Origin of the sequence: Pseudomonas sp. BN515 (genome assembly GCF_029873155.1) — a bacterium.
Taxonomy (GTDB): Bacteria; Pseudomonadota; Gammaproteobacteria; order Pseudomonadales; family Pseudomonadaceae; genus Metapseudomonas.
On sequence record NZ_SSOH01000014.1, the window covers coordinates 54,907 to 107,943 of the forward strand.

The window sequence follows — 53,037 nt, forward strand, 5'->3', positions numbered from 1 at the left end:
TCCGTCGGTCCGCGCGGCTGAGGTAGCACGACATGAATTTTTCCCAGTTCTTCATCCAGCGGCCGATCTTCGCCGCCGTGCTGTCGCTGCTGATCCTGATCGGCGGCGCCATCTCGCTGTTCCAGCTGCCCATCAGCGAATACCCCGAAGTGGTTCCGCCGACGGTAGTGGTACGCGCCACCTTCCCCGGCGCCAACCCCAAGGTGATCGGTGAAACCGTCGCCTCGCCATTGGAGCAGGCCATCGTCGGCGTGGAAGGCATGCTCTACATGTCCTCCCAGGCCACCGCGGACGGCAAGCTGACCCTGACCATCACCTTCGCCCTGGGTACCGACCTGGACAACGCGCAGGTGCAGGTGCAGAACCGCGTGACCCGTACCGAGCCCAAGCTGCCGGAGGAAGTCACCCGGATCGGCATCACGGTGGACAAGGCCTCGCCCGACCTGACCATGGTCGTGCACCTGACCTCGCCCGATAACCGCTACGACATGCTCTACCTGTCCAACTACGCCGCGCTCAACGTCAAGGACGAGCTGGCGCGCCTGGACGGCGTGGGTGACGTGCAGCTGTTCGGCATGGGCGACTACTCCCTGCGTGTGTGGCTGGACCCGAACAAGGTGGCCTCGCGCAACCTGACCGCTACTGACGTGGTCAACGCCATCCGCGAGCAGAACCGCCAGGTGGCCGCCGGTGCCCTTGGTGCGCCGCCGTCCAACGCCGGCAACAGCTTCCAGCTCTCGATCAACACCCAGGGCCGACTGGTCACCGAGGAAGAGTTCGAGAACATCATCATCCGTTCCGGTGAAGACGGCGAAATCACTCGCCTGAAGGACATCGCCCGTGTCGAGCTGGGCTCCAGTCAGTACGCCCTGCGCTCGCTGCTGAACAACCAGCCGGCCGTGGCCATCCCGGTATTCCAGCGCCCCGGTTCCAACGCCATCGAGATTTCCGATGCCGTCCGGGCACGCATGGCCGAGCTGAAGCAGAACTTCCCCCAGGGCATGGACTACGAAATCGTCTATGACCCGACCATCTTCGTGCGCGGCTCCATCGAGGCGGTGGTCCACACCCTGCTCGAAGCCATCGTGCTGGTGGTGCTGGTGGTGATCCTGTTCCTGCAGACCTGGCGCGCCTCGATCATTCCGCTGGCCGCCGTACCGGTATCGCTGATCGGTACCTTCGCGGTGATGCACCTGTTCGGCTTCTCGTTGAACGCCCTGTCGCTGTTCGGCCTAGTGCTGGCCATCGGCATCGTGGTGGACGACGCCATCGTGGTGGTGGAGAACGTCGAGCGGAACATCGGCCTCGGCAAATCCCCCATCGACGCCACCCGTCAGGCCATGAAGGAAGTGACCGGCCCGATCATCGCCACCGCCCTCGTGCTGTGCGCCGTGTTCGTACCGACCGCCTTCATCTCCGGCCTCACCGGGCAGTTCTACCAGCAGTTCGCCCTGACCATCGCCATTTCCACGGTGATCTCGGCCTTCAACTCGCTGACCCTGTCGCCGGCCCTGGCCGCAGTGCTGCTGAAGGATCACCACGCGCCGAAAGACCGCTTCTCCCGCGTGCTCGACAAACTGTTCGGCGGCTGGCTGTTCGGCCCGTTCAACCGGATGTTCGAGCGTGCCGGTGGCCGCTATGTCGGCACCGTGCGCCGTGTGCTGCGTGGCAGCAGCATCGCCCTGGTGGTGTACGGCGGCCTGCTGGTGCTCGGCTACCTGGGCTTCTCCAGCACCCCGACCGGCTTCGTGCCGCAGCAGGACAAGCAGTACCTGGTGGCCTTCGCGCAACTGCCGGATGCCGCCACCCTGGACCGCACCGAGGCCGTGATCAAGCGCATGTCGGAGATCGCCTCCAAGCATCCGGGCGTGGAAAACACCGTGGCCTTCCCGGGCCTGTCCATCAACGGTTTCACCAACAGCCCGAACAGCGGCATCGTGTTCACCCCGCTCAAGCCCTTCGATGAGCGCAAGGACCCGTCCATGTCCGCTGGCGCCATCGCGGCCGAGCTGAACAAGCAGTTCGCCGACATCCAGGACGCCTACATCGCGATCTTCCCGCCGCCCCCGGTACAGGGCCTCGGCACCATCGGCGGCTTCCGCCTGCAGGTCGAAGACCGTGGCAACCTGGGCTACGAAGAGCTGTACAAGCAGACCCAGAACATCATCGCCAAGGCGCGCCAGCTGCCGGAGCTGAACCCCATGTCGGTGTTCACCAGCTACCAGGTCAACGTGCCCCAGGTAGATGCCGCCATCGACCGCGAGAAGGCCAAGACCCACGGCGTGGCCATCAGCGACATCTTCGACACCATGCAGGTGTACCTGGGTTCGCTGTACGCCAACGACTTCAACCGCTTCGGCCGCACCTACCAGGTCAACGTGCAGGCAGAGCAGCAATTCCGCCTGGAGCCCGAGCAGATCGGCCAGCTGAAGGTGCGCAACAACCGTGGCGAGATGATCCCGCTGTCCACCTTCGTCAAGGTGGAGAACAGCTCGGGCCCTGACCGCGTGATGCACTACAACGGCTTCATCACCGCCGAGATCAACGGCGCTGCGGCCCCCGGCTACAGCTCCGGCCAGGCCGAAGCGGCGATCGCCAAGCTGCTGGACGAAGAACTGCCCAACGGCATGACCTACGAGTGGACGGACCTGACCTTCCAGCAAATCCTCGCCGGCAATACCGCGGTGTTCATCTTCCCGCTCTGCGTGCTGCTGGCCTTCCTGGTGCTGGCCGCCCAGTACGAGAGCTGGAGCCTGCCGCTGGCGGTGATCCTGATCGTGCCGACCGTGCTGTTCTCCGCCATCACCGGGGTGATCCTGGCCGGTAGCGACAACAACATCTTCACCCAGATCGGCCTGATCGTACTGGTGGGCCTGGCGTGCAAGAACGCCATCCTCATCGTCGAGTTCGCCAAGGAGAAACAGGAAGAAGGCCTGGACCGCATCGCTGCCGTCCTGGAAGCCTGCCGCCTGCGTCTGCGCCCGATCCTGATGACCTCCATCGCCTTCATCATGGGTGTGGTGCCCCTGGTGATCTCCTCCGGCGCCGGCGCGGAAATGCGCCATGCCATGGGTGTAGCGGTGTTCAGCGGGATGATCGGCGTGACCTTCTTCGGACTGCTGCTGACCCCGGTGTTCTATGTCCTGATCCGCGGCTTCGTCGAGAAGGGCGAAGCCCGCAAGGCCGCCCGCGCCCAGAAACTGAAGGAAGCCCACGCATGATGTACAAGGCTTTTGCCCCTGCCCTGCTGGCCCTGGCGCTCTCCGCCTGTGCCGTAGGCCCGGACTACAAGGCCCCGGAAAGCGAGCCCGCGCGGCTCGCCTCCTCGGAGGCTGTGAAGGTCGATCGCACCCGCTTCGAGAGCCTCTGGTGGCAACAGTTCGACGACCCGACCCTGAATCAGTTGGTGCAGGAGTCGCTGAAGGAAAACCGCGAGCTGCGCGTGGCCTTCGCCCGCCTCAAGGCCGCCCGCGCCATCCGCGATGACGTCGGCAACGACCAGTTCCCGGTGGTCACCGCCGGTGCCAGCGCCGAGATCGGCAAGGGCCAGCAACCCGGCCTCACCGAAGAGCGGGTCAATGCCGAGCGTTACGACCTGGGCCTGAACATGGCCTGGGAACTGGACCTGTTCGGCCGCATCCAGCGGCAGATCGAGGCCAGCGAAGCGGAAACCGACGCGGCCCAGGCCGACCTGCAACAGTTGCAGGTCAGCCTTATCGCCGAGCTGGTGGACGCCTACGGCAACCTGCGCGGGGCCCAACTGCGTGAACGCATCGCTCGCGACAACCTGGAAAACCAGCGCGAATCCCGAGCCCTGACCGAGCAACTGCGCGATGCCGGTGTCGGTAGCGAACTGGACGTGTTGCGCGCCGATGGCCGCCTGGCCGCCACCGAAGCCAGCGTGCCGCAACTGCAGGCCGAGGAAGCCCGCGCCCGCAACCGCATCGCCACCCTGCTTGGCCAGCGCCCGGAGCAGCTGACCGTGGACCTGTCGCCCAAACCGCTGCCGGTGATCGCCAAGGAACTGCCCATCGGCGACCCCGCCGAGTTGCTGCGCCGCCGTCCGGATGTCCGCTCTGCCGAGCGCCAGTTGGCCGCCGCCACCGCTGGTGTGGGCGTGGCTACTGCCGACCTGTTCCCCCGCGTAAGCCTTTCCGGCTTCCTCGGCTTCACCGCCGGGCGCGGTTCGCAGATCGGTTCCTCCGCCGCCCGCGCCTGGGCCGTGGCACCGACCATTTCCTGGGCGGCCTTCGACCTCGGCAGCGTCCGGGCTCAGATCCGTGCCTCCGAAGCCGACGCCGAGGGCGCGCTGGCCAGCTACGAGCAGCAGGTGCTGCTGGCCCTGGAAGAGTCGGAGAACGCCTTCAGCGATTACGGCAAGCGCCAGGAGCGGCTGGTGTCCCTGGTGCGCCAATCGGAAGCCACCCGCGCTGCCGCCGAACAGGCCGCAACCCGTTATCGCGAAGGCACCGTGGACTTCCTCGTGCTACTGGACGCCGAACGCGAGCGGCTGGCCGCCGAAGATGCCCAGGCCCAGGCCGAAACGGATGTCTATCGCGGCATCGTCGCCATCTACAAGGCTCTCGGCGGCGGCTGGCAGCCGCAGGCCTGACCCTTTCCTCCCTTGCCCGGCCTCCCCCGGCCGGCAACTTCACCCCGCGGAGTCGAGCTCCTCACCGTGGGGCTTTTTATTCAGGTCCGCGTGGGCATCCGCGGGCGACCGGCAACGCCGGCCACCCGGGGCCCACGGACCGTTTCAAGGACGGATGCAACGAATTCGGAGATTGCTCTGGATACCCCAACCCTTGATCTCGACAGGAGACCGACCATGAAAACCCTGATCACTACCGCCACCCTGCTTGCCGTAGCCCTTTCCACCGGTAGCGCAATGGCCTCGGGCGGCGCCGAGCGCACCACGGCCCGCATCGAGAAACGTCTCGCGCAGATCGAGCAGAAGCGCAAGGCACAGGAAGAAGTCGCGCAGCAGAAAGAACTCGCTGAAAAAGCCAAACGCAGCTGAGCTGCTGGGAAGGGACAGGTTCGCCTGTCCCTTCTCGCCTGTTGAACGAGCGCCTGGTCCCACCTCCACGACCGCTGGCGCCACCGCTCTTGCCCGTGTGGCTTGCGCCGGCTAGCGTCATCCCGACTTCAGACGACGCCAGCGCCATGCCCACCGACGCCCAGATCCTCGCCAGCATCGATGCCGCCTTCGGCGACAGTCCGCGCCCAGAGCACTTCACCCATTACCGTCACTGCTGCGAATGCGCCGAGCATGACGAGCTGTTGCGCAGCCGCGACCGCGACACCCTGCAGCATGCCGATGTCGGCAATGCCGGCTGGGACCCGATCTGCTTCTGCTCGCCCGAAGGCATCGCCTATTACTTCCCTGCCCTGGCGCGCTTCGCACTGGCCGAACCGGTACCGGAACTGGACTGGTATGGCTGGCAGATGGTCTTCCACCTCGACTATGGAGGCGCGGAAAACGCCTTCTTCCAGCACTGCGGCCCGGGCCAACGCAAGGCCGTGGCCGGACTGCTTGCGCACCTGCTCGATACCCGTACCGCGTTGCTGGAAATGGACGCCGACAGCGCCCTGCGCGCCCACGGCGTCTGGGGCGGCTGACGCGCCTCAGCGAGCCTGCGTCCGGCGGCTCTGTTGCTCCAGGGCTTGTTTGCGCCGCGTCACCAGGGTCTTGGCTGCCGTCAGGTGGACGGGGCCACCCTGATAGGTGGGCAGTTCGCGGGATACCCAATCAATGCCCTTGTCGTGCCAGTGCACGTCTCCGGCTTCCAGCTTCAGGTCCCGCTGCAACTCGTGGATCACCTGGCGTACGCGCTCATCGCTGTAGAAGGCCTCGCTGTCGATGGCCTTGCGCAAGGGCTTGCCGTCCTGTCCCACCAAGGTGAGCAGCAACGAACCATCGGGACGTGGCTGGACCGTTACCTCGTGCTGCGGAAAGGCGTCGTAAAAGGCGGTGAATGGCAGCTTCATCCGGGACTCTCCTGTCTGGTTGTCGCACCCCTGTACCTAGCGAAGGGCGTGCCCAAACCGGTGTTTCAGGGGATTCCTTGGGAATCAGCCACATGGACCCGAGGCTCCAGAGTGGGCGACGGGAAACTTGCACGATTGCCCTGCATCAGGTCATGCAGGATGCACGAAACCGGATTGCGAAAAGTCATGGGGGACCGTTTCCTCGGCTGACGCACCTGTTGCCAGCACGTCCGATTCCTGCGAAAAGGCTGCCCGCGAATGGCCACACGCAACCAACGAATCAAGGTTCACGATCGTAGGGTGTGCCGCGCGCACCGGCACATCGCGGCAACGCCGGAGTCTCATGACCACGTCCACAGGGGGTGGTTTTCCACGTTCAAATCAAGGAGCACACCCATGGGTGACGAACTGCAGATAACCGATATCCAGCTGGGCGACGGCAAGGAAGTGGTCAAGGGCGCCCTGATCACCACCCAGTACCGGGGCACGCTGGAGGACGGCACCGAGTTCGACTCCTCCTACAGCCGCGGCAAACCCTTCCAGTGCGTGATCGGCACCGGCCGCGTGATCAAGGGTTGGGACATCGGCCTGATGGGCATGAAAGTTGGCGGCAAGCGCAAGCTCTACGTCCCCGCGCACCTGGCCTATGGCGAGCGCCAGATGGGTGCCCATATCAAGCCCAACTCCAACCTGCTGTTCGAGATCGAGTTGCTGGAAGTGCTGACCCGGGACGACTGAGCCACCGCCGTAGCCCGGGGGTGGACCTGCGTCCAATCGTTGGTGCGCACGGCGCACCCTACCAGGTCAGTTGCGCCGTGCGCCCAGGGTGACTGTAGGGTGCGCCAAGCGCACCGCTTTGCACCGTGCCCAGGAGGCTCGCAGGGCGGCCGGTTACAGGCTTGTGGCCTGGAACCGCCGCCGAACCGCATGGGAAGGGAGAGCATGCCCGGCAATCGTGTCACCGGACGGCGGCAGGATACCGGGCATTTCTGTCAGCAAGCTGTCAGCTACCCTGCAATGCATCTCTGCGTGCGAGCGGCTGGTCGAGCCGAACGTCGGGCAGTTCCAGCTCGACGGTGGAACGGCAGTCGATTTCGTTGCGCGACAATCGACCAGTCAGCGAATCCGAACCTTCACAGGAGTCGCCCATGTCACTGCAATTGTTCGCCCACCCCTTCTCTTCCTACTGCCAGAAGGTACTGATCGCGCTCTACGAGAACGACATTCCGTTCCGCATGCGCCTGCTTTCCCCGGACGACCCAGCCACCTACGAGGAATTCCAGCGACTCTGGCCGATGCAGCGCTTTCCCCTGCTGCTCGACGGCGAGCGGGCGGTGATGGAGTCGAGCATCATCATCGAGTACCTGCAGCAGCATCATGCCGGGCCAGTGAAGCTGATTCCCGAAGCAGCGGACGCGGCGCTGGAGGTGCGGATGCTCGATCGTTTCTTCGACTGGTACGTGATGACGCCGATGCAGAAACCGGTGCTGAACAGCCTGCGCCCGGAAGACCAGCGCGACGCGTGCGGCGTGGAAGATGCCAAGCGCCTGCTGGAACGCAGCTACACCTGGCTCGACGAAAAGCTCGCGGGCCGCACCTGGGCCGTCGGCGAGTCCTTCAGCCTGGCCGACTGTGCGGCGGCGCCATCGTTGTTCTATGCCGACTGGGTGCATCCGATCGACGGGGCCTTCGGCAATCTGCGCGCCTATCGGCAACGCCTGCTGGCCCATCCGTCCGTCGCCCGCGCGGTGAACGAAGCGCGCCCCTACCGGCCGCTGTTCCCGCTGGGTGCACCGGATCGCGACTGAGCCAACCCTTCCAGCGCTTCCACCACCTTGCGCAACCCGGCCCCCACGGGTTTGTCCTGACGCAGCACCAGCCCCAAGGTGCGCGACAGTTCCGGGGCCAACGAATGCACCTCCAGGCCGCGCCGATGGTGCGCGGCCTTGACCGCCATGCTCGGCACGATGCTGCAGCCGAGCCCCGCCGCCACCATTTCCTTGATGGCCTCGATGCTGCCCAGCTCCATCACGGCCCGTGGGCGCAGGCCGGCCTGGAGGAACCAGTCGTCGATCAGCAGACGCGTACTGCTGCCCGGCTCGAAGAGCACCAGCGGCCGTTCCGCGAGGTCCCGCGGCAAGACCTGCGCGGGCAACGCCCCGACCGCCGAGATGGCGACGAATTCGTCCCGCAGCAACGGCTGCACATGCAGACTGCGGCCCGCCGCCGGTAGCGTCACCAGGCCGATATCCAGGCGGTTCTCGATCACCGCAGCGACCACGTCGTCGGTATTGCCGGTACTGACGCGAATATCCAGCGCCGGAAAACGTCGGCGCATGTCCTTCAGCAAGGGCGGCAACAAGTGGATGCAAGCCGTGGCACCCGTGCCAATGGCCACCTGCCCGGCCACGCCCAGGGCATGGCTGGACATGTCCTGCAGCGCCTCTTCCACCAGATCGTCGATGCGCCGGGCATGCTCCAGCAGCCTCTCACCTGCGGAGGTGGCCTTGAGCCGCTTGCCGACGCGCTCGATCAGGCGCACGTTCAAACGGTGCTCCAGCTGGCGAATCTGCAGGCTGACCGCCGGCTGCGTCAGGCCGAGGCGCTCCGCAGCGGCAGAAAAGCTCCCGGCGGTGATGACCTCGATGAAAGTGTGCAATTGGTCCAGGTTGAGGCGGCGCATATCAAAGTTTCACTTATGCATCGAATAACACTTGAAAGCTTCACTAAGACTACGGCCAGCCCCATCATTTCGCCATCCGTTGCCGATGGGCCAAACCATGAATCCGATCCTCCTGCGTGACGCCACCCCCGCCGACCTCCCGGCCATCCAGTCCATCTATGCACCCCACGTGCTCCACGGTTCGGCCAGCTTCGAGATGGAAGTCCCGGGCCTGAACGAGCTGGGCGTGCGATTGGCCAGGGTGCGGGACGCGGGCCTGCCCTATCTGGTGGCTGAGCTGGATGGCGAAGTCGTGGGCTACGGCTACGCCGCGCCCTATCGCCCGCGCCCGGCCTACCGCTTCACCGCGGAAGACTCGGTCTATGTCCGCGACGGCCTGGAAGGGCGCGGTATCGGCCGGCTGCTGCTGGAGCGGCTGATCCAGCGCTGCGAACAGCAGGGTTACCGGCAGATGATCGCCATGGTCGGCGACAGCGGGAACCTGGCCTCCGTGGGACTGCACGAACGCCTGGGCTTTCGCCGCGTCGGCGTGCTGGAGAACGTCGGTTTCAAGCATGGCCGCTGGCTGGATTGCGTGATCCTGCAGCGGGGTCTGGGAGACGGCGCCGGCACCCTCCCCGGCCAATGACATGTCATCGCTGGTCCTGCGCTTGGGCCTGGCCCAACTGATCAACTGGGGCGCGTCCTTCTACCTGCCCGGTGCCTTTGCGTCCACCATCATCCGCGATACCCATTGGCCGGCCACCCTGGTCCACGGTGGACTCTCCCTCGCCCTGCTGGTCATGGCGCTGGTGTCACCCCTGAGCGGGCGCTGGATCGACCGTTTCGGCGGGCGCCGGGTGATGTGCGCCGGCAGCCTGCTGAACGCCGCCGGTTGCCTGTTGCTCGCTACCAGCACCACACCGGTTCATTACCTCGCCGCCTGGCTGGTGCTCGGTGCGGGCATGCGCCTGTCGCTCTACGACGCGGCCTTCGCCACCCTGGCCGCGATCCTCGGGCAAGACGCGCGCCGGGCGATGGTGCAGATCACCCTGTTCGGCGGGCTGTCCACCAGTCTGTTCTGGCCCCTGGGAGGCTGGCTGGCCGACAGCTTCGGCTGGCGCACGGGCCTGGTCTGCTTCGCCACTTTCGCCATGCTCGGCTGGACCTTGCTGCTGGGACTGCCGCCAATGGCCCGAGTGCGCCCGGCGGGGACGACGCGGAGGGTTGCCATCGACCTGTCTCGCCGCCCAGCCCGGCTCTATGGGCTGGCCATGGCGCTGATCGCCTTTCTCGCTTCGGGCCTGTCCGCACACCTGACCGGCCTGCTGGCCGGCCACGGTCTGCCCATCGCCCTCGCCGCGCTCTGGGGCATCGGCCAGGTGGCTGCGCGGTTGGTGGAAAGTCTGCAGACCAGGCCCATTCCGGCGCTGCGTCTCAACCTCTGGGTGGGCGTCGCCCTGCCGGCCTGTTTCACCCTGGGCCTGGCGGGGCTCGGTTCAGCGCCGCTGGCTGGGCTCTTCGTACTGGCCTATGGCGCCCTCAACGGCCTGGCGACCCTGCTCCGCGCCAGCCTGCCACTGGAGCTGTTCGCCAACGACACCTATGCCAGGGCCCTGGGACGCCTGCTCGCACCAGCCTTCGCCCTCGCCGCCGTGGCGCCCTGGGCGTATGCGCTGCTGCGCACCCGGGCCGGCGACCTGGCCATGCTCTGGCTCTCCCTGGCCATTGCCCTGGGCGTCATGCTGACGGCGCTCGCGCTGTATCGAGTACCGAGAGTCGAACTCGCCGAGAAGTGAACCGCCATGAATCGCCGCGTCAGTGGGAAGGACTGTTCCGCCATTGGAGCCTTTCGCCAGGTGGCCGCTCGCGAGTAAGGTGGCCCATCCGCTCCTCGATCTGAACAGGATGTCCCCCATGAGTGATCTGTCGGCTTTCACCATTACCCGCAAATGGCCCGCGACCCAGCCGGATCGCCTGCAGCTCTATTCCCTGCCGACGCCCAACGGCGTCAAGGTCTCGATCATGCTGGAGGAGACCGGCCTGCCCTACGAGCCGCACCTGGTCAGCTTCGAGCGCAACGACCAGATGTCGCCGGAGTTCCTCTCCCTCAACCCGAACAACAAGATTCCCGCGATCATCGACCCCAACGGGCCGGATGGCCGCCCGCTGCCGCTGTTCGAGTCCGGCGCCATCCTCATCTACCTGGCGGACAAGACCGGCCAGCTGATTCCGCAGGACGCCGCCGGCCGCTATGAATGCATCCAGTGGCTGATGTTCCAGATGGGCGGCATCGGCCCGATGTTCGGTCAGCTCGGCTTCTTCAATAAATTCGCTGGCAAGGACTACGAGGACAAGCGCCCCCGCGACCGCTACGTGCAGGAATCCGCGCGCCTGCTGGCGGTGCTCGACCAGCGCCTGGAAGGCCGCAACTGGATCATGGGCGAGCAGTACAGCATCGCCGACATCGCCACCTTCCCCTGGGTGCGCAACCTGATCGGTTTCTACGAAGCGGGCGAGCTCGTGCAGTTCGAGCGTTTCACCAATGTACAGCGCGTGCTGGACGCCTTCCTGTCGCGCCCGGCAGTGATACGCGGCCTGGGGATTCCGAAGCGGGATTGAATCCACGGCGCGCCCCACCGTAGGGTGCGCCATGCGCACCGATTCGGCGTCACATGAGCAACAGTCGTGGCTCCAATATCGGTGGTGCGCGCGGCGCATCCTACGGACTGCACAGCCCCTTGCGATTGAAATCGCCCCCACGGTCGCGGCTATCTGCCTTGTAGCGCCTTCGTCACCCTGGACTGCATCTCGTAGGCCGGTTCCTCCACCGCGTCGGCGTCCTCGGTATAGCGCCTGGAGAACTCCTCCACACCCCATTCCCGGTACTGCTGCACGTGCTTGAGCTCATGGGCCCAGAGCGCCACATCGTGCAACGCGCCTTCCTGGTTACGGAAGAGAATGATGTCCACCAGGGTGACGGCCTTGGTATCCGGGTCATTGAGCATGGCGCCGGCGGCACCCAGCTCGCTGCGATCCCCTACGCGATAGCGCACCGCATCCAGCACGGCGGCGTCGTAGTAGCGCGTCAATTGCCGACGGATGTCGGGCGGTATCGGTTGTACGCCCGCAGCTTCGGCATCGGCGCGGGCCTGCACCAGCCAATGCTGCATGGCACCAGCGGCCACGCGGGTCACTTCATCCGGCAATGGGCCCAGCACTTCACGGGTGTCCGGCAGGCAGATACAGGCGGTCACGCAGACCTCGTACTGACCGGGCGGGCACGCCTGGGCCGCAGCCCCCAGGCAGCAGGCCCCCAACGCCACCATCACCCTCGAAGCCCGGCTGGCCATTCGACCCTCCCCTGCAGGCTCGTCCCTGCAATGAATCAGACCCCGCGCCAGGGCGGATGTCCCCAGCCACCCGGCAGACGCCCCCGTATCAGGCGCCCCGGCGCTCTGCTAACGTGACGCAGGCTCACTCGCGGAAGGGAATTCATGCTCGCATTCATTCAGAACCACCCCCTGGTGTTCGGCGCCGTCCTGATCCTGCTCGACCTCACAGTCTGGCGCGTCATTCCGGCCGAGCAGCGGACCTTGAGGGTGCTCTGCCGCCTGGCGCTGTTCCTGCTCTTCAGTACCGTGATCATCGAGGCGGGCATGAGCCCCCTGCAGCCGCCGCCCTGGCCGGAACCCACCCTCAACCTGGTGGCCACCGCGATGGAAATCGGCTGGTGGCTGTACGGCGCCCGCACCGCCACCGTGGTACTGGGCCTGCTGATGCCGCGTATCGGCCATGCGGGCCGGCTGCTGCAGGACGTGATGGGTGCGGTGATCTTCCTGGTGGCGATAGTGGCTGCGGCGGCCTACGTGATGCAGCTGCCGGTGAAGGGGCTGCTGGCCACCTCCGGGGTCATGGCCATCGTCATCGGCCTCGCCTTGCAGAGCACCCTGAGCGACGTGTTCTCCGGCATCGTCCTCAACACCACCAAGCCCTACCAGCTGGATGACTGGATCTCCATCGACGGCACCGAAGGCAAGGTTGTGGAAATCGACTGGCGCGCCACCCACCTGCTCACCAACAAGGGCAGCACGGTGGTGATCCCCAACTCGGTGGCGGCCAAGACCAAGGTGCACAACTTCAGCCGCCCCTACGAGCTGACCAACGTCGCCATCAGCCTGCGGGTATCCACCCAGGTGCGCCCGCGCCGGGTGCTGGATGCGCTGGAGAAGACAGTGCAGGGCATCAGCGCCCTGCTGGCCGATCCCAAGCCCAAGGTCGCGATCAAGGAGTCGGACCTGGAATCCATGGAGTACGAGGCCAGTGGCTTCATCCGCACCGGCCAGAACAAGACCGAAGTCCGCAACCTGATGTTCGACCTGGCGCACCGGCACCTGGAAGCCGCCGGCATCGCCTTCAGCAGCGAGGCCGCTCCGCAGCCCTGGTCACGACCGCGTCTGCTGCTGGAAGACGTGAAGATCTTCCGCGCCCTGAGCAGCGAAGAGAAAGACACACTCAGCCAGGTCATGGCGCCCCTGGCGTTCTCCGCCGGCCAGGTGGTACTGGAACTGGGCGAGGTCGCCGATGGCCTGCTGGTGATAGGCACCGGCGTCGTCTCGGCGTCGGTACCCGACGGCACCGGCATGCTCGAAGCCGGACGCATGGGGCCGGGGGAAATCCTCGGCGAGGAAGGCATCGCCAACGACGCGCCGTCCCAGGCACGGTTCACCGCCCTGTCCTCCTGCGTGCTCTACCGCATTGAACGGGACGCCATCCGCAACTGCCTGGATGCGCGCGTCGAAGTCCGCGCCGCCATCACCCGACTGCGCACCTTTCGCGAACAGGCCAGCCGCAACCTGCTCCTGCAGAAACCTCAGGCAATCAAGAAAGGCGGCTTCCTCAGCTGGCTGCAGAAAAGACAGTAGCCCGCACCGTTCGGCGGATTTCCTGGCAAAACCAATAATGGCATTTTTTTATGCTTTAATTGTTTTTGTAGGACAATCTGCAATCCGAGGAGCCCGTCATGAAATTCAGGACACTGGCCTTACTGCTACTTGTCACGCTTGCCCAACCCCTCTGGACCCAGGCCGCCCAGGAGCCGGCGAAGGTCACCGGCGACAGCCCCGCACTGACCACCCGCCTGGCCCTGCGCGACCTCTGGGTGGAACACATCTTCTGGACCAGGAATTACGCCTTCGCCAACCAGCAGCACCAGAAGAAGGAAGCCGAGGCAGCCGCCACCGAAGTGGTCGCCAACGCCAAGTCCATCGCCAACAGCATCGCCCCGCTCTACGGCCAGCCGGCGGCTGACCAGTTGCTGGAACTGCTGGCCGGCCACTGGAGCGCCGTGAAGCATTACAGCGATGCCAGCGTGGCCAAGGATGCCGACGGCAAGAAGGCCGCCGTCAACGACATGACCCGCAATGCCCAGGGCATCGCCAAATTCCTCTCCAGCGCCAACCCCAACCTGCCGGAAGATGCGCTTGTGAGCATGCTGGGCGCCCACGGTGGGCACCACGTGGCCCAGATGGATGCCCTGGCCAAAGGTGACTTCGCCGGCGAAGCCAAGAACTGGGCGGCGATGCGCCAACACATGCAGGTTCTGGCCGACACGCTGACCGCAGCGCTGGTCAAGCAGTTCCCGGACAAGTTCTGAGATAGGCCAAGGGGGGAGTCGAATGCTGCAAGGAATGGGACGCACACAACAGGACCTGCTCGGTGCCCTGCTCTACCAGCCGGGCGGCATGAGCATCGACGAACTCGCCAACCACCTGGCGGTGACCCGCACGGCGATCCGCCAGCACCTGGCCGCGCTGGAGCGCGACGGGCTGATCCTGCGGGGCGAAACGCGGCCCACCGGCCGCCGCCCCGAGCAGCTCTACCTGCTCAGCCCGCGCGGCCGGGAGCTCTTTCCCCGCCAGTACCATCTGCTGGCCGACCTGCTGATCGGCGAAGTGGCCGGACTCATCGGGCGCGACGCCCTGATAGCGCTGATGCGTGGGCTGGGCCGCAAGCTGGCGGCCGAAGTGGAACAGCAAATCGTGGACGAGACCCACATCGCCCAGCACATGAACCAGGCCGGCTACGAAGCCGAGATCATCCTGCGCAGCTCCGGCGAGCCGGAGATCGTCGCCCACAACTGCGTCTTCCATCACCTGGCGGCCGCCCACCCGGAAGTCTGCGAACTGGACCTGGCGCTCATCGGTACCCTGGGCGGCGGCGAGGTGGACCACACCGAATGCATGGTCCGCCAAGGCCAGGTCTGCCGTTTCCGCATCCGGCGCAAGTGACCGCCTAGCCCGCCTGACCAGCCAATGGCGGGTTTCCGCCCCATCCACAGCCAAAAGCCGGCCGATCCGGGCGGATTCCCGCCACCTCCCGCCCGCTCGAAGGCCTTGAAAGCCGTGCAGTGAATCGTTTCACAGCGTTTTCCCAATTCCGGCACGCCCTTTGCCTACGCACCGCCCTTTTCGAGAAAAGCAAAGGGAACCTCCCCCATGAAAAAAGTCCTCATAGGACTCCTGTGCCTTGCGACACTCGGTTGCGCCAAGCAACCGGAACCGGAGAAAACCGTCGACGTACTGCTGATCGGCGCCGGCATCATGAGTGCCAGCCTCGGCACCTACCTCCACGAGCTGGAACCGGACTGGACCATCGACATCTACGAACGCCTGGACCAGGTCGCCGCGGAAAGCTCCAACCCCTGGAACAACGCCGGCACCGGCCACTCCGCCTTCTGCGAGCTGAACTACACCCCGGAAACCGCCGACGGCAGCATCGACATCAGCAAGGCGGTGGCGATCAACGAATCCTTCGAGATTTCCAAGCAGTTCTGGGCCTACCAGGTCGAGCGCAATGTGCTGAGCAACCCGAAGTCCTTCATCAACGGCGTGCCGCACATGAGCTTCGTCTGGGGCGATGACAACATCGCCTTCCTCAAGAAGCGCCACGCCGCCCTGCAGCACAGCTCGCTGTTTCGCGGTATGGAGTACTCCGAGGATCACGAACAGATCAGCAAGTGGGTCCCGCTGGTGATGGAAGGTCGTCCAGCCGAGCAGAAGGTCGCCGCGACCCGCATGGCCATCGGCACCGACGTGAACTTCGGCGAGATCACCCGCCAGCTCATCGACTCCCTGGCCAAGAGCGACAAGGTCTCGCTGAACCTCAAGCACGAGGTACGCGACATCAAGCGCAACGACGACGGTACCTGGACCGTGGTAGTCGCCGATCTGGGCAACAGCGAGGCGGTAACCAGCGTCAAGGCCAAGTTCGTCTTCATCGGCGCCGGCGGTGGCGCCCTTAAACTGCTGCAGAAATCCGGCATTCCGGAAGCCGAAGGCTATGCCGGCTTCCCGGTGGGCGGCCAGTTCCTGATGACACGCAACCCTGAAGTGGTGGCCCAGCACCAGGCCAAGCTCTATGGCAAGGCCTCCGTGGGCTCGCCGCCCATGTCGGTGCCGCACCTGGACACCCGGGTGATCGATGGCCAGAAAGTGCTGCTGTTCGGACCTTTCGCCACCTTCTCCACCAAGTTCCTGAAGAACGGCTCGCTGCTGGACATGTTCAGCGCCCTGACCACCGACAACATCGGCCCGATGACCAACGCCGGTCTGGATAACATCCCGCTCAGCACCTACCTCATGGGTCAGCTGATGCTGAGCCAGGCCGACCGCATGCACGAGCTGCGCGAATACTTCCCGGACGCCAAGGACGAGGACTGGGAACTGCTGACCGCCGGCCAGCGCGTTCAGGTGATCAAGAAAGACGCCGAGAAAGGCGGCATCCTGCAATTCGGCACCGAAGTCGTCAGCTCCGCCGACGGCAGCATCGCCGCCCTGCTGGGCGCCTCGCCGGGCGCTTCCACCGCCGCGCCGATCATGCTCACCGTGCTGGAGAAGACCTTCAAGGACGAGGTCCAGACCCCAGAATGGCAGGCCCGCCTGAAGGAGATCATCCCCTCCTACGGCCGCAAGCTGAACAACGACCTGGAGCTGACCAACCAAGTCCGCGCCTGGAGCAGCGAACGCCTGCAGCTGGAGCACGTTCCGGTGCTGCCTGAAGTAGCTGCGCAGTAAAGGCCCTCACCCCCGGCCCCTCTCCCAAAGGTAGAGGGGCGACTCACGCCGGCAGCTCCCCATCATCCGGCTAGACCCCTCCGTTCCTGTGGGGGCGATTTCAATCGCCTAGCAGGACGCAGTCCTGCCCAACGGACTCACTGCCCAGCCAGACAACCCTCACCCCCGGCCCCTCTCCCAGAGGTAGAGGGGTGACTCGCGCCGACGGCTCCGTGTGATCCGGCCGGCCTCAACACACCCTTCACAAACCCAACATTTTCCCAAGGTTTTCTTCACGAATTCTTGATTCCGCCGTTCCTAAGCTCCTCGTCATATCCATGAGGGATATGTCGTCACAGCGAGCGGATCATGTTCAAACGCATCTCGATACGCCCCGAAGCCCTGGCCTTCCTGGCCAGCCTTCTGCTTCTCTCGATCTACAACCTTCCGCTCTGGCAGCACCTCTTCTCCATCATCCCCGCGGATGCCGGCGGACTGGGAATGGGCGCGGCGTTCGGTGTCATGGTGCTGGCCGTGTTCAACCTGGTGCTGGCGCTGGTGTCGTTCCGCTGGGTGTTCAAGCCGGTCCTCATCTTCCTGTTCCTCGCCAGCTCCGGCGTCGCCTACTTCATGAGCCAGTACGGCGTGCTCATCGACGCCAACATGCTGCGCAACGTCGCGGAAACCGACGTCAACGAAGTGCGCGACCTGCTCTCGTTCAAGCTCGTGCTGTTCATCCTGATCCTCGGCGTGCTGCCCAGCTGGCTGCTGTGGAAGCTGCCGGTGCGCCACCAGCCGCTGCGCCGCGCGCTGTTCGACAAGCTGATCCTGGCTGTGGCTTCGGTGGCGGTACTCGGTGCCGTCGCGCTGGCCAACTACCAGGGGCTGGCGTCGCTGCTGCGCAATCACCACGAACTGCGCCTTCTGGTGGTGCCGAGCAACTACCTGAATGCCTCCTACGGCTACCTCAAGGAACAACTGGTGGTGGCTGGAGCACCGCTGCAACAGATCGGCACCGACGCACGCAAGGCGCCCGCCTGGCAGGCCCACCAGCGCAAGTCGCTAACCGTCCTGGTGATCGGCGAAAGCGCGCGGGCGGACAATTTCGGCATCCTCGGCTACGGCCGCGACACCACGCCGCTGCTCAAGAGCCAGCCGGGCGTCACCGCATTCGGCAACGTGCGCTCCTGCGGCACCGAAACCGCTGTTTCCGTACCCTGCATGTTCTCCAACATGGGCCGCCACGACTACGACGCTGCCCGCGCCCGCAGCCAGGAAGGCCTGCTGGATGTCCTCAAGCATGCGGGGATTGCGGTGACTTGGCGCGACAACCAGTCCGGCTGCAAGGGCACCTGCGACCGGGTGACCCAGGACAATCTCAGCCATCGAAAAGACGCGGCCTTCTGCACCGACGGCGAATGCCACGATGAAATCCTGCTGAAGGACCTGCAGGCCTACATCGACCAGCTCAAGGACGACTCCGTGCTGGTCCTGCACCAGATGGGCAGCCACGGCCCGGACTACGCCAGGCGTTATCCCAAGCGCTTCGAGAAATTCACCCCGGTGTGCACCAGCAACGCGCTCAACCAGTGCAGCGAGCAAAGCATCGTCAACGCCTACGACAACACCCTGGTCTACACCGACTACGTGCTGTCGAACCTGATCGACCTGCTGCGCAAGAACCAGGACAAGGTCGACACCGCCATGCTCTATATCGCCGACCACGGCGAGTCGCTCGGCGAATACAACCTCTTCCTGCATGGCACGCCCTACTTGCTGGCCCCCGACCAGCAGAAGCATGTGCCCCTGCTCACCTGGTTCTCCGACAGCTACCGCAAGGACTTCGACCTCGACACGTCCTGCCTGGGCAAGGAACGGGACAAGCCGCTGAGCCAGGACAATCTCTTCCATTCCGTGCTCGGCCTGCTGCAGGTGCAGACCGGGGAATACAAGGAAGGCCTGGACCTGTTCGCCCCTTGCCGTGCCGGTAGCACAGCCGTGACCGGTGTCTGAGGGCGCCGGCCGTCACAGGGACGCGCCATGACATTTTTTTCACGGGCTTTTGACCTCGCCACAACAGCCCGCCCTCTAGATTGAATAGATTCCTACACGGACCCGGTGCATACATGCCCCAACCTCGGCCGAAGCCTTTCGAGATGGAAAACTCAGGCGCCCCCGACGACGAATACGTCGAACTTCCGTCGCAGCCACGTCGCGAGGGCCTGGCCCGGCGCCTGGCCAACTGGCGTGAAGACCTCATGACGCGGCAAGCCATGCGTATCGCCGGCGAGCCGAACCTGGTGCTCGACCTGCCCTGCGGCAGCGGCCGCTTCTGGCCGACCCTGACCCGCCATCCCAATCGCCTGGTGCTGGCAGCCGATGAACCGGTCCCTCCGCTCGTCCGCTCCCATGCCAGCCGACGCGTGGAAATCGCCGAGCGCATCTGCGTGCTGCACACGCCGCCCTTTGCCATCGACCTCGGCGAGAACGCCGTGGATGCGATCTTCTGCATGCGTTTCCTGCATCACCTGGACAGCGCCGAACGGCGCCTGGAAGTGCTGCGGGAATTTCACCGGGTCACCCGCGACACCCTGATCGTCTCCCTCTGGGTGGACGGCAACTACCAGTCCTGGAAGCGCAAACGCATGGAGCGGCGACGCAACCCCGATGGCTTCAGCGGGCGCCGGCCCGGCCGCTTCGTGGTGCCGCGCGCAGAGATCGAAAGCGAGTTCCACAGCGTCGGCTTCGACATCCTTTCCCATCTGGACCTGTTGCCAGGTTTGGCCATGTGGCGGGTCTACGTCCTGCGCAAGGCGTCCTGAGCAAAGGAGCTTTTCATGTCTGCAGATTCCGCCTCGATACCCTACCGCCGCTCCCCCATCCGCAAACGGCCACGCTCCGGGACACAACTGCTGATGCTGCTGCTCGACCGGCGCGCCGCGCGCTGGTTGTTGGCGGGTGTCGCCCTGCTCCTGCTGGTGGGTGCCGGAATACCCGCCTGGCACCACCTCTACCCGGCCACCGCCGCGGAGGGCTGGCGCTACAAGGTGCAACTGGATGCCATCGAACGGGTCAGCGCGCTGCTGCCGGACGGCCAGGGCGGTCTGTACCTCAGCCAGGAGATTCAGAATGGCAAGGGACGGATTCTCCGCACCGGGCCGGGCGATCAGCGGCGTGTGGTGGAAACGGGCCTATCCAAGCCCGACGGCATGGTGCGCTATCGCGGTGGCGTCGCCTTCAGCCAGGAACAGGGAGAACACCCGGTAATGTGGCTGAACGACCAGGGCACCCGGCAGCTGTTCAGCGGCGACAGCGTCGAAGGCCTGGCCACCGACGGCCACTACCTCTACGCCATCGAGGATCTCCACAAGAATGGCCGGCTGCTGCGCTACGACCCGGAAACCGACAGTGTGACCACCCTGCGCAGCGGGCTGGACGAGGCCGAGGCGATCGCCTCCTGCCCCGATGGCCGGCTGTTCTACACCGAAAAGAACTTTGGCCACGTACGCCAGCTTCGCGCCGACGGTAACGACCCCGTGGTCCTCGACGGCCTGCATGAACCCGGCTTCCTGCTCTGCAACCGCGAAGGCCTGTGGATCACCGAAGACGCCACCCACATGGCGCGCGTCCTGCTGCTGGACGGCCAGGGCGGCCTGAATGTCGTGCTGTCCCACCTGCGCTCGCCGCAGACCATCGTCGAGACCGCTCCGGGCCGTTACCTGGTCGCCGAGCAAGGGCGCAACCGGGTGCTGGAACTGGCGAGACAGGACGATCACCCCTGAAGCCGGCGCCCGGGAGTCGGGCCTAAACAAAAGCGCGAACAAATTCAACAACCTGACACATCGGTACACAATTTTCACATTTCCCCTGCTAGGTTGTTCCTAACGCCCGCTCGCCGGGTCGGCCGGGAGGGGTCGGGACCGGCGCACCGTAAGGTCGCCAGACGGGCAGAGATAACAACAAACAGGCGCTGAATGAACATCACCATATTCGGAACGGGCTATGTCGGCCTGACCCAGGCAGCCTGCCTGGCAGAAGTAGGCCATACCGTGTGCTGCGTCGATATCGACGAACGCCGAATCGCCCAGCTCAGGCAGGGCCTGTCACCGATCTACGAGCCTGGCCTGGAGACACTCCTACGGGGCAACCTCGCCGCCGGACGCCTGACCTTCACCACCAGCGCCGCTGACGGCGTGGCATTTGCCAAGGTCATCTTCATCGCCGTCGGCACGCCACCTGACGAAGACGGCAGCGCTGATCTGCGGCACGTCTTCACCGTCGCCGACACCATCGCCACACACGCCGCCGAGGCCAAGGTGGTGATCAACAAATCCACCTCCCCCGTGGGCACCGCGCAGCGCCTGAAGGCTCACCTGGACGAAGCCCTGACACAACGCGGTCATGGGTTTGACATGCAGGTCGTGTCCAATCCCGAGTTTCTCAAGGAAGGCTCGGCGGTGGAGGACTGCATGCGTCCCGAGCGCATCATCGTCGGCGTTGACGGCGCACAGGACATCGACCTGTTCCGCGAACTTTACAAACCCTTCAGTCGCAATCATGAAAAGCTGATCGTCATGGACAGCCGCAGCGCCGAGCTGACCAAGTACGCGGCCAACAGCATGCTTGCCACCAAGATCTCCTTCATCAACGAGATGGCCAACCTCGCCGAGCGGCTGGGCGCGGACATCGAAATGGTGCGCAAGGGCATCGGCTCCGATTCGCGAATCGGCTACGACTTCATCTACGCCGGCTGTGGCTACGGCGGGTCCTGCTTCCCGAAAGACATCCAGGCGCTGCAACGCACCGCCGCCGAAGTGGGCTACCACCCGCAACTGCTGGAGGCCGTGGAATCGGTCAACCACCGGCAGAAGCACAAGGTATTCGAGAACATTCACCGCCACTACGATGGCGACCTCAGCGGCAAGACATTCGCCCTCTGGGGCCTGTCCTTCAAACCCAACACCGACGACATGCGCGAAGCGCCCAGCCGGGTCCTGCTGGAAGCGCTGTGGGCGGCCGGTGCGCGGGTCCGCGCCTTCGACCCCGAGGCGATGCCGGAAGCCAGGCGTATCTATGGCGACCACCCTGCCCTGCGCCTGGTCGACTCCAAGGAAGAAGCCCTGGACGACGCCCACGCCCTGGTGATCCTCACCGAGTGGCTGAACTTCCGCGTCGCCGACTTCGGCCTGATCCACCAGCGCCTGGGCGACAAGGTGGTGTTCGATGGCCGCAACATCTTCGAACCCGCCCACCTGGTCCGCGAAGGCCTGGCGTACTACCCAATCGGCCGTGCCGCTGTAGGAATCACCCCGCGATGAAGTTTCTGGTCACCGGCGCTGCCGGGTTCATCGGTTTCCACACTGCGCTGCGCCTGTGCAACACGGGGCACCAGGTAGTCGGCATCGACAACCTCAACGACTACTACAGCGTCGACCTCAAGCTTGCCCGCCTGGAGCGGCTGCGCGCGCTTCCCGGCTTCGTCTTCCACAAGCTGGATATCGCCGACCGCGAGGCGATGCAGGCGCTGTTTCACGAGCAGGGTTTCGAGCGTGTCATCCACCTCGCGGCCCAGGCTGGGGTGCGCTATTCGCTGGACAATCCGCATGCCTACGCCGAAGCCAACCTCACCGGCTTCGTCAACGTGCTCGAAGGCTGCCGCCACAGCGGTGTCCAGCATCTGGTCTACGCCTCCAGCAGCTCGGTTTACGGAACCAACGCCAAGGTGCCCTTCGCCATCGAGGATGCCGTCGACAACCCGATCTCGCTCTACGCCGCCACCAAGCGCGCCAACGAGCTGATGGCCCACACCTACGCCCACCTCTACCGGCTGCCCACCACCGGCCTGCGCTTCTTCACCGTGTACGGTCCCTGGGGCCGTCCGGACATGGCGCCGTTCAAGTTCACCAAGGCGATCCTCGAAGGCCAGCCGATCGAGATCTACAACGAAGGCGACATGTCGCGGGACTTCACCTACATCGACGACGTCGTCGAAGGCATCGTCCGCATCCAGGACTGCCCGCCGCCCTACGCGGACGAGACGGAGCAGGCTCGCCTGGGCGCGCCCGCACGGCTGTTCAACATCGGGCTGGGCTCACCGGTACGCCTGCTGGATTTCGTCGGCTGCATCGAGTCGGCAACCGGCGTCGAGGCGATCAAGCAGATGAAGCCCATGCAGCCCGGCGACGTGCCACAGACCTGGGCCGACGTCAGCGCGCTGGCCAAGCGCACGGGCTTTCGTCCCGGCACACCACTGCGCGAAGGTGTCGGTCGCTTCGTCGACTGGTACCGGACCTTCTACGGAGTCTGACGGCATATGGGCAACGAACCGCGCCAGCTGACCGAGATCCAGCGCACCCGCCCCCAGCCGGAAGGCACCCGGCCCCATCAGGCGGCGGCCTTCGCGGCGCCACGGGCGATGCTCAAGGGCCTGGGACTGATCCTCAGCCTGGCGCTGATCGGCTACCTGTTCGACACCAGTGATCTCGGCAACGCGGTCAACGAAGCCTGGATCGACGCCCACATCCGCGGTCACGGCGTCGAAGGCACCCTGCTCTTCCTCGCCGTGGGCACTCTGTTCACTGCGCTCGGCCTGCCCCGGCAGATCATCGCCTTCCTTGCCGGTTACGCCTTCGGCCTGCTGCCCGGCACCCTGATCGCCACCCTGGCGACCTTGGGCGGTTGCCTCGTCACCTTCCTCTATGCCCGGCTGTTCGGCCGGAGCCTGCTGCGCGACCGCCTTGGTGCTCGCGCCGCGCGCTTCGACCGCTTCATCCACGAACACCCGTTCTCGATGACGCTGCTGATCCGCCTGTTGCCGGTGGGCAGCAACGTGCTGACCAACCTCGCCGCCGGCATCTCCAGCGCGCGGCTCGCGCCCTTCCTGGCCGCCAGCTTCATCGGCTTCCTGCCGCAGTCCCTGGTGTTCGCGCTGGTGGGCAGTGGCATCTCGGTCGCGCCGACGCTGCGCATCGGCACGGCAGCGGTGCTGTTTCTGATCTCCGGCATGCTCGGCGCCTGGCTGTACCACCGCCATCGCCATGGCCTGGGTATCGATGACAAGGTCGACGCCGCACTGGGCGAAGCGGAGCAGCCGTGATGGGCACACAACATGGACAGGCGACGACGGCGTCGCAACCAGGGAACGCAATGACTCGTATGAACCCTTCTGAAGACGGACACCGCATGTCGAACAGGCCTTACCTCTCCGTACTGATCCCGGCCAAGAACGAAGCCGAGAACCTGCCCACGCTGCTGGAGGAAATTCGCCAAGCGCTTGCCGGCGAGTCCTTCGAGGTGATCGTGGTCGACGACGGCAGTACGGATAACACCGCTTCGCGCCTGCTCGCCATGAAGCACGCCGGCTACCCGCAGTTGCGCATCCTCAGCCATGACCGCTCGCTGGGCCAGAGCACCTCGATCTACCACGCGGCGCAAGTCGCCGAAGGCACCTGGCTGGCAACGCTGGACGGCGACGGGCAGAACGACCCGGCGGACATCCCCGGCATGCTGGCCATCGTCCGCCGCCCGGACGCCCCCATCAATCTCAAGCTGATCGCCGGCCACCGGGTGAATCGCCGCGATACCGCCAGCAAGCGCTGGGCCTCGCGTTTCGCCAACCGCCTGCGCGGCCGTCTGCTCAAGGACAACACCCCGGACACCGGTTGCGGCCTCAAGCTGATCGAGCGCGAAGCCTTCCTCCGCCTGCCCTATTTCGATCACATGCACCGCTTCATCCCGGCGCTGATCCAGCGCCATCAGGGCGGCATGCTGGTTCACCCGGTGAATCACCGCCCGCGTAGCGCCGGGGTTTCCAAGTACGGCAACCTGGACCGCGCCCTGGTGGGCATCCTCGACCTGTTCGGCGTCTGGTGGCTGATCCGCCGCACCCGCTTCAACACCACGGCCCGCGAACTGGAGAGCTGAGCATGGGTCGCCTCTCGCCCACCCTGGATGGAACCGCCGAACCCATGAGCCTGCTGAGCTCCCGGCGCATCTCGCTGCTGCTCCTGCTGTTGCTCGCCGCCGCGATGATCAGCGCGGGCCTCGGCATGCGCCACCCGTCCAACGTGGACGAAGAACGCTTCCTCGGCGTGGCCCTGGAGATGCTTCAGGGCGGCGACTGGCTGATTCCCCATCGCGCAGCCGAGATCTACCCGGACAAGCCGCCGCTGTTCATGTGGGCCATCGCCAGCCTTACCCGGCTCGGCATTTCGCCGACCATCGCGCTGTTCCTGCCGGCGCTGCTGGCCGGCCTGGTCACCGTCGCCTGCCTGCACGACCTCGGCGCGCGCCTGTGGAACCGCCGCGTCGGCGTGATCGCCGGCCTGCTGTTCCTCGCCACCTACCAGACCTACAGCATCCAGCGCGCGGGACAGATCGACGGCTTCCTGCTCCTGTGGACCGCCCTCGGCCTGTACGGCATGGCCAGGCACCTGCTGCTGGGGCCCGCCTGGGGCTGGTTCTACGTGGCTTGCGCGGCCATGGGCTTCGGCATCATCAGCAAGGGTGTGGGCTTCCTCCCGGCGCTGATGTTCATTCCCTATGTCTTTGCCGCACGCCGTGGCTGGCACGGCGTGGCGCGGATGCCGGGCGAAGGCCGGGCCTGGCTGCTCGGCCTGGTGGTGGCCCTGGCGGCCATCGGCACCTGGCTGCTGCCGTTGATCATCAAGGTGACGCTGTTCGGCGACGAGGCCAGCCGCGCCTACCTCAACGAAATCCTCCTGCGCCAGACCGCCCACCGCTACGCCAACGCCTGGCACCACCGCGAACCCTTCTGGTTCTTCTTCACCCATGTGATTCCCAAGTACTGGCTCCCCCTGGTGCTGGCCCTGCCCTGGCTGGTACCGGCCTGGCGCCGCCAACTGGCCAAGCGCGACGGCCGTTACCTGGTGCTGCTGGGCTGGGTCGTGCTGGTGCTGATCTTCTTCAGCCTCAGCAGCGGCAAGCGCAAGCTCTACATCTACCCCGCCCTGCCCGGACTGGTGCTGGCCACCGCGCCCCTGGTGCCCTGGCTGCTGCGCCGCTGGTTCGCCAGCCGTCCGCGCGGCCGGAAGATTTTCATTGGTCTGGCCCTGTTCTGGTTCTTCGCCTGGTTTGCCCGCGGCTTCGTCGAGCCGATCAAGGAAGGCGTCAATCCGCGCCAGACCCTGATGACCGAAGTGGCCGATGTCACCAACGGCACCGAGCTGATGCTCACCCACTGGCGCGAGGGCCACTGGCTGTATGCGCGCCAGCCCCTGGTGCACTTCGGCATGGTTGGGCCGCAGCAGGTGGAGAAAGCCGCCGAGTGGCTGCGCAGCCACCCCGGTAACTACGCGCTGATCCGGCCTGAAGACCTGCCCCGCTGCTTCAAGCCGGAACTGGCCAAGCGCGTCGGCGATGGTGACGACGAAGACTGGTACCTGGTGCAGGGCAACGCCGACAACGGCCAGTGCCAGGACGCCACGGCCCGGCAACAGCAACCCTATCGATTCGCCTGGAAGCAACCACTCGACTGATGGACCGATAACGGAGTGCGGCCCCCACTGTGGGGGGCTCGCGGCCGGCGCTCGTCCGAAGTACAGGATAAAAACAATGAACAGTGCAGTTGAACTCAAGCGACACACCACCCGGCCGGGGCTGAGCCTTCGCCGGCTCGCCCTCTGCGGACTGGGGCTGGCGGTCCTGCTCGTCGCCGTGGTCGCCACCGGCAAGTTCCACTGGCACCAGCGGGCCTGGTTCTATGTCACCAGCAACCTGCACGCGGACGCCTGGGCGGGCCGCAGTGTCTGGCTGCCGGATTACCGCGTCGAGGTCGAGGCGCGTCCGGTGGAAGGGTTGAACGACGACCTGTCCGCCATCGCCTTCGCCGCGGATCGCAAGGGCCTGCTGGCGGTAACCAACGCGCCACCGGTCAAGCTGCTGGAGCTGGACCACGAGGGGAAAATCACCGCGCAATACCCGCTGGAGGGCTTCGAGGATGTCGAAGCCCTGGCCTACATGGGTGACGGCCAGGTGGTGGTGACCGATGAGCTGCAGCAGCAGTTGGTGTTCTTCCGCCTGCCCGGGCAGCCCGGCCAGGTCATCGACAAGCGCGACAGCCAGACCCTGGCCCTGCCGCTGGCCTCCAGTGCTCACAACAAGGGCTTTGAAGGCGTGGCCTACGACGCCGCCCACGACCGCATTTTCGTCGCCAAGGAGCGCGACCCGCGCCAGCTCTATAGCGTGAGCGGCGTCAAGGCGAGCCTCGGCGGCAAGTTGCAACTCAAGGTGGAAGACCTCAGCGACTGGATCGATCGCAGCGTCTTTACCAGCGATATTTCCGACCTGCATTTCGACGCCGCGACGGGGCACCTGCTGGTGCTCAGCCATGAATCGAGGCTGGTGATCGAACTGGACGAGAACGGCGATCTGGTCAGTTTCCGCACCCTGCTCGGGGGCTTCGGCGACTTGAAGGAAAGCGTGGGCCAGGCCGAGGGCCTGACCCGGGATGACGCGGGCAATCTGTATGTAGTGAGCGAGCCGAACCTGTTCTACCGCTTCAGGAAGAACTGACCGGTAGCGCCTCCCCGGCCTCCACCGGCGCCGGCCGGTAGAGCACCAGGCGGTAGCAGACCAGGCTGATCACCCAGTCGAACAACAAGGTCCAGACGTTGTGGGAGAGGAAATGCGCCCCCTGCATCATCCTCCCCAGAGAGAACAGGCTGCCAAGGGCCAGGGCGCCCACCAGCGCTACTCGTGCCAGGCGCGGACGGCGGTCACGCAGGGCGAAGAACAGCGCCAGCAAGGAGAAGCCGGCCGAGGCATGGCCGCCAGGCCAGCAACGCCCCGGTTTGTCGACGTAGGGATGGTGGCCTACCAGCGGCGAGTACGGCTCGACGCCGCCGAACTCCTCGAGGCTCCAGGGGCATTGCACGGCGGTGACCGCCTTGAGCGGCGTGACGATGGCCGTGGACAGCCCCAGTGCCAATACCAGGTAGCCCAGCGGGCGGCGCCACTGGTGCAGCCGGCTGGAGAGCAGGCTGGCGATGAAACCGGCGATGGCCAGCACGCCGAGACCGATCACCGCCTGCTTGGCGCGGTCGTGCAGCACGTCTTCGAGGAAGGCGCTGTGACGACCGATGAAGCCGGTCTGCGGGTCATAGAAGAGATGGGCAAGGGCGAAGTCGAGCCGCGGTACGTCAACCAGCAGCAGGAGCGCCATGGCCGCCAGCGGCAGGCCGCTCCAGAGCGCGAAATTGAAGGGTCGCGAGTGGGGCATCGTGAAGTCCTGGGTGAGAAAGGGCCGCCGCAGTCTGACGTCCCTCGCGTGAGCAACTGGTAAAGGTCTTGTGAAAAAAGCATCAACGGCGCCCCGGTGCCGGACAGAGGGCAACACGTGCGCATACTGATCATCGAAGACAACCGCGACATTCTCGCCAATGTGCTGGACTATCTCCAGCTCAAGGGCTACGGCGTCGACTGCGCCCAGGACGGTCTCTCCGGCCTGCACCTGGCGACCACCCAGCACTATGACCTGATCGTGCTGGACATCATGCTGCCTGGCATCGACGGCCTCCAGCTGTGCAACCGCCTGCGCCAGGAAGCCCGCCGCGACACGCCGATCATCATGCTCACCGCCCGTGACACCCTGGAGGACCGCCTGGCAGGGCTCAGATCCGGTGCCGACGATTACCTGGTCAAGCCATTCGCCCTGTCCGAACTGGTGGCGCGTATCGAGGCTGTGGTGCGGCGCAGCCACGGCGGGCAAAAGCGCCTGCTCCAAGTGGCTGACCTCAGCTACGACCTCGACACCCTCGAAGCCACCCGCGCCGGCCAGATCATCAAGCTCAACCCCCTCGGCCACAAGCTGCTCACCACCCTGATGCGCAGGAGCCCCGCCGTAGTCCGCCGCGAAGTGCTGGAAGAAGCCCTGTGGGGCGACAATTGCCCCGACAGCGACAGCCTGCGCAGCCATATCCACCAGCTGCGCCAAGCCCTCGACAAACCCTTCCCGCGCCCGCTGCTGCACACCATCCATGGGGTCGGCTACCGGCTGGCGGATCTGGAAGAACGGGACTGAGGTGGGGCAGATTCAGAAGCCAATCCGGTAGGGTGCGCCGTGCGCACGGGCGGTTTGACGGGGTGCCGAAGCCTCGGTGCGCACAGCGCACCCTACGGTCCAGACCGAGCCAGAGGGGGCGGCCTGCGCTTGGGGCGAATTCGCCTTCACAGTTTCTTGACCCCCTTCTTGCCTAACCTGATAGCAGCCGCACCAACAGGACAGGGACATGCCCGCTACCACAACCACCTCCCGCATCCCGCGCACGGTCTGGGCGCTGGGTTTCGTCAGCCTGTTCATGGACCTTTCCTCCGAACTGGTGCACGGCCTGCTGCCGCTGTACCTGGTGGGCAGCCTGGGCGCCAGCATGCTCGCCGTTGGGCTTATCGAAGGCCTGGCCGAAGCCACCGCCCTGGTGGTCAAGGTCTTCTCCGGGGCTATCAGCGACTACCTGGGCAAGCGCAAGGGCCTGCTGCTGTTCGGCTACGGCCTGGCGGCGTTGACCAAACCCCTCTTCCCCCTGGCCGGTTCCGCCGACCAGGTGCTGCTCGCCCGCCTGCTGGACCGGGTCGGCAAGGGAATCCGGGGTGCGCCACGGGATGCCCTGGTGGCCGATGTCGCCCCGCCGGAAATACGCGGCGCCTGTTTCGGCCTGCGTCAGTCCATGGATACCGTTGGCGCCTTTCTCGGGCCACTGCTGGCGATCCTGCTGATGACGCTGCTGGCTGGTGATATCCGCCTGGTGCTCTGGTTCGCGGTGCTGCCGGCCCTGGTATCCGTGGCCTGCATCCTGGTTGGCGTGAAGGAACCCGACGCTTCCCGGCCTTCCCGGCACCTGCGTTCGCCCGTCCGCTTCCGCGCCTGGCGCAGCTTTCCTGCAGCCTACTGGTGGGTGGTGGGCCTGGGCGCCCTGTTCAGCCTGGCCCGCTTCAGCGAAGCCTTCCTCGTGCTGCGGGCGCAGGACGCCGGTTTTTCCACCACCTGGGTTCCCCTGGTGATGGTGGTGATGGCGGGGTTCTACATGCTGTCGGCCTATCCGGCCGGCAAGCTCTCCGACCGAATCAGCCCGACGGGGTTGCTGGCGTTTTCCCTGGTACTGCTGATCGTCGCCGACCTGCTGCTGGCCCGTGCCGGCTCCCCCGCCCTGCTGCTGGCCGGCGTCGCCTTCTGGGGCCTGCACATGGGTTTCAGCCAGGGCATCCTCGCGGCACTGGTGGCCGAAACCACCCCGGCGGACCTCAAGGGCACCGCGTTCGGCCTGTTCAACCTGGCCAGCGGCGCCGCCCTGCTGGTGGCCAGTGTGCTGGCAGGCTGGCTGTGGCAGAGCCTGGGCGCGGCCAGCACCTTCCTTGCCGGTGCCGCCTTCTGCGTGGCGACGCTCCTGCTGCTGGTGCTGCGTCGGCGCTAATCGAAAGTCGGGCTGCCCTCCCTGCCTGCCGGCGCGAACCTTGGTCCGATGGCCCGGGGCGGCTGCCGCCCGCCCCTGGGCTGGCACGCCCAGGGCAAGGAAGCCTGGGCGCTGGTGGCCGCCAGCGTGCTGGTGGCGCCGTTGTTCCTCTGGGCGCCCTGGCTGTGCCTGACGTTGTGGTACTGCGCCGGCAACTACTACTTCACCCACAAGCAGGCCCACGACCATCCCGACTGGGCGCGCAAGCACCTGCCCTGGCACTACGACCACCACATGGGTCCCAACCCGCAAGCCAACTGGTGCGTGACCAAGCCCTGGTTCGACTGGGTGTTCGGCACGCGGGAGCATTTCGTGGGGAGGGAGCGGGAGGCGGCTTCTTGAAACCGAGGTTCCGAGCTGCCTGAAACACCCTCACCCCCGGCCCCTCTCCCAATAGGAGAGGGGTGACTCGCTGACGCCGCGCGCGAAAATTTCCGGCGATAGCGTGCGATAAATGCTGATGTGGGTTCTTGGGCATACTGCAAAGGAATCTTAGAAAAGCCCAGCCGGTTCGGCCTGGATGTCCCAACTGAAGATCAGCACCTCCTTCGCCTCGCTCCCCTTGCCACCCCCGACCGTGTACTTGATGTCCGTCGCCTCGACATGGAAGTCGGCGAAGCATTCGCGGATAACAGGGTGGTCATTGAGACTGATGATCGCCTTGCCCTTAATCACCTTGAGCATCCTGGCCATCTCCTGGTACTGCTCGAACTCGAAGGGCACACCGTAGCCCTCGGTCTCCCAGTACGGCGGGTCGCAGTAGAAGAGCGTGTGCTCGCGGTCGTACTTCTTCATCACCTCCTGCCAGCTCAGGTGCTCGATGTAGGTGCTGCTGAGCCGCAGATGGGCTGCGGACAGCGTCTCTTCCAGACGCAGCAGGTTGAGCCCTGGTGGCGTAGTGGTCGCGGTCCCGTATGTTTGGCCATCCACCCGCCCACCGAACGCGCTTTGCTGCAGGTAGTAGAATCGGGCCGCACGCTGGATGTCGGTCAGCGTCTCCGGCCTGGTCATCTGCAGCCACTTGAACACTTGGCGACTGCTCAGCGCCCACTTGAATTGCCGGACGAACTCCTCCAGGTGGTTCTGCACCACCCGATAGAGGTTGATCAGCTCGCCATTCACGTCATTCAGCACCTCCACCTCGGCCGGTACCGGACGCAAGAAGAACAGCGCGGCGCCACCGGCGAAGGGTTCGACGTAGCAGCTGTGCTGGGGAAACAGCGGGAAGATTCGGTCGGCGAGCCGGCGCTTGCCGCCTAGCCAGGGGATGATCGGTTGTGCAGACATGGTGCCTCCTGATGGCTGGGGGCGCTCGATGGCGGTCGCAGGAGGCTCTCGGCCTTCAGGTGGTTCAGTGTCCGGCAGCGCGGGCACTTGATTTGGAGTTCAACGAATCCGCTGGCTCTCGCCAGCATGCGGCTACAGTGGCCGCAACGAATGTCTTGCATGATCTGCAAACCCTTTGCACTTCTGATAGGCTCCCCGCCGCTCACGCGTGAGCAGGGGGCCTCGGCTGGCTTGCAGGGTATGACTGCAGGTCGGTGGTCAGCTTGGGTGCTGGAACACTGAGGCTGACCGCCCTCTTCTTATCCTTCTACCGGGCACAGCCCTCGCTCGGGCGCCAGCATCCATAGATGTTGAGGCGTGATCCGGCGCAGCGCCTCCGGGCGGAACCAGGGCTCACCGGCCTGATCGACCGCCCAGGCGACCAACTCCGAGCAGAACCACGAGTCTTCCTCCTGCCAGTCACGGTGCAGCCCGAGGCCGGCCACGGCCGTCCAGTCGTAAGGCTTTCCGATCTGACTGCGCGCCGCGTCGATGATCGCCTGCGGGTTGCGTGCCGGCAGGTCGACCAGCTTGTAGTCCGAGGCGCGCTGGATAGCGTAGGCCTTGGATACCTGCCGCACACCACCCAAGGCAACGGCCTCGACCACATGAGGTCCGGCCACTAGGGCAACATGGCTCCAGCGCGACCAGGTGGCTGTGCGGATCAGTCCGCTGAACGGGTGGTGCGTCGTACTGAACAGCAACTGAATGCCACTCATGGCTCATACCCCCGCGTTGTTGCCTATGCCGGAGACAGCTGCCTCGATGCTGGCGATTGTCTGTGTGGCTATGTCCTGCGCCTGCTCAACATTACCGGCGGCCATCGCCGCGCGGACCAGTTCCTTGGCCTGCAGGCGCACGGTGCGCAGTTGCACCAGGGCGGCGTTGTACTGGGCGGCCTCGCCCAGGATGCTGTCGGCGGCTTGCTGCGGGGTGCGGCCGTTGATGGCCCAAGCGGCAACCATCGGCGGCACGGCGCCTTGGTAGCCGGCATCGGCGAAGGCCTTCGCCTCCATGGCTGCGCGCTCGTACTCCACCGCGCGCAGCGGGTCACCGGCCACGGCTTCACGGGCGGCGTCGGCGGCTGCATCGATAAGGTTGCAGAGGGCGGCAGACGACGGTGGCGCCGGATCGGCAAGAAATGGACGGCCAGCTGCGTCAAAGTCGATCACCAGCCCTTGCGATTGGCCTGCCAACAGGACGGCATGCTCCTCGGCAGTGATCTCCACCACGTCAGCCGGCATGTTGTCGTCGTGGATTTCTCGGCTGTAGAAGCCACCCGTGGATTTAGAGAAGTACATAGTGGCTCCTTAATTACCTTTAACGATCCAGCGGACGACCTGAGCTGCCGAATGTGAGTTGGTAAACGAGATCTGGCTGGTGCTGACAAGGGCAATACCGCAGGAACCTTGAGAAACACCTGCGAATGAGCAGACACCGGCCAGAATCGCATTGGGGAACGTAATTGGCAGGGTAATCACCTGGGGGGAGTTACCAGCCGGTACGCTGACCGTCCCCCACTGCTCGATCTGCCCGCTGGGCAGCTTTTGGTAGCCGTTAAGTACGAGCGACGAGCTAAACGAGTCGTCATATCTCAAGTTGTTCAACACCGCCCACTCGGTACCGTTGATTGCAGTCACGACGACGGTCTGGCCGCGAACAAGCCCAAAGCTAGTAATGCCATTCAAGTTCATGGCAAACGTGGCGCCGCCCGAGCCCTGGATTGTTGCAGATCCGCGACCCAGCATCGCAATGGTGACAGTTGACCCAGAAGGTGCCCCCAAACTCGCCGGGGTCGGGAATAGAACCGACCCACCGTCCACGGGCTGAAAAAAGCCGCCGAGATGTGCTTCAGAAATGACCGTACCGTTCAACAGGGAGCCAAAGGTCCGATAATTTCCAAGGGCGCGCTGCAAAAACGCCGAGTTTACAAGGCTCTGATCGTTGTCAAATTGAGGCGGTGTTGGGCAGGTCGGGTTGCCAGTAAATACCGGTGAGGCCAGCGGGGCTTTCGCTGCTAGCGCGTTGGTCACGGTGGTGGCGAAGTTCGGATCATTGCCCAGCGCGGCGGCGAGCTCATTGAGGGTGTCCAGGGCACCTGGTGACGAGGCGACCAGTGCGGCAACCGCCGCCTGGACGAAGGCGGTGTTGGCCAACTGCGCGCTGTTGGTGCCTGCTGCAGCTGTTGGAGCCGTTGGGGTGCCAGTCAGAGCCAGGCTTGCGGGAATGTCTGCGGAGGTCAGTGGCGACCCTGACGTAACCAGGCCTTTGGCATTGACGGTTACCTTCGGGTAGGTGCCAGCCACCGCGCCGCTGTCGGCCAAAGTCAGCACGATGTTGGCGTTGGCGCTGCCATCGAAGGAGGCATTGCCGCTGCCGGCGCCGCTGATCGACAGCGTACGAGCCGTCGCCAGCTTGGTTGCCTTGAGCACCGCCACGGTACCGTTGAGGAACGCATCGATCTTGGCCTTGAGCCAGGCGGTGCGATTGCCGAGCTGCTCAGCCTGGAGGTTGGCGATGCCACCAGGCCCACCTAGCACCGGGTCGGAGGTTTCGATCTGGTAGACCCCAGCAGGGTAATCGGGCGTTTCCGGCAAGTTAGCCATTAGCTGCTCCCATGGTTGTATTGGCCGTCGTACGCGGCGACTTGGTTGTAACGGATGGCTACCGCCGAGTACTCCAGCGAGGCGAGTCGGCAGCGAGCCGGCGCCGTGGCCTTCAGCACGCGACGGAGCAATTCGGCCTGGTCATTGGTGATGGGCTGGGCGAGGAACACGCGGTACACCGGCCAACTGCCGGTATCGCCGTAGACACGGATACCGTTGAAAGTGGCCTGGCCGTCGTAATCCAGTCCGCCCAATCCCTCCAACAGGGTCACCTCCCCGAAGCCCAGCAGGCGGATCACCTCGCGGATCGACCAAGGGGTGCCCTTGTAACGATGCAGGGTGACGGCGTTCTTGATCAGATTGCGGCGGACATCTTCGGACTCGGCCAGCAGCCAGGCCGCTTCATCGAGCAGGGAGAACTGCTCGGCCAGGTTCGGCAGCAGGGCCGCCTTGACCTGGTCGACCAGGTAGACGGCCATCGCCCCCAAATCGAGGTCGGCATAGGTCTCGGCGAGCAGTTCGCACAGCTGGGCGAAGCGCTCATCCCCGGCCAGTGCCGGCGGGAGCTGTTGCTCAGCCATCGACCACCCCGGCGTCCGTCAGCACGATGCCGGTGCAGTTGGCCCATTGGTGCGATTGCACGGCCGTCAGCACCGGCAAGGTCACTGCCGCCCGGTACACCCCGACCACCTGCAGGACAGCCGTGAGCTGCTCAGGGACGATGTCGCGCCCCAGGCCGGCGCGCAGATTCGCTGCCCAAGCATCGGCCGCCGCCTGGGCCAGAGCCATGGCCCCGACCCGGTCGGCGGTGGCGTAGAAGGTCAGGCTGGCCTGAATGGTGAACACCACCTGGACGGGGGCCAGCGCATGCACCGTGTCGCACAGCGGTCGGCGCTTCTCACCGCTCAGGTAGTTCAGCACCAGGGTGAGCATGTCGGCGGTAGGCAAACCGCTGGAGGTCAGGGGGTACACGGCGACATGGCCATCGAGCTGACCATCGTCAGGTCCCTGCACGGCCACGTCGACGATGTCCTGGTGAACCGACAAAGCGTGGAAGCGGTAAGAGCCACGGCTGCCAGCGTTGGTGTAGGCCTCCGGCGCCAGGATGATGCGCTCGCGGTAGCGGTCATCCAGCTCTTCATCGGCGCCATCGGCCGGCACTGTCACGTTGGTGGCCACCAGCCCTTCGAAGGGGGCGCTGGGCAACACACTGATCTGCCCCGCCGCCCAGCCATTGCCCGCAGCGCCGGCCGTCTGGCAGGTGGCCGAGGTCTGTACCTGGGTCTGACCGGCCTGGATGGTGGCGTCTGCGTCGGTGGTGAAGATCAGGCGGCCATCCTGGCTGGTTACCTGGGTGCCGGTAGGGATCAGCAGCGGTAGCGCCGCGACCTCGCTGACACTGAACTGCAGCCTGCAGCGCGCCGGCTGGGCGAGCAGCCGGGGAGTGCCCACCAGGTCGCCCAGATAGTCGAGGATCGGCCCCGAGCTGAAACGCACCAGGAGCTGCTCGCCGGCATGCTGGATGGCCATCAGCGCCAGGCTCTGTGCATAGGCCACCTGGTCGATGAACAGGCGCTCGATCTGCGCCGGGTACAGGGTCTTGCCGGACTTCGCCTCGTAGCGGGCGACCAGGTCTGCCTCGATGGCGGCCGGATCGATCTTGACGAACTCAGGCGGCGGCAGTTCGCGCATAGGGCACCTCGGTTTGCTGGATTACACCGTCAGCGATGCGCCAACGCACCCGCAGGCGAACGTGTGCCTCCTCGATGTCAACCTGCACGTCCACCAGCGCTACGCGGGTTTCCCAGCGGCGGATGGCCTCCACGGCTTCGCGCACCAGGTGCGGCGTGACCCGGTTGGTTGGGTAATCGATGTAAAGGTGGAGGTCGCTACCGAACTCGGGGCGATGGGGGTCGCTGCCCCGAGGCGTGGTGAGGATGATGCGGATGGCCTGGTCGATGTCGCGTAGGCCCTGCACTGCCTCGCCTGGCGTGCCTAGAGCGGGTTGCCAATGGGCGGAGGTGAGCGTGGTGTAATCGATGGGCGTGGTCATGCGCCCATGGTGGAGGGATAGGCTAAGTTGAGCTTTTAATCGGGTTTAAAGAGACCGGAGGTTGAGCCCATGCCTACATTTCCGCTTGTTTCCGAGCTGCCCACGGTTCTTGAGGCCAGCGGCTGGTCCTGGCAACGATTCGACCTGTACAACCACGACGGATTTTGGATAGGTACTGATCTAGAAGGGAATCGCTGGCTGACGAAACTACGTAGGGTTGAGTATGCATATCGTGAGATCGTATTCGACCGTCTTGCCCAGCGTATGGGATGGTCCTGCCAAAGCACCACTTTCCTTCAGCTATCCAGCGCGGATGCAGATTATCTTGGGGTAACGGAAAGAGTTCATGGCGCCCATTGGTTCCTGGATGAGCATTCGCGGGACCGGGCATGCTCTTCTGGCTGCCCCTTCGAGTTCTGCCTGGACCGCCCCTTCACCAGCATTGACGACTTCGACGGCTGCGGTATCAAGAATCTGCTGGACTGGCCCAAGGCAGACTTTGCTGCCTGCCTTTTTGGCGCGAATGAACCCTCAGACAGGCTAATCACAGTGGACCATGAGTTGGTCATCATCGACTCTGAGCAGATGTTTGCCAGCTCTCCATGCGCTCTATCAGGTTGTGCATGGTGGAGCACGTCAGATGGCGAAAGCTCGCCCTCAGGTCGAGCATTGGCGCTGGAGGTTTGTCGAGACATCCACGGACTGACGGCTGATGATCTAGAGCAAGCTCTCTCAGTACCCCGGGGAATCAAGGTGCCTACTCGCAGGTTGAAAGATACAAGATCACGCCTTAAGGCCAGCTATGAGTTCGCAAGCGAGCGGGCAGCACTTTAGTGCGAATGGTGGTTCGAGTTCCCCCCGTCATCCATGATCGTCCCCGTCGCATGGATGTTACCGTCCACCACCAGGTCGCCCGTCAGGGCCACCTGGGGGATCTCCAGGAAAGCCGAGGGTGCCTTCACCACAACGGGTGCCCCGGTCTCCACGCTTAGCCCCAGGGCACACTTCAACGTGGTCGCCCCCACACAATCGACCGCCAGCACATGTGCCTCCCGGTCATAGGTCACCAGTGTGCCGTCGCTGAAGCGCACGTAGTCGGTGTCCTGGTCCACCACGGGCGGCGGCTCGGCCGTCGAATAGACGCCGCCCAGGAACACGCCCCCAACACCGTCGGCATCGAGCAGCACCGCGACCTGCTCACCCAGTTCGGGCATCAGCGGCCGCCGCTGGGTGCCCTGGGTGTTGCGCTGCGGCACATGGAGCCAGTAGCTCTGGACCCCATCGCGTTCATCCAGCCGCACGCGGATGCGGCAGTTCTTGAAATCCACGGCGCTGACTTCGCCGTACTCCAGTTCCACGGGCATGTTGTCCCCTATGCAGTGGTGGCCGTCGAGCGGTTGTCGATGCCGTAGGCGATCAGTTCCTGGTCCGGCTTGGTGGCGTCCAGGGTCAGAGCAATAGCCGGAGCAGTGACGCGGCATACCTCCTGCTCCGAGGTGTAGCCACCGGCGCGGGTAAAACGGTGCCGGCTGCCCATCACCAGGTAATTGCCACCGAGCACACCCGGCGCCTGCAAGGCCAGCACGTTGCCGCTGACCACGTATGGACGCCCCATCATCGACCAGTTGCCGGTGGTGCGCTCTCGGTTGGCTTTGGCCAGCTCGGCCTTTGCCTTTGCCTTGGCCACCTCGGCCGACGTGCTGCGTGAGCGGCGCTTCTTGGTGTCGGCACTGGTGGTGGCCTGACTCGCGCTACTCGGCACCGCCACCGTTTCCCCGTTCTCGATGGTGTAGCTGACCAGCTTCTTACTCGCCGGATCCTTGTGCTTGACGGTGGCCTTGGCCGGTACCTGCTTGATCTGGTCGCGCAGCATCACGTCTTCCAGCTCGTCCAGGGACACGGTGGCCACCGGGCGGGCGGCGGCTAGGTCAGCGATGGCATGGAACACTAGGCGCCGGCCGACGATCTTGAAGGCGTAGTCGTACTCCTCGGCCAGCTGCGCCAGAAATGCCAGGTCACCCTCCTGCTGGGTAACGCGGTCCAGCTTGATCGGTTCGATGCGCCCGACCAACTGCAGCCCCTGCCGAGTTGCTACCTGTGCGGCCACAGCCGCCAGGGTGGTGTTCTCATAGGCCTGGTGCCGCTGGGTGCGTACCGCGCTGTTGATGCTGGCCGCCAGAGCCCGAATAGTCACCACTGAGGGCCGCAACCTGATCTCGATCTCGTCGATCTCGAAGCTGCCGAGTGGCCGGGCGGCCTGGCCTGTCCAGCCGACGGAAAGGGTAAGCGTATCGCCGTGCCCCGGGTACCAGGCGTCGATCCACTTCCCTTCGGAGTCCTCCAGGGTGACGTTCAATTCGTCGGACTGGCCGGTGAGGAAATCGACGTACTCCAGCTCCAGGAGGTACTCGCTGATATCGCGGGTGATGTTGCGGTTCTGGTAGTTCAGCGAGTAGTAGGCGCTGGGCACCTGGTTCTCGTTCAGCGCATCCATGGCGGCAGATCCTCGGTGGACGCGACGACGTCGAGCAGTGGAATGCGAAGCTCCAGCCCTGCTGGCAGCGCGGTGGAAACCGGCACACGTGGGTTGGCACGGATAATCGGCTCGTAACGGTGCGCACTGCCGTAGTAGGTGAAGGCGAGCTGGTCCCAGCGCTCACCCTCGCGGGTGATGTGGGTCAGGTACTGGTCAGCAGCCATCAGGCCCTCCTGGTGACGATATCGGCAGCCATGCGGGCGAAGCGCGGTGCAGCTCCATCCATTTGCGTCATGGCCGTCGCGATGCGGCCAGCGGCATAGTCGACCTGGTTAAGGATGGTCTCGGGAGTCGCTGAGCCGAGGGCGTCCTGGGCCTGGTTGACCTCGCTGGCCGCGCTGGCCCCCAGTTGCACCAGGTCGGCACCGCTCTCCATCAACTCAGCCGCCCCGCTCAGCCCCAGCAGCGAGTCCAGCGCCTGGCCGCCAAGGCTGAGCAGGCGCGGCGCCTGGCTCATCGCGGCCAGTGGATCGCTGACGCCCTGGACCGTGCGATACACGTCCATGCCTTGGCGCAGCAGGCCAGCGGCCTTGCGCCCCATCGACAGCGCTTGCTGGAACGGGGTGACCGCCGGCAAGGCGGCACCGCCGACGCGCGCATCGGGGTTCGCAGCCAGGCCCAGCACGCCGGCTCCACTGAGCAAGCCACGAGGAACCGGTAACGGCTTGGTGTACTTGCCGGTGTACTCGCGAAGCGTGAGGTTCAGCGAGGCTGCCACCAGACGGCCGCTGCCTTCGGTCTTGCGGGTGGTGACATCCAGGGCAGTGATCAAGTAGATCCCACGGTAATCGCCACTACCCAGCACATAGGGCAGCGGCTCGTGAGCAGACTTGGCCTGTTTCAAACGACGCAGTTGGGCCTCGGGATCGCCTACCGCCGCATGCAGGGTGATCTCCAGACTCACCTCGTCCAGGCCTTCGCCGATCCACTCCAAGAGGGGCTTGCCCCGCAGACGAGCATGCTCGGCGTACTCCGCAGTGGTCCGCTCGGACTGCGCCGAGGGGTGCCCCAGAATCTCGAACTCAATTGAGCCCAGTACTGCCCAGATCATCCGATATCTCCATAGCTACGACGCACCATGCCCTGCTGGTAACGCTGCATCAGCCGCTCGAACTCGGCGAAGCTGAGCGTCAAGGCCTGGCGCACCTTGCCCTCCAGGTCGCTACCGCCCTGTACCTGAATGGTCGGGTTGAAATGGACAGTCATCCCGCCAGCGGTGCCGGTGCCGGTGCCGGTGCCGGCGGGCATAGCAGCAGCTCGGCTCACCGAAGTCATATCGGGCGCCGCCATTGGCACCCGACTGTCCTCAGGCATACCCAGGGCCGCCTGACGCACTGGGCCCGACTGGGCGGTGATGCCAAGCGCGGTCCTCTCCCGGGGCGGTGGTGCCGGTATTGCGGGAACGGTCGACGCCAGGCTCGGAGGCTCCAGGCTGACCTTTGTGGCAGGCGCCATGCCCAGGACCGCCTGGCGCACCAGGCCAGCCAGGGTGGTGAGGCCGAGCGCGGTTCTCTCCTGGGTCGGCGGTGCCGGTATGACCGGAGCGGTCGACGCCAGGCTCGGAGGCGCCAGGCTGACCGTTGTGGTAGGCGCCATACCCAGAGCTGGTTGTCGCTCCAGGCCAACCTGGGCGGTAATGCCGAACGCGGTCCTTTCCTGGGGCGAGGGTGGCGGAATAACGGGAGCGGTCGACGCCAGGATCGGGGGCGCCAGGCTGACTGCTGTGGCCGCCGCCATGCCCAGGGCCGCCTGGCGCACCAGGCCAGCCTGGGCGGTGATGCCGAGCGCGGCCCCCTCCGAGATGTTGGCGCCATAGCCCATGAACACCCGGCTGGGGGAGTGGATGCCGAGTGTTTCGGTGAACCAGCCTTTAATCGACGAGCCGATGCCAACCACCGCATCACGGGCGCTACCCAAGGCTGAGGTGATGCCGTTGACCAGACCGCTGATCAACATCCCGCCGAACTCGTTGAACTTGCCCGGTAGTTCGACCCCGAAGTAGTTCATCACGCCGGCGAAGGCCCTATAGAACAGGCCCAGTGGGGAGAAGTTCAGCAAGGTGGCGGCGATGCCAGATAGCCCGCCACTGAAGCCCACCTTGATCTCCGACCACAGCCCACTGAAGAAGCCCTTGATCGGAGCCCAGTTGCGATAGATCAGATAGGCGCCCAGGGCGATACCGGTGATCAATAGTCCGATGGGGTTCATCAGCAGCGCACGCCCCAGCCAGAGCACAGCCTGACCGGCTAGGCGCAGCCCCATGAGCAGGCGTCCACCGAGCACCGCCCCCAAGGCCAATCCACCGCGCGCAGCCAGGAGCAGGCCTCGTCCACCAAGCTGGAGGCCATACAGCAAAGTGCCGCCGAATATTTTGCCGAGGAACAAGCCGCCCCGGGCTGCCATCAGCAGCGGTGCGCCGAAGGCCATGGCCACGCCGCGCAGGAACAGGCCGCTGAATTTCAGCACCGTGAGCAGACCGCTGCCGACACGGGTCAGCCCGGCGATGGCCGGTGCGAACTTACCCATCTGCCACATGGCCCGTAGAAGGGTCCACTTGGCGGACAGCGACGTGATGGTGGTGGTCATGGCCACGAAAGGTGACATGACCAGGTTGGCGCCGTAGGCCAGGCCAATAAAGGCCAGTTTGCCTGCCAGCAGACCACCGACCAGGCCCAGAACGGTCTTCACCAGAACCGGACTCTCACCGGCCCAGGTGGAGAAACTCTGGACCACCGGAATAGCCGCCCGAGTTACGTCCACCAGAGCCGGCAGGAGCATGCCGCCAATGGTGATGCCTAGGTCCGACAAGTTGTTGGTCAATGCCTTGAGCTGCTCCTTGGGGCTCTCCATACGCTTCTTCCAGTCGGCGTCCAGCACACCCTGGTCAGCGGCGTTCATGCTGCCCTGTTGGAGCTCGGCCAGGTCCTTTCGGTTGGCCAGCGCGGGCCGGATGAAGGACAGCACCTGCTGGTCGGCAAACAGCTCGCCCAATTTGTAGGCCTCATTCAGCCGGTCCAGGGCCGCCTGGCGCTCCTGGTCGTCCTTCAGCGCCATGGCCTTCTGGAACGCACCCGCTGCCGCCGGCCCCTTGCTGCCCACGTACTGAGTGATCACCTCCAGCATGGCCTGGACCGGAGTCAGCCCCTTGGCCACCAGGTTCTTCATGCTAGCCTGCAGGTCGATGCCGGCATCCCCAAAGGACTTCAGCGTGTCCTTGGCGGTGAGCTTGGAGAGGAAGTTCTTGAAGTTGTTGGCCGCTTCGTCGTTGCTGCCCGCCCCACGCTTTGCAATCTGTAGAGACGCGCCGATTTCGGCCACTGCCCGCTCACCGGTGACGCCCAATGCCGCGAACTGGGGAGTGAGTTGCGGCAGCCATTTGGCCATGTCAGCCAACTCGAACTGACCGCTTTTGCCGGCAAAGGCCAGCATGTTCATCGAGCGTTCCAGGCCGGCGGCACCGATGCCCAGGTTGTCGTTGAGGGCGATGGCCACCGCGCCCAGATCGTCCATGCTGGCGCGTGTGGCGGTGGCCGATTTGGCCAACACGGGGGCGTAGGCCTCCAGTTCCCTCACATTGGAGATGCCCCCCGCGATCAGCACCTGGGCACCGGCTGCCATGTCTTTCTGGGTCTGGTTCCATTTCAGGGCCGAGCCACGTAGCACGTTGCTCAGGCGCTGCTCTTCGGCTGCGTCGAAGCCGCCGGTGATAGCGATGTCGTTGACCTGGTCTTTGAAGTCAACGGCGGTGCGCCCAGCCATAACCAGCGGGGCGCCCAGGGTCACCGCCGTGCCAGCGGTCTCCATGAACTGGCCACGCAGATCGGCGCGCTGCGCCTTCAAGGTTTCGCCGCGGGCGATGCTGGCAGTCAGGCGATTCTGCTTCTGGACCAGCTGGTCGATGGTCTGCCCAACCAGGTCGTACTGGCGGCGCAGGCGCTCGACACCCGCACCACCCCGGGCGACCGAGGCGGCGAGTTCAGTGCCAATGAGCTTTTGCTTGGCCGTCAGGCCATCGGTGGCTCGGCCCAGTTGCTGCACGGTGGAGCGTGCGCTGCCGAAGGCGGCATGCAGCGAGCCGCTGACTACCGCGCCGATCTTGAGGCCGACCAGGACTTCGTTCGCCATGGATTGTTTGCTACGCTGCAAGCATGTTTGAAATCGTTGCCACCCGCACCGCCTGCAGCCTCTACGTCCTGGTTATCACCGGAGGCGTAGTCGCGCTCGCCTGGCTGTGCCTGGCAAACCTTCCCCTGCTGGGGGCGGTGGTGGCATTCTGTGTGGGCCTGCCACTGCTGGCCCTGGTGGCCGCCCCCCTTGCGGCGGGCGGCTCGTTGCTGGTGGGACTGCTAGCGGGGTTACTCGCTATCGCTGGTTCAGCCGTTCAGCGAGTTCGGCACGACGGTTGATCTCCCGCTCGCACGCCTCGCACCACCACCAGTATTCGCCCATCTCAAGATTCGCTATCTCGCTGGGCTGCATCTTCAGCACCAGGAGCAGCGCCTCGTCCCAGGACCTGAGAACCGTCTCCGCCGCCAGCCATTTCCCGAAACACCAGGGTCACGGTCTGCGAGTCGGCGATGTCCAGTTCGCCTAGGTCCTCCAGGGTCAGGCCGGTCATTTTGGCGGCGAGGAAGTCCTCGACATCCGCCTCGTTGCTCGAATGGCGCTGTGCGGCGGCAATGTCCTTGCGTTTGAGGCGTCGGATCGGCAGCTGTTCGATGCGGGTGCCACCTGCCGAGGTGAAGGGAAACTTGAGGGGGATGTGCAGGGCTTCGGCCATGTTGAGTGCTCCGGCTGAATTGCTCGAATGGAGCCCAGAGCATCGCGCCCGGCCGTGGTGCAAGCTTTTAATCCGGTTTAAAGAGATGTCCGAGGAGGCAGGAATGGAAGAGGAAGTGACACTGGAGCACGAGGGGAAAACCTACTCGGCCAGCTATATTGCGTTCGACGATGAGATCCTGGTACTGCTGCCGGATGGGTCTGAACGAAGGTCCACATTGGGTACGCTGACCCCGGTGCAAGCAGCTAAAGGACGCCTGCGCGTGTACATCCGCGCCCTCATGCACAAGCGTTGAGAAAAGACGAAGCCCCGCGCGGGGCGGGGCTTCGGATGACATCCATGTCTTGGGCGTCCATGCCCTTCCAGACTACGACTGCCCGATGTTGCGCCGGTAGCGCGCCAGTTGATCCTCACCGTTCACCTTGAAGATGTTGGCCATGTAGTCCAGGAGCAGTACCTCTTCACCATTGAGCACCTGGCGGACAAAGGTCGCGGAGAACGGCGTCTCGAACTTGGTCACCTCGCGAGGCTTGAAGCTGCCCAGGGCATATTCCTTGGGCATGATGGTCATGAAGGTGACCAGCGGAATCTCGTCGACTAGGCCGCCGTTGTTGAACACCTGGACGTTGGAGCGGCACTGCAACTGGATCGCCTTGAACGGCGTAGCCATTTTGACGCTGGCATCGCGGTAGCGGCTGTTCCAGACAATCTTGCCCTCCATCTTGTCGAGGCCGTCCGGCAGTTCGATCAGGCCAACCATGCCAAGGCCCTGGTGATCGGACATGACCGCCTTGACGCTGCCCAGTTCTACTTCCTCCGCTTGAGCGAAGAAATCGCGGCCATCCAGGTAGAGGTTCGCATTGGTGATCCGGTGAGCGACTACGCCTGCCATTTATGCAGCTCCCTTCAAGTTGGCCAGGTATTCCCCGGTAATTTCGGTCTCGAACGTGCCGCGCTCGAAAGGTGGCGGCACCGTCAGCTTGTAGTTGAACAGCAGGTGCCCCTGCTCCAGCTCCGTTTGCGGATTGCGCGCCGGGTCATACCAGCACTCGAAGCCCAGCAGGGCGCCGTCGCCGATCAGCTTGCGGCCGAACAGGTTGACGCTTTCGGTGATGCTGTCGATCAAGGCCTGGGTGATCGGCCTATCGACGAACTGCAGGGAGCTGTAGCGAATCGACTCGTCGATGATGTCCTTGGTACGACGCACGTTCTCGAAGTTCTTCATGTGCGTCACAGTCGGCCAGGCCGCCGTGCGGTTGCCCCAGAGCCGCAGACCGGTGCCGAAACTGTTGAACACCGTGGTGATGCCGTTCTCGTTGAGCAGGTTCACTTCGCTGTTGGCGTCATCCACACGGGCAGTCAGCGGACGCTCCAGACCGATCACCCCAAGCAGTTCCTGGTTCGAGCTGGACCACCAGTAGCCGTTGTCGTTGTCCACTTTGGCTCGCAGGCCGGCGGCACGGATCGACAGCGGCTGCAGGCGCTCGCCATTGCTGGCGGCGTCGTAGACCTTGACGTGCGGATAGCACAGGCGGACGCGGTCGCTGCTGGTGTTGAAGTTGATGGAGCCAGCCGGACCACGGCCAGCAATTGCCTGGGAGACAGTGGTACCGATGGGCGCATCGATGTAGGCCACGCCACCCATCTGCTCGGCGGCAGCAATCAAGTCCACGCTCACCGAGTTGAGAGTGGAGAATCCTGGGGCGATGAACAGCTTCGGGAAGAAGCCGAACAGGTTGTAGCTGTCGGCGAACGCCTTCAGGCCGGAGCGCAGACCTGCCACGCTGACGCTGCCGATGATGTCAGCAGCGGTCACCAGGCTCGGGTCGGCGTAGTCGTAGGTGCCCTTGACAGCTGCTTTCGCCGCGATGCTTCCACCCGGTATACGGGTGACCGCACCCGTGAGCATGTTCACCGAGTAGTCGGTGTCCTTGACGTAGGTGGTGGCGCCATCGGTGGACTTGAGCGCCAGGGTGAGCAGCGCTCCATGGCCGAGCTGCAGGCGATCATTGTCGCCGAACTGGCGATCCTGGTTCGGGACGTTGGTGCGGTGAACGGCGGGATCGAGCACGTTCACCACCAGGACGGTGCCGGCACCGAAGGCGTGAATGCCGGCCAGCGCTTCGGGGATGCTGAAGCCCATGGCAGTCAGGGACTCGGGACCGAACTGGGCATCGTCGGTCTCGGTCTGCGACAGGGTCAGGGTGTTGAGTGGACCGATGGGGGCCGTGCCGATCAGGGCGATGACAGCGCTCTTGACCACGCGAATCGCTCGCGGACCACGCTCCACCTCGGTGGTTTCGATTCCGTGCAGGAAATTGGCGGACATCACTTGGCTCCTTTATCGCTGGTGGTCTTTTCAGCCGGGACTAGCTCCAGGTGCTTCAGATCCAGAAGCACCTTGGTGTACTCGTGATCGGCCGGAAGCGAGACCGTCCGGTTGGTGCGCAGCAGGACGTCCAGCACTTCGTTGCCGACGCGCAGGGAGGCCGAGCTATTCGGCCCCTTGTAGAGATACTTGGTGAGTTTCACGGATCATCCTCATAGCGAACTTGGGTGAGTAGCGGCCCGCTCTCCGGGCCCATCTGCTGCAACTGGGTTGCACGGGTGGCAATGTCGAGACCGTACTGCCACAGTCCCTGGATCTGACCGATGAACTGCTCGGCCACCGGCCTGCAGGACTGATCGCAATGAGGTGGCCGCCACCCTGCTAGGCAGTTGCGCACGTGGTCCAGGTGGGCGACTGCGCCGTTGCCGCCGTTGAGCTGGCGAAACACCAGGGTCAGGCGGAAGACCAGGTCACGGGCCTGGAAGACCGCATCGATTGCCTCCGAAGCGCCGAAGCGGGACCGGCCGTAGGCCACCAATACGGCGCCGCGCGGGTGGTTAAGGCGGTAGGACTTGGGGTCCTCCGGGAACAGCTCGATTGCGAGTTGCGCGCCGAAGGCCGTCTTGAGCCGCTCGATGATCGCGTCCAGGAGCTGCTCGGTCTGGGTCTTGGGCGTGGGCACTAGTAGCCCCTCCACAGATCGTCATCGAACTGCTGACGGCGGGCACGCACGCGGATCTCGCCCGGCTCCGGGGCGGTCTGGCCACTGGGCATGCCCAGGGTGACCACGCCGTCGCGGATGCTCTCCAGCAGCTTGATAGTGTCCTTACGGCTGTCCTTCACCGCATCGGGGATCGCTCCCTCGGGGCGCCGCTGGTACAGCCAGTGACGGGTCAGGTACACCACCGCATCCCGCAGGACAGTCGGCACCGGATCGAGCGGCAGGACGTAGCGGCCTCGCAGGTAGCCGTCCACCAGCTCTTCAGCCTGGCGGACGCCGTCCTCGATCACGCTCTCATTGGGCAGCTCGGCGGCGGGGTCATCGCTGGAGAGCTGGACCAGGGTCAGCTCCGGGATGGCCTTACCGATGTCCTGGCGGGTGCAGTAGCGCATGGTCAGATCCCGCGCACGATGCGGATGACGTCGCCGTCCGCCGTGGCCGCATCCAGGGCGTAACCGTTGCCGACGCCGGCGGCTTTGGTGATGGCCTTACCACTGGCGTCGGACTGCACCTCGGCCCCCGCCGCAATGGCGTTGCCGGCCTCGACCAGGATGACGCCCAGGACGTTGCCCGGAGCCATGTTGCCGGCGTCCGAGTCGTATTCCGCCACGCCGAAAGCCTTGGCGCCAGCCGCACAGGTATTGCCATCCAGGCCGATGAAGCGCTGCCTCGTCAAAGCACCGAGCGCCAGGATGGACGCCACCAGGACCACGTTTTGACCTTTCATCCCTTCGACTCCTTCTACTGATCGATCCGTTCCAGATGGCGAGCCAGCTTGGCGCTCGGCTCACCTTCCAGTTCGATGGTTTCACCCTCGTCCACACGCTCACCGTCGATGTCCAGGTCGATGCCGACGACGCGATACATCCTGGCGATGGGGTTACTTGCCGAGGTTCCATCCGATTCCTCGCTGGGCATCGCTACCCGGCCAACATCATTGCCTGCAGCTGGGCTGGCGCCTCCTGCCGAGTCTCCGGAGACCTGCGTTTTCATGGACTGGTCGCTGGTGGCACGAGCATCCGGGTCACCGGCGGCCGGTGGGCTGCCCGCCTGCCCAGCGGCGTTCACCTGATTTCCGGGCTGCGCGTCCGTAGCGTTCGCACCTGCGACCTGATCCTCGGTGGCTTGTGCAGCGGTGGTTTTCGGCGCGGCAGTCGACGGGGTATCCGTCGACGCTGCGCGGGTGTTTCCTCGTCCGGCCATGATTCACCTTCAGGCGTTGATGTCGGAGATCAGGTAGCCGGCATCGGCGCCCACCACCACCGGCTTGTAGATGTCGGTGTTGCGCACGTAGCGCACCTTGCCGCCGGCACCCGGGTAGGTATCGATCTCGGGCATACCCTTGCGGCGCAGGGTGTAGCCGAAGCTTGGGGTTTCGTAGTCGGCCTGCTCGCCCGCCGCCGGCTGAGCCACGTAGGCCAGCATTAGGTTGTCACCCCAGATGTCCGAGGTGGCCGCCTTGGGGCTGGTAGCCGCCAGGGCCTCGCCGATCACGATGCGCTCGACGCCGAACAGTGCCTTGAGGTGTTCGATGGTGAGCACTTTCTTGTCGTCGGCGCCCAGGGCAGCGGTCAGCTTGGTGTGGAACTTGAGGCTGGCGTACACCGAGGCGCCCATCAGCATGGTGTTGGGGCGCACGCCAATGCGGGAGCGGATGACTTCCTTGCCGGTCTCCACCGCCCCCACCGGGTCACCGCCGTTGTTGCTCCACTGGCTGGCGCCGGCCAGCGCGACCTTGGCGCCGGTCAGGTAGGTGGCGGGGTTCTGCGCCAGCTTGGCGCAGGCTACCTCGCGACCGAGATCGAGGCCGTCGACCACGCGGCGGGAACCGCGCTTCTCGGCGTCGAACATGGCCTCGGCCTGCTCCCGGTAGTCCACCGGATAGGCCAGGTCGTGCTCGCGCAGCACCACATCCAGCTCGTCGTCATCGCCGGGGGTCATCACATTCGACTGGGCGCGAATGGCACGCTCGGTCTCCCACAGAAGGAAGGCCTCCTTGCCGAACAGCGGGATCACTCCCGCTTCCTTGTCCATGTAGGCCACCGGAAACAGCGCTTCGCCGATGAACTGTGCGTTGCGGTAGCCCCGGGCCAGGCTGGTCAGTACCGGGTCAACGACCCGCAGTTGCTTCAAGCGGTCTGCCATGATGGCTCCTTACTGGTTGATGAGCTGGCGCACGGCCGACTCGTACGGGATGTTTTTCTCGGCAGCCAGGGCGGTGGCGCGGGCGTGCAGGTTGAGACGGTCTGGGTCGGTGGCTACCTCGGCAAACTCCAGCTCTGCAGCCGAACCGTGATTGCCTTCGCGGCGATCCTTGCGGGCCACTTCGGCAAAGCTGATGCGCTCGGGCAGACCGCTGAAGATCGCCTTGAGGCCATCCGAGACCGGCTGGCGTTCATCCCCCTCGCCGAATTCCAGCGGGGCATCGCCCGAGTCGGCGAAGTCCAGGGCGGCCACCAGGGCAGCGCTGTGCTTGGGCAGCAGCTTGCCGGCACCGATCAACTCTTCGGCGAAAGCGACGTTGGCCGAGTGGGTGGCTTCCTCGCGGGACTTTCGCTGCAGGTCCTGGTGTTGCTTCACCTGGTTCTTCAGGCGCTCGTTTTCCGCCTGCATGGCGGCAATTTCTTCGGGGCTCACGGGAGGCTCCTCGACGGTTGCGGGTGGAGTGGGTTCGGAGAAGGAAGTGCGCGGCTCGTCGTCGCGGCGGGCAGCTTCGGTCAGGCTGTTGATCTGCCAGTCGGGAATGACCTGGTCGGCTACCTCCAGGCCGCGCTCGCCGATCAGCCAATCGCGCAGGCGACGCCAGAGGGAGGCACTGGTCTCGTGACCGAAGTCGGCGAACTCGACCACGCCTTCTTCGCCCTCGGCCAACTCAATGGGGCGCAACCCCTTCACCGCAGGTGGCTGCGCGCCGAGGAAGCCGACGTGGCGCAGGTAGTACACGCCGGGGACCGGGTTGCTCGGTGAGTCCGGGTGATAGAAGGAAGCGGAGATCTTCTTGAAGCTGCCCTTCGCCACCAGATCAGCGAAGGCCGGGTCGATCTGGGCCGGCGTTGCGACTAACCCCTCCGCCGCAGCGCTGAGGGACTTCACCCAGCCAGCGGCCGGGGCGTCATGCTTCGGGTGCCCGATGACCAAGGGGGCCTCGTGCAAGGCCGGGTCATAGGCCCGCACTGTTGCGGCCAGGTCCGACTCACTGAAGTTGAAACTGTCGCCGCTCATGGCGACATGCTGGCCGGGCTTGAAGATGTGCAGTGGTTTCATGGCTGCGCGCTGAGGTGGTGAAGATGCGCACAGCCTGCCCGGCTGAGTGGCCGGGGGCTTTTAATCAGGTTTAAAGAGTCATAAACGTGGCTCGGGGTGAGCCGCTAGAGGGGGGTTCTTTTGCCAAACGGGCTAGAGGAGCCCGTCTGTTACGCCCAGCGATCTTCCGCTATTTCGACAGCGACGCTGAGGTGTTCCATGTGGTCGTAATGATCCGACTGCTCATCGCCTCTCTTAACCACACGAACATCACTGATGTAGTTCCCGGAGTTGAAGATTGCCTGAAGGACGTTCGTAATTTTGCCCTCAAGCAACAGGTCTCCCTTATCAGTCGTTGCTACCTCGATGCTATAGACACATGCCTTGTCATCAAAAAAGACACGGACCAACCTGGCCTCGTTGTTCACGCTGTTGTTATCAACGACCTTGGAAGCAACGGTCGCGATAAAACGCTCCTGTTCCCCTGGATAGCTAGCGCGGCACTCCAGAAGCACCCGGTGGCGATCAACTGTGAACCATTCTGAGTGAAAACCTGGAACCGGCATCTGAACCTCCTGTATGAATGAGTGCCAGCCAGCTTTATAAAGCCTTTACAGCGCTTTTGCGATTGGCAGGCAATACATCGGAGCAAGAAGAAGGAACTCGCACGCCTGGAGCGCTTATAGGCGGGCCGCTTTTTCGAGGTGGTTTAGGGCGAGGTCGAGAATGGATTCTTCGGCCGCCGGTTGCAGTTTGCCGTCGGCATCCATCGGCAGATAAGGACGTGCCGGAATGTCACCCCACAGGTTGGGGAACTCTTCCTTCTCACCACCGAAGTGCATCATCGCGGCATAAGGTTTGTTACTACCGACCAGGGCGCTGTTGTCGTCGGCCTCGGTGCTGACGGAAGCTGCCAGGCCACCCGCGCTCACCTGGAGCATTTGACCTGGCCAGGTACCGCTGGCTTCCCGGCGGCCAGTGGTGACCTCGGACAGCGAGGGCCAGTCGTCGTTGCCCTGGCCTTCACCCGCGAAGTTCTCCTCGGTGATGGAGGCGAATTCGGCGGCGATGCTGCGCATCAGCGGCGCGGTTTCCCCCACCGCCCACTCGACGCGGCGCAGGGCCTCCTGCAGGCGGCGGTGGTCCAGCTCGACTTCGATCATGCGGCCTCCCGCTTACGTCGGAGCGCTTCGGCCAGTCCTTCTCCCGGGGCGTAGTTGAAGCCGGGGTCCACACTGAACACGACGGGCCTGCCATTGGCATCAGTGGTGCGCACTCGGGTCACTGCAGCGGTGTAGATCTCGCCCGTGCGCTTGTTGGTCCCAATCTCCACCGTATCGGTACTGACGGTTCCCCGGCTGTACGCCAGGGTGAGGCCACGGCGTTTCATGGCGGCTTCACTCAGCGCCGTGACACGGCAGCGGCAGTTGAAACCGTTGGGCGGGAAGATGGCCGACCAGATCGGATCGTCATGGCGGTACACCTTGCCGTTTAGCATCGCGTGGCTGGGGCGGGTCATGCCGTCCATCACGGCAATGTACTGCCAATACGGATGGGTCTCGGCGGTGTCTTCCATGGCGGCCTTGCGGCCAGCCATGTAGCTGCTCTGCAGGTTGGTCTGATAGATGGTCTTCAGGCGGCGCGGGCTACCCAACTGGACCAGCTCGGCATCGCCCTGACTGTCCACCAGCACCTGCTTGCCCCACCAGCCTTGCGCTTCGAGGACTGGCTGCAGGTCGGTGATGAACTGCTGGAGGGTCTTGCCGTCCTGGAGGGCAGTCTCCAGGGCCTCTCGGATATCCGAGAGCACGTCCAGGCGCATGGCCTTGGCCACGGTGAACGCCTGCTCATGGGCTTTGTCCAGCATCTCCTGCCAGTTCCAGGTGATGGTGTAACCCTTACCCTTGAGGTACTCGATGGCCGCCTCGGGTTCCAGGCCGAAGATGGCCTTGAGGTCCGCCGGGTTGACAGGTTTTGCTTTGCGCCCAGCCATCTCAATCCTCCAGGTCGGCAGCCGCACTCAGGCGGCCCCAGGTGTCGGCGAAGAACATCAGCCGGGTCAGGGTCGCCTGGAGGGCGCGAGCGTCCAGGTCCGGACTGGTTTCAGCCAGCAGGCCGAGCACCTCGGTTTCATCGCGCCCCTGCTGCAGCGCCTCAATCACCGGCAGCAGTGCCTGTTCGGCCTGCTCCTGGAGTTGCTCGGCCTGCAGGCCGGCGACGGCCTGGTCCAGCGCTACCTGGTCGAGCACGGGGCGCACGGTCGATTCGGCGAACTCAGCGGCGACTGCAGCCGGAGCTTGCTCCTCGACGATATCGCCGTCCTGCAGGTTGTAGATACGCTTCCAGTACACCGGGGTGAACTTCACGCCGGCGTCGGTAAGGGACTTGTCGCGCTCGGCCAGGGTCTTGTCGATCTCCTCCTGCTCCCACAGCTCGTACACCGGGGCGGCTACCTGTTCGCCGAAGTTGAGATCCACGACCCGCCGGATTACCGAGTTGAGAGTGGCGGCCACGATACCGGCATCCCCGTCGCGAATGTCCTCGGTGACCTCCAGGCCAGCGGTGGCGCTGGCCCGGTTGGTGTTGGCTTCGGTGGTCTGATTCTGCCCGAGCAGCGCCACCGCGATCTCGCTACGGCAGTACACCAGGAGCTCCCGGTACACCTCGGCGCTGCCGCCCTTACCGGCGGCTTCCTTGATCTCCACGCTGGCGTCGTCGGGAATCACGGCCACGGCGTCCTGGACCATGGCATCGAGGCTGTCGAGCAGATCGTCGGTCTCCTTGGTGGAGGCGCTGCGCGGGTGCTTGCCGATCAACCAGGGGCTGCCGTACTTCTCGGTGAACTGCACCCAGAACTTCAACCCACCCTTCATGAACACCACTGGCCAGAAGCACATGCTGAGGTCGGCGAAGCCATAGGGGTTGTCGTAGCTGGCGTCCTGACGAGCTACCACGAAGCGCTGCGGGTCGCACAGTTCACCCTGCAGGCCGGCGTCCCGGGCGCGGAAGCGCAGCTGGTTGTCCTGGTCGTAGAGGAACCACTCGGCCGGTTTGCCCAGCAGATCCTCGGGCACCAGGTGCATGCCCAGCGCCTGCCACATGATCTCCACCGGCTGGTAGCCGAACAGTGGCGCGTTGAGCAGCTCGCGGATAATGCGGTCCAGGTCCAGATCGGCCAGCCAGTCACGCACGAAGCGCTCGACCCGTGCTGGGGCTTGCTCACGCTTCAGGCCGCGCTCCAGGGCGAGGACGGAGGCCTTTCGGCGCCGG

General features: G+C 64.9%; 60 protein-coding genes (2 of these 60 cut by a window edge). 29 read left to right on the forward strand and 31 right to left on the reverse strand.

What is annotated here, in order from left to right:
* The 5 genes from mexE to E8E91_RS02950 all read left to right on the forward strand — a co-directional run.
* Positions 1 to 21: the final stretch of a multidrug efflux RND transporter periplasmic adaptor subunit MexE gene (gene mexE / locus E8E91_RS02930; RefSeq protein ID WP_280374523.1), read on the forward strand. Its footprint begins 1,224 nt before the window's first position; only the last 21 of its 1,245 coding nucleotides appear in the window; its start codon lies off the left edge, out of view; its stop codon occupies positions 19 to 21.
* Positions 22 to 32: 11 nt separating this feature from the next.
* The gene (locus E8E91_RS02935) at positions 33 to 3,221 is read left to right on the forward strand and encodes an efflux RND transporter permease subunit (protein WP_280374524.1); all 3,189 of its coding nucleotides are present in this window, start codon (positions 33 to 35) and stop codon (positions 3,219 to 3,221) included.
* The gene (locus E8E91_RS02940) at positions 3,218 to 4,612 is read left to right on the forward strand and encodes a TolC family protein (protein ID WP_280374525.1); all 1,395 of its coding nucleotides are present in this window, start codon (positions 3,218 to 3,220) and stop codon (positions 4,610 to 4,612) included. Before E8E91_RS02935 ends, E8E91_RS02940 begins: the two co-directional genes overlap by 4 nt.
* A gap of 216 nt (positions 4,613 to 4,828) precedes the next feature.
* Complete coding sequence (locus tag E8E91_RS02945; RefSeq protein ID WP_280367410.1) at positions 4,829 to 5,020, forward strand: hypothetical protein; 192 nt, start codon at positions 4,829 to 4,831, stop codon at positions 5,018 to 5,020.
* 146 nt (positions 5,021 to 5,166) lie between these two features.
* Complete coding sequence (locus E8E91_RS02950) at positions 5,167 to 5,622, forward strand: hypothetical protein (RefSeq protein WP_280374526.1); 456 nt, start codon at positions 5,167 to 5,169, stop codon at positions 5,620 to 5,622.
* A gap of 6 nt (positions 5,623 to 5,628) precedes the next feature.
* On the opposite strand, the gene E8E91_RS02955 is transcribed toward E8E91_RS02950, so the two are convergent.
* Positions 5,629 to 5,991 (reverse strand): DUF3509 domain-containing protein, encoded by a 363-nt coding sequence (locus E8E91_RS02955; RefSeq protein WP_190834127.1) that lies wholly within the window; start codon positions 5,989 to 5,991, stop codon positions 5,629 to 5,631.
* Between the two features lie 396 nt (positions 5,992 to 6,387).
* Here E8E91_RS02955 and E8E91_RS02960 point away from each other — a divergent pair, with 396 nt between their 5' ends.
* Complete coding sequence (locus E8E91_RS02960) at positions 6,388 to 6,729, forward strand: FKBP-type peptidyl-prolyl cis-trans isomerase (RefSeq protein WP_151133444.1); 342 nt, start codon at positions 6,388 to 6,390, stop codon at positions 6,727 to 6,729.
* Positions 6,730 to 7,139: 410 nt separating this feature from the next.
* Positions 7,140 to 7,799: a glutathione S-transferase family protein gene (locus E8E91_RS02965; RefSeq protein WP_280374527.1), complete on the forward strand. Its 660-nt coding sequence runs from the start codon at positions 7,140 to 7,142 to the stop codon at positions 7,797 to 7,799.
* On the opposite strand, the gene E8E91_RS02970 is transcribed toward E8E91_RS02965, so the two are convergent.
* Positions 7,757 to 8,674: a LysR family transcriptional regulator gene (locus tag E8E91_RS02970; RefSeq protein WP_280374528.1), complete on the reverse strand. Its 918-nt coding sequence runs from the start codon at positions 8,672 to 8,674 to the stop codon at positions 7,757 to 7,759. The genes E8E91_RS02965 and E8E91_RS02970 overlap by 43 nt on opposite strands.
* 97 nt (positions 8,675 to 8,771) lie before the next feature.
* On the opposite strand from E8E91_RS02970, the gene E8E91_RS02975 reads away from it, so the two are divergent.
* The 3 genes from E8E91_RS02975 (at position 8,772) to E8E91_RS02985 (ending at position 11,275) form a co-directional block, all read left to right on the forward strand.
* On the forward strand, positions 8,772 to 9,302 hold the full coding sequence (locus tag E8E91_RS02975) for an N-acetyltransferase family protein (RefSeq protein ID WP_280374529.1): 531 nt from the start codon (positions 8,772 to 8,774) through the stop codon (positions 9,300 to 9,302).
* Between the two features lies 1 nt (position 9,303).
* Complete coding sequence (locus E8E91_RS02980) at positions 9,304 to 10,452, forward strand: MFS transporter (RefSeq protein ID WP_280374530.1); 1,149 nt, start codon at positions 9,304 to 9,306, stop codon at positions 10,450 to 10,452.
* 118 nt (positions 10,453 to 10,570) lie between these two features.
* Positions 10,571 to 11,275 (forward strand): glutathione S-transferase N-terminal domain-containing protein, encoded by a 705-nt coding sequence (locus E8E91_RS02985; protein ID WP_280374531.1) that lies wholly within the window; start codon positions 10,571 to 10,573, stop codon positions 11,273 to 11,275.
* Between the two features lie 149 nt (positions 11,276 to 11,424).
* On the opposite strand, the gene E8E91_RS02990 is transcribed toward E8E91_RS02985, so the two are convergent.
* Positions 11,425 to 12,006, reverse strand: coding sequence for a DUF4157 domain-containing protein (locus tag E8E91_RS02990; protein ID WP_280374532.1), 582 nt, complete (start codon positions 12,004 to 12,006; stop codon positions 11,425 to 11,427).
* Positions 12,007 to 12,150: 144 nt separating this feature from the next.
* Between E8E91_RS02990 and E8E91_RS02995 the strand changes: the two genes are divergently transcribed.
* The 13 genes from E8E91_RS02995 (at position 12,151) to E8E91_RS03055 (ending at position 27,240) form a co-directional block, all read left to right on the forward strand.
* Positions 12,151 to 13,578, forward strand: a complete 1,428-nt coding sequence (locus E8E91_RS02995) for a mechanosensitive ion channel family protein (protein WP_280374533.1) — start codon at positions 12,151 to 12,153, stop codon at positions 13,576 to 13,578.
* Positions 13,579 to 13,676: 98 nt separating this feature from the next.
* The gene (locus E8E91_RS03000) at positions 13,677 to 14,309 is read left to right on the forward strand and encodes a hypothetical protein (RefSeq protein WP_280374534.1); all 633 of its coding nucleotides are present in this window, start codon (positions 13,677 to 13,679) and stop codon (positions 14,307 to 14,309) included.
* Between the two features lie 22 nt (positions 14,310 to 14,331).
* The gene (locus E8E91_RS03005) at positions 14,332 to 14,943 is read left to right on the forward strand and encodes an HTH domain-containing protein (protein WP_280374535.1); all 612 of its coding nucleotides are present in this window, start codon (positions 14,332 to 14,334) and stop codon (positions 14,941 to 14,943) included.
* 207 nt (positions 14,944 to 15,150) lie between these two features.
* Positions 15,151 to 16,728 (forward strand): malate:quinone oxidoreductase, encoded by a 1,578-nt coding sequence (locus E8E91_RS03010; protein ID WP_280374536.1) that lies wholly within the window; start codon positions 15,151 to 15,153, stop codon positions 16,726 to 16,728.
* Positions 16,729 to 17,076: 348 nt separating this feature from the next.
* Positions 17,077 to 18,720, forward strand: coding sequence for a phosphoethanolamine--lipid A transferase (locus tag E8E91_RS03015; protein WP_280374537.1), 1,644 nt, complete (start codon positions 17,077 to 17,079; stop codon positions 18,718 to 18,720).
* A 143-nt stretch (positions 18,721 to 18,863) separates the two neighbouring features.
* Positions 18,864 to 19,529 carry a class I SAM-dependent methyltransferase gene (locus E8E91_RS03020; protein WP_280374538.1) on the forward strand — a complete coding sequence of 222 codons (666 nt, stop codon included), beginning with the start codon at positions 18,864 to 18,866 and terminating at the stop codon, positions 19,527 to 19,529.
* A 15-nt stretch (positions 19,530 to 19,544) separates the two neighbouring features.
* Positions 19,545 to 20,489 carry a hypothetical protein gene (locus E8E91_RS03025; protein ID WP_280374539.1) on the forward strand — a complete coding sequence of 315 codons (945 nt, stop codon included), beginning with the start codon at positions 19,545 to 19,547 and terminating at the stop codon, positions 20,487 to 20,489.
* 192 nt (positions 20,490 to 20,681) lie between these two features.
* Complete coding sequence (locus tag E8E91_RS03030) at positions 20,682 to 22,025, forward strand: UDP-glucose/GDP-mannose dehydrogenase family protein (protein ID WP_280374540.1); 1,344 nt, start codon at positions 20,682 to 20,684, stop codon at positions 22,023 to 22,025.
* Positions 22,022 to 23,014: an NAD-dependent epimerase gene (locus E8E91_RS03035; protein ID WP_280374541.1), complete on the forward strand. Its 993-nt coding sequence runs from the start codon at positions 22,022 to 22,024 to the stop codon at positions 23,012 to 23,014. Before E8E91_RS03030 ends, E8E91_RS03035 begins: the two co-directional genes overlap by 4 nt.
* A 6-nt stretch (positions 23,015 to 23,020) precedes the next feature.
* A complete protein-coding gene (locus E8E91_RS03040) occupies positions 23,021 to 23,803 on the forward strand; it encodes a VTT domain-containing protein (protein WP_280374542.1) in 783 nt (260 codons plus the stop codon).
* 86 nt (positions 23,804 to 23,889) lie between these two features.
* Positions 23,890 to 24,630 (forward strand): glycosyltransferase family 2 protein, encoded by a 741-nt coding sequence (locus tag E8E91_RS03045; protein ID WP_280374543.1) that lies wholly within the window; start codon positions 23,890 to 23,892, stop codon positions 24,628 to 24,630.
* Between the two features lie 44 nt (positions 24,631 to 24,674).
* Positions 24,675 to 26,204, forward strand: coding sequence for a glycosyltransferase family 39 protein (locus tag E8E91_RS03050; RefSeq protein ID WP_280374646.1), 1,530 nt, complete (start codon positions 24,675 to 24,677; stop codon positions 26,202 to 26,204).
* A gap of 76 nt (positions 26,205 to 26,280) precedes the next feature.
* The gene (locus E8E91_RS03055) at positions 26,281 to 27,240 is read left to right on the forward strand and encodes an SdiA-regulated domain-containing protein (RefSeq protein ID WP_280374544.1); all 960 of its coding nucleotides are present in this window, start codon (positions 26,281 to 26,283) and stop codon (positions 27,238 to 27,240) included.
* On the opposite strand, the gene E8E91_RS03060 is transcribed toward E8E91_RS03055, so the two are convergent.
* Positions 27,227 to 27,946, reverse strand: a complete 720-nt coding sequence (locus E8E91_RS03060; RefSeq protein WP_280374545.1) for a phosphatase PAP2 family protein — start codon at positions 27,944 to 27,946, stop codon at positions 27,227 to 27,229. The genes E8E91_RS03055 and E8E91_RS03060 overlap by 14 nt on opposite strands.
* Before the next feature lie 117 nt (positions 27,947 to 28,063).
* Here E8E91_RS03060 and E8E91_RS03065 point away from each other — a divergent pair, with 117 nt between their 5' ends.
* From E8E91_RS03065 to E8E91_RS03075, 3 genes are all read left to right on the forward strand, one after another.
* The gene (locus E8E91_RS03065) at positions 28,064 to 28,747 is read left to right on the forward strand and encodes a response regulator transcription factor (RefSeq protein ID WP_280374546.1); all 684 of its coding nucleotides are present in this window, start codon (positions 28,064 to 28,066) and stop codon (positions 28,745 to 28,747) included.
* Positions 28,748 to 28,955: 208 nt separating this feature from the next.
* The gene (locus tag E8E91_RS03070) at positions 28,956 to 30,134 is read left to right on the forward strand and encodes an MFS transporter (protein WP_280374547.1); all 1,179 of its coding nucleotides are present in this window, start codon (positions 28,956 to 28,958) and stop codon (positions 30,132 to 30,134) included.
* Between the two features lie 48 nt (positions 30,135 to 30,182).
* A complete protein-coding gene (locus E8E91_RS03075) occupies positions 30,183 to 30,515 on the forward strand; it encodes a hypothetical protein (protein ID WP_280374548.1) in 333 nt (110 codons plus the stop codon).
* Between the two features lie 150 nt (positions 30,516 to 30,665).
* Here E8E91_RS03075 and E8E91_RS03080 read toward each other — a convergent pair whose 3' ends face one another.
* From E8E91_RS03080 to E8E91_RS03115, 8 genes are all read right to left on the reverse strand, one after another.
* Positions 30,666 to 31,460: a DNA adenine methylase gene (locus E8E91_RS03080; protein WP_280374549.1), complete on the reverse strand. Its 795-nt coding sequence runs from the start codon at positions 31,458 to 31,460 to the stop codon at positions 30,666 to 30,668.
* The gene (locus tag E8E91_RS03085; RefSeq protein ID WP_280374550.1) at positions 31,430 to 31,630 is read right to left on the reverse strand and encodes a Com family DNA-binding transcriptional regulator; all 201 of its coding nucleotides are present in this window, start codon (positions 31,628 to 31,630) and stop codon (positions 31,430 to 31,432) included. The genes E8E91_RS03080 and E8E91_RS03085 overlap by 31 nt, the downstream gene beginning before the upstream one ends.
* 129 nt (positions 31,631 to 31,759) lie before the next feature.
* Positions 31,760 to 32,218: a YiiX/YebB-like N1pC/P60 family cysteine hydrolase gene (locus E8E91_RS03090; RefSeq protein WP_280374551.1), complete on the reverse strand. Its 459-nt coding sequence runs from the start codon at positions 32,216 to 32,218 to the stop codon at positions 31,760 to 31,762.
* A 3-nt stretch (positions 32,219 to 32,221) separates the two neighbouring features.
* Positions 32,222 to 32,800, reverse strand: coding sequence for a hypothetical protein (locus tag E8E91_RS03095; protein ID WP_280374552.1), 579 nt, complete (start codon positions 32,798 to 32,800; stop codon positions 32,222 to 32,224).
* A 9-nt stretch (positions 32,801 to 32,809) separates the two neighbouring features.
* Positions 32,810 to 34,105: a hypothetical protein gene (locus E8E91_RS03100; RefSeq protein ID WP_280374553.1), complete on the reverse strand. Its 1,296-nt coding sequence runs from the start codon at positions 34,103 to 34,105 to the stop codon at positions 32,810 to 32,812.
* Positions 34,105 to 34,686, reverse strand: coding sequence for a phage tail protein (locus tag E8E91_RS03105; RefSeq protein ID WP_280374554.1), 582 nt, complete (start codon positions 34,684 to 34,686; stop codon positions 34,105 to 34,107). Before E8E91_RS03105 ends, E8E91_RS03100 begins: the two co-directional genes overlap by 1 nt.
* Complete coding sequence (locus E8E91_RS03110) at positions 34,679 to 35,797, reverse strand: baseplate J/gp47 family protein (RefSeq protein ID WP_280374555.1); 1,119 nt, start codon at positions 35,795 to 35,797, stop codon at positions 34,679 to 34,681. Before E8E91_RS03110 ends, E8E91_RS03105 begins: the two co-directional genes overlap by 8 nt.
* Complete coding sequence (locus E8E91_RS03115; RefSeq protein WP_280374556.1) at positions 35,775 to 36,158, reverse strand: GPW/gp25 family protein; 384 nt, start codon at positions 36,156 to 36,158, stop codon at positions 35,775 to 35,777. The genes E8E91_RS03110 and E8E91_RS03115 overlap by 23 nt, the downstream gene beginning before the upstream one ends.
* Before the next feature lie 69 nt (positions 36,159 to 36,227).
* On the opposite strand from E8E91_RS03115, the gene E8E91_RS03120 reads away from it, so the two are divergent.
* Positions 36,228 to 36,992: a hypothetical protein gene (locus tag E8E91_RS03120; protein WP_280374557.1), complete on the forward strand. Its 765-nt coding sequence runs from the start codon at positions 36,228 to 36,230 to the stop codon at positions 36,990 to 36,992.
* On the opposite strand, the gene E8E91_RS03125 is transcribed toward E8E91_RS03120, so the two are convergent.
* From E8E91_RS03125 to E8E91_RS03145, 5 genes are read right to left on the reverse strand one after another with little or no spacing between them, the layout of a single operon-like run.
* Positions 36,989 to 37,522, reverse strand: coding sequence for a phage baseplate assembly protein V (locus tag E8E91_RS03125; RefSeq protein WP_280374558.1), 534 nt, complete (start codon positions 37,520 to 37,522; stop codon positions 36,989 to 36,991). The two genes, E8E91_RS03120 and E8E91_RS03125, sit on opposite strands and share 4 nt — an antisense overlap.
* Positions 37,523 to 37,530: 8 nt before the next feature.
* Positions 37,531 to 38,652, reverse strand: a complete 1,122-nt coding sequence (locus E8E91_RS03130) for a late control protein D (protein WP_280374559.1) — start codon at positions 38,650 to 38,652, stop codon at positions 37,531 to 37,533.
* Complete coding sequence (locus E8E91_RS03135; protein WP_280374560.1) at positions 38,640 to 38,858, reverse strand: tail protein X; 219 nt, start codon at positions 38,856 to 38,858, stop codon at positions 38,640 to 38,642. The genes E8E91_RS03130 and E8E91_RS03135 overlap by 13 nt, the downstream gene beginning before the upstream one ends.
* Complete coding sequence (locus E8E91_RS03140; RefSeq protein WP_280374561.1) at positions 38,858 to 39,745, reverse strand: phage tail protein; 888 nt, start codon at positions 39,743 to 39,745, stop codon at positions 38,858 to 38,860. Before E8E91_RS03140 ends, E8E91_RS03135 begins: the two co-directional genes overlap by 1 nt.
* Positions 39,742 to 42,819: a phage tail tape measure protein gene (locus tag E8E91_RS03145; RefSeq protein WP_280374562.1), complete on the reverse strand. Its 3,078-nt coding sequence runs from the start codon at positions 42,817 to 42,819 to the stop codon at positions 39,742 to 39,744. Before E8E91_RS03145 ends, E8E91_RS03140 begins: the two co-directional genes overlap by 4 nt.
* Positions 42,820 to 42,842: 23 nt before the next feature.
* Here E8E91_RS03145 and E8E91_RS03150 point away from each other — a divergent pair, with 23 nt between their 5' ends.
* A complete protein-coding gene (locus E8E91_RS03150) occupies positions 42,843 to 43,100 on the forward strand; it encodes a hypothetical protein (protein WP_280374563.1) in 258 nt (85 codons plus the stop codon).
* Positions 43,101 to 43,144: 44 nt separating this feature from the next.
* Here E8E91_RS03150 and E8E91_RS03155 read toward each other — a convergent pair whose 3' ends face one another.
* Complete coding sequence (locus E8E91_RS03155; protein ID WP_280374564.1) at positions 43,145 to 43,474, reverse strand: phage tail assembly protein; 330 nt, start codon at positions 43,472 to 43,474, stop codon at positions 43,145 to 43,147.
* Positions 43,475 to 43,577: 103 nt separating this feature from the next.
* Here E8E91_RS03155 and E8E91_RS03160 point away from each other — a divergent pair, with 103 nt between their 5' ends.
* The gene (locus E8E91_RS03160) at positions 43,578 to 43,769 is read left to right on the forward strand and encodes a hypothetical protein (protein WP_280374565.1); all 192 of its coding nucleotides are present in this window, start codon (positions 43,578 to 43,580) and stop codon (positions 43,767 to 43,769) included.
* Between the two features lie 72 nt (positions 43,770 to 43,841).
* Here E8E91_RS03160 and E8E91_RS03165 read toward each other — a convergent pair whose 3' ends face one another.
* The 13 genes from E8E91_RS03165 to E8E91_RS03225 form a co-directional block, all read right to left on the reverse strand.
* On the reverse strand, positions 43,842 to 44,366 hold the full coding sequence (locus tag E8E91_RS03165; protein WP_280374566.1) for a phage major tail tube protein: 525 nt from the start codon (positions 44,364 to 44,366) through the stop codon (positions 43,842 to 43,844).
* A complete protein-coding gene (locus E8E91_RS03170) occupies positions 44,367 to 45,803 on the reverse strand; it encodes a phage tail sheath subtilisin-like domain-containing protein (RefSeq protein WP_280374567.1) in 1,437 nt (478 codons plus the stop codon).
* Positions 45,803 to 46,006, reverse strand: a complete 204-nt coding sequence (locus E8E91_RS03175; RefSeq protein WP_280374568.1) for a hypothetical protein — start codon at positions 46,004 to 46,006, stop codon at positions 45,803 to 45,805. The genes E8E91_RS03170 and E8E91_RS03175 overlap by 1 nt, the downstream gene beginning before the upstream one ends.
* Positions 46,003 to 46,485: a Gp37 family protein gene (locus E8E91_RS03180; RefSeq protein WP_280374569.1), complete on the reverse strand. Its 483-nt coding sequence runs from the start codon at positions 46,483 to 46,485 to the stop codon at positions 46,003 to 46,005. Before E8E91_RS03180 ends, E8E91_RS03175 begins: the two co-directional genes overlap by 4 nt.
* Complete coding sequence (locus tag E8E91_RS03185) at positions 46,485 to 46,916, reverse strand: DUF1320 domain-containing protein (protein WP_280374570.1); 432 nt, start codon at positions 46,914 to 46,916, stop codon at positions 46,485 to 46,487. The genes E8E91_RS03180 and E8E91_RS03185 overlap by 1 nt, the downstream gene beginning before the upstream one ends.
* Before the next feature lie 2 nt (positions 46,917 to 46,918).
* Positions 46,919 to 47,251 (reverse strand): DUF2190 family protein, encoded by a 333-nt coding sequence (locus E8E91_RS03190; protein WP_280374571.1) that lies wholly within the window; start codon positions 47,249 to 47,251, stop codon positions 46,919 to 46,921.
* Positions 47,252 to 47,265: 14 nt separating this feature from the next.
* On the reverse strand, positions 47,266 to 47,727 hold the full coding sequence (locus E8E91_RS03195) for a hypothetical protein (protein WP_280374572.1): 462 nt from the start codon (positions 47,725 to 47,727) through the stop codon (positions 47,266 to 47,268).
* Positions 47,728 to 47,736: 9 nt separating this feature from the next.
* A complete protein-coding gene (locus E8E91_RS03200; protein WP_280374573.1) occupies positions 47,737 to 48,669 on the reverse strand; it encodes a hypothetical protein in 933 nt (310 codons plus the stop codon).
* 9 nt (positions 48,670 to 48,678) lie between these two features.
* The gene (locus tag E8E91_RS03205) at positions 48,679 to 49,788 is read right to left on the reverse strand and encodes a peptidase (RefSeq protein ID WP_280374574.1); all 1,110 of its coding nucleotides are present in this window, start codon (positions 49,786 to 49,788) and stop codon (positions 48,679 to 48,681) included.
* A gap of 149 nt (positions 49,789 to 49,937) precedes the next feature.
* The gene (locus E8E91_RS03210) at positions 49,938 to 50,333 is read right to left on the reverse strand and encodes a hypothetical protein (RefSeq protein ID WP_280374575.1); all 396 of its coding nucleotides are present in this window, start codon (positions 50,331 to 50,333) and stop codon (positions 49,938 to 49,940) included.
* A 114-nt stretch (positions 50,334 to 50,447) separates the two neighbouring features.
* The gene (locus tag E8E91_RS03215; RefSeq protein ID WP_280374576.1) at positions 50,448 to 50,930 is read right to left on the reverse strand and encodes a phage virion morphogenesis protein; all 483 of its coding nucleotides are present in this window, start codon (positions 50,928 to 50,930) and stop codon (positions 50,448 to 50,450) included.
* Entirely contained in the window at positions 50,927 to 51,760 is an 834-nt protein-coding gene (locus E8E91_RS03220) for a phage minor head protein (protein WP_280374577.1), read from the reverse strand. Before E8E91_RS03220 ends, E8E91_RS03215 begins: the two co-directional genes overlap by 4 nt.
* Position 51,761: 1 nt before the next feature.
* Positions 51,762 to 53,037, reverse strand: the 3' portion of a protein-coding gene (locus E8E91_RS03225) for a DUF935 family protein (RefSeq protein ID WP_280374578.1). The gene runs 224 nt beyond the window's last position; 1,276 of the gene's 1,500 nt are visible here — the last part of the coding sequence; its start codon lies beyond the right edge, outside the window — the gene reads right to left on this strand; its stop codon occupies positions 51,762 to 51,764.

Bases quoted from the DNA above. Each gene is read 5' to 3' on its own strand.
- E8E91_RS03080 (WP_280374549.1), bottom strand. From the start codon at position 31,460: ATGTCTGCACAACCGATCATCCCCTGGCTAGGCGGCAAGCGCCGGCTC.
- E8E91_RS03010 (WP_280374536.1), top strand. From the start codon at position 15,151: ATGAAAAAAGTCCTCATAGGACTCCTGTGCCTTGCGACACTCGGTTGC.
- E8E91_RS03185 (WP_280374570.1), bottom strand. From the start codon at position 46,916: ATGCGCTACTGCACCCGCCAGGACATCGGTAAGGCCATCCCGGAGCTG.
- E8E91_RS03135 (WP_280374560.1), bottom strand. From the start codon at position 38,858: ATGGCTGCTGACCAGTACCTGACCCACATCACCCGCGAGGGTGAGCGC.
- E8E91_RS03170 (WP_280374567.1), bottom strand. From the start codon at position 45,803: ATGTCCGCCAATTTCCTGCACGGAATCGAAACCACCGAGGTGGAGCGT.
- E8E91_RS03165 (WP_280374566.1), bottom strand. From the start codon at position 44,366: ATGGCAGGCGTAGTCGCTCACCGGATCACCAATGCGAACCTCTACCTG.
- E8E91_RS02940 (WP_280374525.1), top strand. From the start codon at position 3,218: ATGATGTACAAGGCTTTTGCCCCTGCCCTGCTGGCCCTGGCGCTCTCC.
- E8E91_RS03055 (WP_280374544.1), top strand. From the start codon at position 26,281: ATGAACAGTGCAGTTGAACTCAAGCGACACACCACCCGGCCGGGGCTG.
- E8E91_RS03075 (WP_280374548.1), top strand. From the start codon at position 30,183: ATGGCCCGGGGCGGCTGCCGCCCGCCCCTGGGCTGGCACGCCCAGGGC.
- E8E91_RS03060 (WP_280374545.1), bottom strand. From the start codon at position 27,946: ATGCCCCACTCGCGACCCTTCAATTTCGCGCTCTGGAGCGGCCTGCCG.
- E8E91_RS03200 (WP_280374573.1), bottom strand. From the start codon at position 48,669: ATGGCAGACCGCTTGAAGCAACTGCGGGTCGTTGACCCGGTACTGACC.
- E8E91_RS03100 (WP_280374553.1), bottom strand. From the start codon at position 34,105: ATGGCTAACTTGCCGGAAACGCCCGATTACCCTGCTGGGGTCTACCAG.
- E8E91_RS03045 (WP_280374543.1), top strand. From the start codon at position 23,890: ATGTCGAACAGGCCTTACCTCTCCGTACTGATCCCGGCCAAGAACGAA.
- E8E91_RS02970 (WP_280374528.1), bottom strand. From the start codon at position 8,674: ATGCGCCGCCTCAACCTGGACCAATTGCACACTTTCATCGAGGTCATC.
- E8E91_RS02955 (WP_190834127.1), bottom strand. From the start codon at position 5,991: ATGAAGCTGCCATTCACCGCCTTTTACGACGCCTTTCCGCAGCACGAG.
- E8E91_RS02935 (WP_280374524.1), top strand. From the start codon at position 33: ATGAATTTTTCCCAGTTCTTCATCCAGCGGCCGATCTTCGCCGCCGTG.
- E8E91_RS03050 (WP_280374646.1), top strand. From the start codon at position 24,675: ATGAGCCTGCTGAGCTCCCGGCGCATCTCGCTGCTGCTCCTGCTGTTG.
- E8E91_RS03210 (WP_280374575.1), bottom strand. From the start codon at position 50,333: ATGCCGGTTCCAGGTTTTCACTCAGAATGGTTCACAGTTGATCGCCAC.
- E8E91_RS03195 (WP_280374572.1), bottom strand. From the start codon at position 47,727: ATGGCCGGACGAGGAAACACCCGCGCAGCGTCGACGGATACCCCGTCG.
- E8E91_RS03110 (WP_280374555.1), bottom strand. From the start codon at position 35,797: ATGCGCGAACTGCCGCCGCCTGAGTTCGTCAAGATCGATCCGGCCGCC.
- E8E91_RS03070 (WP_280374547.1), top strand. From the start codon at position 28,956: ATGCCCGCTACCACAACCACCTCCCGCATCCCGCGCACGGTCTGGGCG.
- E8E91_RS03215 (WP_280374576.1), bottom strand. From the start codon at position 50,930: ATGATCGAAGTCGAGCTGGACCACCGCCGCCTGCAGGAGGCCCTGCGC.
- E8E91_RS02965 (WP_280374527.1), top strand. From the start codon at position 7,140: ATGTCACTGCAATTGTTCGCCCACCCCTTCTCTTCCTACTGCCAGAAG.
- E8E91_RS03190 (WP_280374571.1), bottom strand. From the start codon at position 47,251: ATGAAAGGTCAAAACGTGGTCCTGGTGGCGTCCATCCTGGCGCTCGGT.
- E8E91_RS03000 (WP_280374534.1), top strand. From the start codon at position 13,677: ATGAAATTCAGGACACTGGCCTTACTGCTACTTGTCACGCTTGCCCAA.
- E8E91_RS03020 (WP_280374538.1), top strand. From the start codon at position 18,864: ATGGAAAACTCAGGCGCCCCCGACGACGAATACGTCGAACTTCCGTCG.
- E8E91_RS03150 (WP_280374563.1), top strand. From the start codon at position 42,843: ATGTTTGAAATCGTTGCCACCCGCACCGCCTGCAGCCTCTACGTCCTG.
- E8E91_RS03030 (WP_280374540.1), top strand. From the start codon at position 20,682: ATGAACATCACCATATTCGGAACGGGCTATGTCGGCCTGACCCAGGCA.
- E8E91_RS03125 (WP_280374558.1), bottom strand. From the start codon at position 37,522: ATGCCCGTGGAACTGGAGTACGGCGAAGTCAGCGCCGTGGATTTCAAG.
- E8E91_RS02960 (WP_151133444.1), top strand. From the start codon at position 6,388: ATGGGTGACGAACTGCAGATAACCGATATCCAGCTGGGCGACGGCAAG.
- E8E91_RS03160 (WP_280374565.1), top strand. From the start codon at position 43,578: ATGGAAGAGGAAGTGACACTGGAGCACGAGGGGAAAACCTACTCGGCC.
- E8E91_RS03120 (WP_280374557.1), top strand. From the start codon at position 36,228: ATGCCTACATTTCCGCTTGTTTCCGAGCTGCCCACGGTTCTTGAGGCC.
- E8E91_RS03095 (WP_280374552.1), bottom strand. From the start codon at position 32,800: ATGTACTTCTCTAAATCCACGGGTGGCTTCTACAGCCGAGAAATCCAC.
- E8E91_RS03025 (WP_280374539.1), top strand. From the start codon at position 19,545: ATGTCTGCAGATTCCGCCTCGATACCCTACCGCCGCTCCCCCATCCGC.
- E8E91_RS03145 (WP_280374562.1), bottom strand. From the start codon at position 42,819: ATGGCGAACGAAGTCCTGGTCGGCCTCAAGATCGGCGCGGTAGTCAGC.
- E8E91_RS03130 (WP_280374559.1), bottom strand. From the start codon at position 38,652: ATGGATGCGCTGAACGAGAACCAGGTGCCCAGCGCCTACTACTCGCTG.
- E8E91_RS03115 (WP_280374556.1), bottom strand. From the start codon at position 36,158: ATGACCACGCCCATCGATTACACCACGCTCACCTCCGCCCATTGGCAA.
- E8E91_RS02945 (WP_280367410.1), top strand. From the start codon at position 4,829: ATGAAAACCCTGATCACTACCGCCACCCTGCTTGCCGTAGCCCTTTCC.
- E8E91_RS03155 (WP_280374564.1), bottom strand. From the start codon at position 43,474: ATGGCCGAAGCCCTGCACATCCCCCTCAAGTTTCCCTTCACCTCGGCA.
- E8E91_RS02995 (WP_280374533.1), top strand. From the start codon at position 12,151: ATGCTCGCATTCATTCAGAACCACCCCCTGGTGTTCGGCGCCGTCCTG.
- E8E91_RS03005 (WP_280374535.1), top strand. From the start codon at position 14,332: ATGCTGCAAGGAATGGGACGCACACAACAGGACCTGCTCGGTGCCCTG.
- E8E91_RS03140 (WP_280374561.1), bottom strand. From the start codon at position 39,745: ATGATCTGGGCAGTACTGGGCTCAATTGAGTTCGAGATTCTGGGGCAC.
- E8E91_RS03105 (WP_280374554.1), bottom strand. From the start codon at position 34,686: ATGGCTGAGCAACAGCTCCCGCCGGCACTGGCCGGGGATGAGCGCTTC.
- E8E91_RS03205 (WP_280374574.1), bottom strand. From the start codon at position 49,788: ATGAAACCACTGCACATCTTCAAGCCCGGCCAGCATGTCGCCATGAGC.
- E8E91_RS02975 (WP_280374529.1), top strand. From the start codon at position 8,772: ATGAATCCGATCCTCCTGCGTGACGCCACCCCCGCCGACCTCCCGGCC.
- E8E91_RS03220 (WP_280374577.1), bottom strand. From the start codon at position 51,760: ATGGCTGGGCGCAAAGCAAAACCTGTCAACCCGGCGGACCTCAAGGCC.
- E8E91_RS03040 (WP_280374542.1), top strand. From the start codon at position 23,021: ATGGGCAACGAACCGCGCCAGCTGACCGAGATCCAGCGCACCCGCCCC.
- E8E91_RS02990 (WP_280374532.1), bottom strand. From the start codon at position 12,006: ATGGCCAGCCGGGCTTCGAGGGTGATGGTGGCGTTGGGGGCCTGCTGC.
- E8E91_RS03015 (WP_280374537.1), top strand. From the start codon at position 17,077: ATGTTCAAACGCATCTCGATACGCCCCGAAGCCCTGGCCTTCCTGGCC.
- E8E91_RS02980 (WP_280374530.1), top strand. From the start codon at position 9,304: ATGTCATCGCTGGTCCTGCGCTTGGGCCTGGCCCAACTGATCAACTGG.
- E8E91_RS02985 (WP_280374531.1), top strand. From the start codon at position 10,571: ATGAGTGATCTGTCGGCTTTCACCATTACCCGCAAATGGCCCGCGACC.
- E8E91_RS03090 (WP_280374551.1), bottom strand. From the start codon at position 32,218: ATGAGTGGCATTCAGTTGCTGTTCAGTACGACGCACCACCCGTTCAGC.
- E8E91_RS02950 (WP_280374526.1), top strand. From the start codon at position 5,167: ATGCCCACCGACGCCCAGATCCTCGCCAGCATCGATGCCGCCTTCGGC.
- E8E91_RS03035 (WP_280374541.1), top strand. From the start codon at position 22,022: ATGAAGTTTCTGGTCACCGGCGCTGCCGGGTTCATCGGTTTCCACACT.